We start from the raw sequence: 57671 nt of genomic DNA on the forward strand, positions 1-57671 counted from the left end.
CATTTAATTGCCGCTGTTGCTCTTTTTTGTATCCGATACGTTAGTGCCCGCTTTCTGAGCTTTCTGATCTTCCCAATACACTTCACCAATCATGTCTGCCAAAACGTCCGAGGTACGTTTTAACTCCTCCTCGGTGTTGTCAATACCCCCGATTTCGATCAAAATACTGTGGGAAGACAAGCTTTGATTGTACTCACCGTTATTGCCTTTGCCACCATCTTTCCCCCATACACCACGTGATACGCCGTGATACGATTTTTCCAACTTTTCATGAATACGAGCAGCAAAAGCTTCATTCTCGCGCCAATTTTTGTTGTCATGCCCGATAATAAAATATACCTTGGCATATGAAAGCCCATTAATGGTTGCTGTTGTTTTTCCGTGACGTTGTGAATCTCGATGGATATCAAGCAGATAAGTTAAACCTTTATTTCCAGCTAAAGCTTCCTTGACTGTTTCGCGTGAATATTTATAAGAGTAGTTCCAATTGTAATTTTGAACGGTAGTGGCATAATCCTTGTTTACATGCAATGTGGATATCCCTTGCTTTTCCAGTCTCTTCTTTACAAAGTCCCCTACCCTTGACACATTAGCTGATTTAGAACCTGAATTAGGATTGGAACTGGTTTTGCTGAGTAGTGGGTTATATGCTTCTCTGGGATGAGAATGGTAGATTAATATACGCTTGTCCCCTTTGGCTGTATCACCTGGATGATCCTCACGTACCGGGTCTGTTTCCGGTGTTGTCGGAATATCCGGCGTAGTAGTCGGTGGATTCTCAGATGTATCTGAGCCACCAGGGGCATCCGTCGTCCCCTGATCGGGCTGATAATCCGTAGGACCCTCTACCTTGGTGTTCCCCGAACCCTTGCGCAGCAAGACAGGTGCTCCTGCAGACATACCAGGAATCTCACGAGAAATGAGACTTTTAGGGTCCTGCGGATTAATACCTGTAAGCATCTGAAAAACAAAAGGCGACCATTGTTCACCCGACAACGAAGATTGTTGCTTCTTTTGTGCCAAGTGAGGTACTTCCATACCTAGCATATCCGCAAAAAAACCACTAGACACCGAACCTGCCAATCCTTTCATGGAAGAAACAGGAGAGGTTTGTAGACGATTTTCTGCCAATCCCCCTAGCCCCAAAACGACAAATAAAAGCGCCGAGCCCATGATCAGCAGCACAAGCGTATGTCCCATCGCCAAAATTTCGATACCTTTTCTTCTCCATCTTCCGACGTTCCAGGTCTGAATTTTTTTCATGTGGGCCTTGTCCTCCTTCGTCCCGTCGAAACCCGCTTTATTTAGGAACATAGGGTTCCTATCTGCTGCGGAAATCTCTTATACTTCAACTCTATGAACGGAGAACAATTGCTAGAACACAAAAAATCTCTACCACAGGTATATCACCTCCCTTTTTGAAAGAGATTAGATTCCTGTTAAATAGAGACTTTTGTGTATGAAATACGATTGTACCAACCCTTGATTAATGCGTATAGGCGGCGACATTGCCAGGATCAACAGCTTCGTGTAGAGCAGCGTTCAATCCAGTAGCAATAATGTTCGCGATATCTTCAATAAATTCATCGATCTCTTTAGGAGTCACAATCAGATCATGCCCAAGCGGTTGTAGGACCTCTCTCACAAGCCCAAGTCTCTCAGGTTCTGAAATATCGTCCAACATCCCCAGGATTGCTTTTGTAGAAGCCTTTTCTTTGGTAAAATGTGTTTTCATCAGTTCAATTACGTTATTGACAATGGTCGAAGCGTAGCATACCGTTGGTACGCCGATAGCGATACACGGAACGCCCATAATATCCTTGGTAATACCGCGCCGCTTGTTGCCAATACCTGAACCTGGATGTATCCCGATATCGGCCACCTGAATGGTCGTGTTGACGCGCTCCAGTGAACGTGACGCCAGAGCGTCAATGGCAATAATCAGTTCTGGCTTTGTGCGATCCACGATGCCTTGAACGATTTCACTGGACTCGATACCCGTAATACCCAGGACGCCCGGTGCAATTGCGCTCACATCTCGATAGCCCGGGTTGATTTGATCAGGTGTCAGTTCAAAAAATTGACGAGTCACCATTAAATTTTCAACGACAAGCGGACCCAGAGAATCGGGAGTGACGTTCCAGTTGCCCAGACCTACCACCAGTACCTTTGCCGTATTAGAGATTCCTATTTTTTGTATAAAATGCTCCATTTCTTTTGCAAATGCAATAGCGACACGTTGCTGGAGCCCCGTGTCGCCTTCACGCAGGCCGGGTACTTCTAGTGTGACGTAATGTCCTTGTACCCGCCCAATACGGTTGGCTCCTTCTTCATTCAGTACATCCAGCCGTGTGATTTTGATTCCGTTATCTTCCTCCACATTCTCACTTATGCCCGCCAGAGGTACAGGCTGATCCCGTTCGGCCAGTTCTCTTGCCTCTAATGCCAAATCCGTGCGTACCGCATACTTCTGCAAATCCAGATCCATCTTTTAAGCCTCCTTGGATACCATCTTTGACTATAGTGTGCGAGACACCCAACAGGTTTATGCACATCCATTTTCATCCTGTAATTTGCATCGCCTCAGAATGTTTTCTTATTGCAATTTGAGGTGTGGCATGCTAAAATATTTTAAGTTGTGAAACGTTTGTGTTCATAAGTAATGCCTTTACAGGAGGTGAATGTAATGCCAAACATCAAATCCGCTATCAAACGCGTTAAAACTAGCGACAAACGCCGTGCGTTGAACGCTTCCCAAAAATCTGCGCTTCGTACAGCAGTAAAAGCTGCCGATACAGCGTTGGTAGGTAACGAAGCTGAAACTGCTGCTGCTGCTTTCAAAGTAGCTTCCCAAAAGCTGGACAAGGCTGTAACTAAAGGTCTGATCCACAAAAATGCAGCTGCTCGCAAGAAATCCCGCTTGGCGAAAAAACTTAACGCTCTTACAGCTCAAGCGTAAGCAAGAGCTACTTTCATACGTTAATGAAAAAAACCTGACCAGCCTTGGCTGATCAGGTTTTTTTAGTTTATAACTTTTATTAATTTATAGAGTCAGCTTTTCACGATACATTAGCTGACTCTATAACAGCACATGGGGGGAATTAGATTGAAGCCCCCGCACCCATTTTCATCAAAAATAGTTCCAGTCCCAGTACCTTGTCAACGACACCTGTTTTCATATGATAATCCAGCTCGCCCAATTCGTAGAGAAGCTGACGCAGCTGCTCAGGGCGAAACCTCCGCGCTTGGTCTCCTGCAACTTTCACCCCATAAGGATGCAAACTAAGCTGACTCGCAATTTGTTGCTGGGAATAGCTTTGGCCTGCCAGCTCTTTGACCTGCAACATAATACGGAACTGGCGCGTGATCAAAGCGGCAATCTTGATCGGTTCCTCTTTTTGCTTAAGCAACTCATAGAAAATACTGAGTGCCTTATCCAGCCGCAAATTAGCCAGATCCTCAACCATCGCAAATACGTTTTGCTCTGTGTTACGAGGCACCAGGGATTCTATATCAGCGGATGAGATGGTTCCCTGTGCTCCTGCGTACAAGCAGAGCTTGTCTATCTCAGCAGCCAAGGATTGCAGCCCAGTACCTGTGAATTGAATGAGGCTTTCAGCAGCTCCTGCAGCCAATTGCACTTCTCTTTCTCCTGCACGCTTATGAATCCAAGCCACAAGATCATCTCCACCCATTGGAGCAAAAGCAATAACCGAAGCATCACTTTTCAGTTTTTTGACAATCTTTTTCCGTTCATCCAACTTTTCAGCCTGAACCGTAAAAACGATGACGCTATAGTCAGTCGGGTTATCCATATAAGTCAACAGCGTCTCAAGCCGGTGCTCTATCTTACCGCTATCTTTGCCTGCTGCAAATACACTGGTATCCCGTACAATAATCAGCTTCTTTGGTACCAGAAAAGGCGCTGTTTCCGCCTCCTCCACGACCACCTCAATGGGCGTTTCGGTTAAATCATAAGGAATGATGGCGAAGTCACGGTGCTCCTCTTCCACCACTTTCTCTTTAAGCATCTCAACAAACTGCTTCATTTGATATTTTTCACTGCCGTATAGCAAATACACTGGCGAAATGTCGCCTTTGCGAATAGCCTTAGAGGCTGTTTTTACATCCATTTTCCGTTCTCCCCCCACCCAATGATGGTACCCGACATCCGACCGGAAGGCAAGTCATGATACAAACGAAGGGACCCTGCCTATAGGCAGGATCCCTTCACCACCATCTATATCAACACGGCAGCAGAAAGCTCTAGAAACTTTCGGCCGTCGGGATACGACGTCGGTTCATATAGTTTATTCTCTGTTTTTAAAAGTGTGTCAACTTACGGAAACTATTTTCCAGTGCTGCGCGGGACGGTGTACGTATATTTACTTGCTGTCCCATCCTGCTCCGTCTCATACATAAAGGTCTGGCTGTCTTCTGACCAGCTTCCTTTGACCCAGGCACCTTTTAAAGTACGGACTTCCAGGGTTGTTCGGTCTACACCGTTATCGGAAAGCTTATACACTTTCAGCTTTTTGCCCTCAATAGCCACCGCATAGCTACCATCAGGCGAGTTGAGCTGATCTGTAGATGCGGATTGGGCACTATAGCTGGAAGCATTATCGTTGTCTGGAGAGACCAGTGAATTAGATACAAAGCCTTCTTTACGAACCGGGTCTTGTGACACGGATGATTGCTGATCATTAGAAGCTGCATTGCTGCTATCCGTTCCCAAGGCATTCCCCGAATCCTTAGTGATGCTTTTGGAAGTCGTGTCTTTCGACGTTTCGTTTGACGCAATCCGCTCCTGCACCTTCAATTCCTGACTAAGCGACGAAGATGAATCATTCGTACTTGTGCTATCGTTATTACCGTCCTGAGCCGTACCCGTACCCGCTAGGGGCGCTTTTTCCATTTTCGGTTCTAACTGTTCATCAGATGCAATCGTAGGTTGATCAGATTTTTCCTGACTTAACTGTTTGTCCTCAGATTTAGGAGCATCTCCAGCAGACGGATTTTCCTTTGTCATCTGACGATCCGTACGTAGCTGTCCCTGCCCTTCCTCCTGACGAGAAGAATGTTCAGCTGGTGTAGACTTCGTCGAATCTTCCTCCCCAGCTCGCTGATCGTCACGTTTCCCAGCATCCCGTTTGGAAGAGTTCTTTTCATCGTCTGCATTGGTTGCACCTTGTTTGCTCAGGTCAGGTTCTTTATCCGCAGGTGGCCGAGATGCATCCGTTCCTTGCCCCTGCTCTGACGGCTGCTGTGTAGAATCCGAACCAATGGCTGCATCACGGCCTCCACTGCCATTGGATGTATCTGGAAGAATTCCCGTCTGATTCTGCGGATTCGTCACTTCGGGCGTCTGGGTTGTAAGTATGCCTTCCGCATCCTGCACTGTTTTAGGCTCGAAGTTAAATACTACAATCCCCAGTACAACAGCAGCGGCAGCCACGCCCATAGCAGCGCGCCCAGCCATTCGATTCCACCAAGGTGTAGGCTGGGTACGCTGTCTAGGCACTGGTCCAGGCTCTACAGTCACAGGCTGCATTTCCTGAAGCGCACTTCCCTGCTCTTCACGTGCGCGGTCAATGGCATCAAGCTGAGGCATGATGGAATCCACCAGGCTGAACGCCGGGGAAACCGCAGGCAATTCCTCCAGCTCGCGAGAGAGTGTCTGAAGAATAAGAAATTTTTCCGCACAGTCCGGGCAAGTCGCAATATGGTTCATTAATTGGGACGTCTCTTCTTCGCCCAGCTCATGATCCACATAACGCTGCATCCAATCCATCACCTCTTCCCCACACTTCATCCTGATACACCACCTTTCTGATATTCCTGAAGTAGCCCTTGCAATTGCTGTCTTGCACGATATAAGTATGACTTGACCGTATTTAGCGGCAAATCCAGAGAATCTGCAATCTCGTTATAGGAGAAATCCTGCAAATATCTTAAGACAATTACCGTCCGGTGGTGTTCCGGAAGCTGTTGTATAGCCTCACGAACATCCTGTGCCATGTAAGAGGTCAACACCTCGACCTCCACGTTTTGGGGATCGTTGAATATCATGTCGTGCTCGTCAATGGAAACCGAGGGTTTCGTTCTTCTGAATTTGTCGATGCATATATTCGTTACAATGCGTTGGACCCAGGTTTTAAACTGCGCTTTTTCCTCATAAGAGTTAATTTTGGAATAGATCCGTATGAGGGCTTCTTGTGAAGCATCCATGGCGTCCTGCTCATTGTTTAGAATGTAATATGCCGTACGGTACACATGCTGTTCTATCTCTCTTAATAGGGTAATGAGAGCGTCGCGATCGCCCGATTGAGCGGCTCGAATGAGTCCCTGCTCTACCACAAAGGATCCCCCTCTCCCTGCAATATTACAGACGTATCCATTTTGCAAATTGTTGCAGGATAGACGTCTGACACTAATTTTATTTTTTTAACAAAAAAAAATTATACCAAAAAGCCCAGAATCCCCAGCGTATCCTCCTTTAGAATAACAGAAAAAGGGAAGGTAGTCACCTTCCCCTAGCTCCTACATACATCTAAATGCTAGCCTATCGAGCTGCAGGATCATATTGTTACTTCTTGGAAACCAAAAAATCAGATATGAGTTCTAATTGATAAGTCAGAGCAATCGGATCTTGAAAATAAAAATCGTCGATTGAGTATTGATATACTTTACCTGATTTAACGGCAGAAAGGTTCTTCCACACACTTTTAGATAAAATATCTTTTCCTTGGTCTGCTCCGTCGCCTCGGATACCCAACATTAAAAAATCGGCATCGCCCAGCATCTCCGGTAAAGCCTCTATTGAAATGCTGGCCCACCCCTTCTCGAACGCTGCCTTTTCTACCTTCTCAGGAGCATGAAGTCCCAGCTCATCATAAAGTATGGCTCCTCCACGTCCATAAGATTTTCCATATAGATATAATTCTTTTCCTGTAATCTCAAAAATAGCGATTTTTTTACCCGAATCAATGACGTCAGACAAAGCCTGTTTCTTCTCAGCAATCTTGGTTGCAAAATCAGCCAAGCAATTCTTCGCTTCCTGCTCCTTGTTTAACACTTTGCCCAGCTCCATCAGACGATCCTTATACTGATATTTACCATATGGAATAAACACAGTAGGCGCTATTTTTTTCAGATTTTCATATGCTTTCTCATCATAGGTAATGATCAGATCCGGCTTTAGGGTGATCACCTTTTCAAGGGACAATGCGGAGCTGTCACCGATATTTTCAACACCATTCAAGTATTTTTTATAATATGGAGCATTAAATACGGTATCTGGAACCCCTACAGGTGTAATACCAAGTGCTAGCACATCACCTACATAATCACCGACTGCTACTACGACACGCTGGGGATGCTCAGGAAGGGTAATTGTACCTTTATCACTTTCATATGTACGTGTGGCAGCTTCATCTCTTGTTGACGTGGTCTGGGGAGCAGCAGATTGACCGCTTTCCGTTGCAGTCCCACCCCCACTTGTAGCGCATGCACTCAATACCAGCATTAAAGAAATAATGAACAAACAAGCTGATGCTCTAAATTTAAAATAACTCACAATATTCCTCCCGTTAATAATGATTCTCATTTTCATTACTCATATGATTCTATCAAAGCTTACAGCTACTGTCCATGCAGATTGGATTCAAAGCAAACAGCCCACTCCTGAGAGTGAGCACCCGTTTTAGTATGTTGTTGTATTAGTATCTGTTTTGTACTGTTTGCGTTGGTAGCGCACACTCAGTTTTCCTTGCTGTGCTCGAATCTGTATCTCTCCCATCGTATCTGTTCGATATATAGCAGAATCAACTGCCGATAAACGTTCCAATACCGCTTCATTCGGATGTCCGTAAGTATTGGTCGCACCGACCGAAATAACGGATACTTTCGGTCGCCAGTAGGATAACCACTCTTCCGAGGTGGAATACTTGCTACCGTGATGTGCTATTTTCATGACATCTACAGCTTTCCCGACAGCCCCCGTTACTCCCTTATCTTTCACACTTGATGAAAAACGAGTTAATTCAGAGAGCAACGACGACTCTGCTGCATCATCCATATCTCCTGTGAACAAAAACGAGGCTCCCTCCATCTCTAATATCATGGCAACAGAGTAATGATTTTGCTCCTTCATAACAGGCAACTGCTCAGATTCGTCCTCCGGTAGCGTAAACGGATAGAGAAAGCGGATTTTCGTAGCCTGGTCTGGCTCCCATTCCATACTATGATGTGCACCGTACAGCTTAATCTGCTTGTCTAAAGCCGTGTTCAACAGCTTACGGAATGGGGCTTTATCTGTCAGGGTACCATTAAAAAACAAGGTAGATACGGGAATCTGGTCAAGCACAGCCTGTAGTCCTCCGGCATGATCATGATCTCCGTGTGTTAAAATGACAGCGTCCAGCCGATGTACACCTCGTTGCTTTAGCAAGGGTACAATCGTATCTTCACCTACCTCGTAGGGATCTGCGCGTTTGCGCCAAGCATTTTTCCCTGTAGCAAAGTCCATTGTACCCCCGCCATCTACCAAAATATGTTTCCCGCCCGGCGTGGTAATTAGAATGCTGTCACCTTGGCCCACATCCAGATATTGAACCACCCCCGTATTTCTCCCACCAGGAGATTGATAACCTGTATACAATATGCCAAGCCAGGCGATAACACTTAGAGCCAGTGCCAAATGACGATAACCATTCCACTGTCGACGCGCAAATTTCCCTGCTCCCTCAGGTTCATGAGCTATATTCAAAACAGCAGCCCATTCGGCAGAAGCCGCTAATCCCGTATACACGGGTGATGATATGGGCGTGGAATTCAAAACAGAATTATCGTCTGTTTGCCTGCGAGATGTCAGCCACGTTTTAAGCCAGTACAGAACACTATACAGAGCTGCGTAATACGCCATGACCCACAGGATGGAGGAAGACGGCCAAATACTCACATAAGCATCATCCACATTCAGCCATTTCACTAGTAAAAAGGTTAAATCGTTCAATTGCTCTGCCGGCCACGCAAGAATACGAGCCCCATCCCCCCACAAAAAGGAAAGCCCCATCGCCACCGTACCTATCGGAAGCACGATATATGTAATAAGGGGTACAAGCACAAAATTGGCCGCAAGTGATAACAGCGAAAATTGATTAAAGTAGAATACCGTCATTGGAAACGAAACAAGCTGTGCCGTAATTGTAATCGCAACCTCACCTCCGATTAGGAAAGGCCATTTGGCGAAAAACGGCTTCATAAGCGGCATATAAATGAGCAACCCACCTGTCACCAAAAAGGAAAGCTGAAAGCTGACGCTAAGTAGATAATATGGATTCCAAATCAGCATGAGCAACGCGGATATACTTAAAATATTAAGTCCGTCTTTGAGCACACCTCGTCGGGCTGCAAACAAGCCGATCATCGCCATAATTCCCGCCCTCACAACAGAGGGAGAAGCACCTGTCAGCAGGACATAAGCCGGAATGAGTATCAAAACGACTGTAAGAGATGTCTCGCGGCTAACTCTTAGTAGCTTGAGTAAATATAATAGTGTAGCTGCATATACCGCCACATGCATGCCCGATATTGCTAAAATATGCGTTAAACCAAGCTTCGTAAACTCGTTATACGTTGCTGGGTCCAACTCATCTGTTACTCCAAGCACCAGTCCTTTCATATATCCTGCGTGATGAAGTGATGTAAATGCCGATTCCATTCTCTGCCCTAGTTGCTCCCTTAGCTGATCATTCCATCTGAACAAAGTGTAGCGGTTCCACAGTGAAGCCTCCTGCTTCTGTAACGAGGCTGCTCCATCGCCTTTGAAAAGCCAGTGGATTTCCTGTGTGTGCAGGTATTCACTATAATCAAAGCTACCAAAGTTCCCCGCTTTTGTAGGAGCCTTTAAGGTGCCACGCAGTACGACTGCATCTCCACGTTGCCACGCTGCCGCAAGTTGCTGTTCCTGCTTGGCAGCCAACTTGATATGAACAATGACCTGTTCAGAAATTGGTGTACGATTCTCGTCCTTTTTCGAATGACTTCCGTAGTGATTGATTGAGGTGACTCTCATCTCAAACTGTGTTCGATCACCATCTACCTGTACTTCAGAAGCGATAAGCCCTGCTACTTGAACAGGCATGTCTTCCACCATAGAAGACGATACATGAAGAGCATCGGGAATACTGCTAACATTATGCGTATCATGCCAAAACCAATGAAATCCACCACCGCTGAATGCAAGCCAAAGTAATACCATATGCCGGATGGGGATTTTCATCCATAAAGCTATAAGCGGAAAGATCAGGGTAACCCCCGCCCAGAGGAACAAAAGCATATGTCCAGAATACAGACATGCTCCCGCACTTCCTGTAATCCAACAAACAGTAAGGGTCAATATAGGTCTAGTTAACACAAGCTTAGCTTGAATACAATCACCTTCCGGTAGCAAACATTGCTTTCTGTCCAAAAAACACAAAACAAAAAGAACCTCTGACAAAATAGCATTCGTCAGAGGTTCTTCCTCGTTTACTTTTTTAATTCATTACATCCATCAGCGTTTCTTTTGGTGGATGATAGGTTTTCAGCATACGAAAGGCGATTCCCTTTTCCTCCATCATAGCACGAACCTTGTCGGCATCTTTGGGATAAGGTCGGTGGTATACAATCTCCACAATACCGCTGTTCGCCAACATATTGGCACATGTCCAGCATGGCTGGTCGGTGACATATACTGAAGAGCCTTCACGATCAATTCGGTCAGTAAACAGCAGCAGGTTCTGCTCCGCATGAATAGTGCGAATACAACGCTGCTTCTTAACCATTTCCTCGCGCCCATCACGGTGAACGACCTCATACTCCTCTGAGATCATGCAGCCTGCCTCAGAACAGTCAGGTACCCCGGATGGTGCTCCATTATAGGCCGTCCCCAAAAGCTTTTTACCTTGTACAAGTACGGCTCCAACATGACGCCGCGCACAGCGCGAACGGGTGGATACCATATAAGCGATATCCATGAAATAGGTGTCCCAGTCCTTGCGTACATCTGCACTCATTTCCATCTCTCCCGTATAAACAAGTTAAAACGTAAACCATATCCGCTACCGCCGTTCTCAGGACCTGTACATTATAATCTTATATAAGTTACAAACTGACATACGGCTTCATTTTAGCCAACATTTTAGCTCCGATTCCCTTTACATGATCCAAATCGTTCACACGTTTGAACGCCCCGTGCTGATTACGGTAGTTCAGTATAGCCTCGGCTTTTTTAGCCCCAACCCCTGGTAATTCCATTAACTCAGCAGCAGTCGCCGTGTTAATGTTTACCTTTTTTTCGCCGGAATCGGGTGTAGTAACTGAATCACTTACCGTATTGGTCCTACTCGTCGTTGCACCACTCGAACTGACAATACCTGTGTCTGAGCTCGGATTCGCAACACCTGACTGCTTTACGGTACTTGAATTTCCCGCAATAGAGTTTTCGCTCACAGCAGCAGATACACTAGTAGAAATCTGCACAGTATCACGTTTCACATTGTCAGCGGCTTCGGCATTCCTACTGCGCTCAGCTTTGTCTGAAGGTTCTTTTACACCAGGCTTTTTCTGGGCGTAGTCACTGCTGCGCTGCGACTCATTTGGCTCTGTCTCCATCGCCACAGCCTTCTCCACCTTATGGTTAAGTAAAGTCCACTCTTCTTGCGGCTCAGAGCGCTGTCCTCCGGCAAATAAAATAAGTCCACTCCCGATTACAGCAAGCGTTATCGCTGTTCCTGTCCATACACGTTTCATTTCCGTATCGTCCCCTACTTCACATGGATATCGGGAAATTGAGCCGACTGAAAACACCGTCTCAATCAAACAGAGCAAGTCTGCCCAATTCCCGTTAAACCGGAGGGTGCAAACAACCTCCATACGGTCTCGCTGTGAGCATTTTCACAAAAAAGTGGTACGACCCCGGGGACGATCTAACATGCTCAGACATAAAATTCGTCATGTCGGCCAAGACCAGGCGCATACACTAAGAAGAATGACAGCTGACAGCACAGCGTCTATACCGCAAAGTATGAAAGGAGGACGTTGAACAATGAAAGTTGGATTTATCGGGACTGGCAGCATGGGAAGTCTGCTAATTGAGTCTTTTATTAATTCTAACGCACTCAAGCCGCAGCAAATATCAGCAAGCAATCGAACGCATTCCAAGGTAACCGAGCTAGCCCGTCGCTATCCAGGTTTGCATGCAGCCCAAAGCAACCGTGAAACGGCAGCGGAAAGCGATGTTCTGTTTATCTGTGTGAAGCCGCTGGAATCAAAAGCCGTAACGGATGAAATACGCAACGTCATTACAGAAGAGCAAATCGTCGTATCTATCACAAGCCCGGTGCAGATTCGTATTTTGGAGCATGCACTGAAAGCCAAAGTGTCCAAAATTATTCCAAGTATCACCCACCAAGTGGGCAGCGGAGCCTCGCTGTGCATCCATGGAAGCCGGATTACAGAGGAGGATCGCACCCTTCTGGAAGAGCTTATGTCCCACATCAGCAGGCCGATTCGGGTTAAAGAATCTTATACTCGGATCACGTCGGATTTTTCGAGTTGTGGTCCTGCTTTCTTGGCCTTTTTTATGGACCAGTGGATTCAAGCCGCAGTTCAAGCTACAGGTATAGACCGTACGGAGCTATGCGCCCTGGCCGGTGAAATGATCATCGGCACTGGAAAGCTGCTCACGGAAGGCGGGATGACACCAGCCGAGTTACAGGCCAGAGTGGCGGTTCCCGGAGGTATTACCGCCGAAGCTCTCGCATTGTTGGACATCAGCCTGCATAGCGTCTTTCCCGAGCTGATACAGGCCACGCACAACAAGTATGAAGAGGACATGCAAAAGGTAGATGTCTCCTTCGGCTTAAAGCCGATTAACCGGCAACAATATTAACCAGCTTACCTGGAACAGCAATTACCTTGCGGATCGTTTTGCCGGCCAGTGCCTGCTGAACATTGTCCAACGACACAGCGAATGCCTCCATCGCTTTAGCATCAAGGTCCTTAGCAATCGTTGCACGCTGTACGATTTTACCATTTACTTGCACAACAATTTCCACTTCGGCGTCCACCGTCCACGCTTCATCATAAGCAGGCCAAGCCGCGTAGGTAATGCTATCATTGTGCCCCAGCAGCTGCCACAATTCCTCAGCCAGATGGGGTGCAAGCGGCGACAGCATTTGCACGAAGTTTTCCATTGCTGCACGCGGCAGAAGGTCTGCTTTGTATGCATCGTTGGTGAAGATCATCAGCTGGCTGATCGCTGTATTGAAGCGCAGCGCATCCAGATCTTCGGTTACTTTTTTCAGCGTTTTATGCCAAGTACGATTGAACTCATCGCTACCGCCGTCATTTGTAATTTTATCATTCAGGCTACCATCCTCGGAAACAAACAGGCGCCATACGCGGGACAGAAAACGATGTGCTCCCTCTACCCCATTCTCATTCCATGGCTTGGTCGCTTCCAGCGGCCCCATAAACATCTCATAAATACGCAGCGTATCGGCGCCAAACGTATTGACAATATCATCAGGATTAATGACATTACCGCGTGATTTACTCATTTTTTCATTGTTGTTGCCCAAAATCATACCCTGGTTGACCAGCTTATAAAAAGGCTCTTTTGTTTCCACTACGCCGATATCATACAGTACCTTATGCCAGAAACGGGCATACAGCAAGTGAAGAACCGCATGTTCCGCTCCGCCAATATACAAATCAACAGGCATCCATTCACGTTGTTTCTCTTTGGATACAAGCTCTTTATCATTTTTCGGATCAATAAAGCGCAGGTAATACCAGCAACTTCCTGCCCATTGAGGCATTGTATTCGTCTCGCGACGTGCTTTCATACCTGTCTCAGGATCAATGGTTTCTACCCAATCTGTTGCGTTCGCCAGCGGGGATTCACCTGTACCTGAAGGCTTGATATTGTCCATCTCCGGCAGTACGAGCGGAAGTTGGTCCTCAGGAACCGTTTTGATCGTTCCATCCTCCAGATGAATTACCGGAATCGGCTCGCCCCAATAGCGTTGACGGCTGAACAGCCAGTCACGCAGGCGGTAGGTGACTTTGCCGTGTCCTTTGCCCTCGGCTTCCAGCCATTCAATCATCTTCGGAATCGCTTCCTCATTGGTAAGTCCATTCAGCGGGCCTGAATTGACGTGCGGTCCATCCTCAGTATATGGCTCATTAGCCACATCTCCACCTTGGACAACCTCAATGATATTCAATCCGAATTGCTTGGCAAATTCCCAGTCACGCGTATCGTGAGCAGGTACAGCCATAATCGCTCCAGTTCCGTAGCCTGCCAGTACATAGTCAGCAATCCAGATCGGCAGCTTTTCGCCGTTCACCGGGTTCACTGCATAAGCTCCTGTGAATACGCCTGTTTTATCCTTGGCCAGATCCGTACGCTCCAGATCGCTTTTACGAGCAGCTTGTTCACGGTACTGTTGTACAGCATCCTTTTGCTCAGGCGTAGTGATAATATCCACTAATTCCTGCTCTGGTGCCAGCACACAGTAGCTTGCGCCGAACAGTGTATCTGGGCGGGTTGTAAATACTGTGAGTTGCTCGTCATAGCCTTCAATTGGAAAACGAACCTCTGCCCCGGTAGACTTACCGATCCAGTTCCGCTGCATATCCTTAATACTCTCAGACCAATCCAGTTCCTCCAGATCATCCAGCAGACGATCCGCGTATTCCGTAATTTTCAGCATCCATTGACGCATTGGTTTACGGACGACCGGATGACCGCCACGCTCACTCTTACCGTCAATAACTTCTTCATTCGCCAGCACTGTTCCCAGCGCTGGGCACCAGTTCACGGGTACTTCGGCTACATATGCAAGGCCGCGCTTGTACAGCTGGATGAAGATCCACTGTGTCCATTTGTAATAATCAGGGTCCGTCGTGCTGATTTCACGATCCCAGTCGTAGGAGAAGCCGAGCGATTTGATTTGACGGCGGAAGTTATTTACGTTTTTCACCGTAATTTCGCGTGGGTGCTCCCCTGTATCCAGCGCATGCTGCTCGGCAGGCAGACCGAAGGCGTCCCAACCCATCGGATGCAGTACGTTGTAGCCGCGCATTCTTTTATAACGTGAAACAATATCCGTAGCTGTGTAGCCCTCTGGGTGGCCTACATGCAGGCCGGCTCCAGATGGGTACGGAAACATATCCAAAGCATAAAACTTCGGTTTGCCCGCCTCTTCCCCGGTGCGGAACGTCTTGTTCTCATCCCAATATTTCTGCCATTTTGGTTCAATACTTTGCGGTTGATAGCCGTGCTTCGGCTGTGTGTCTGTCATTGTCTTTTCCTCCTCAAACGGTATGCAACAAAAAAACCTCTGCATCCCGTAGCGTGTCAGCGCTAGGGACGAGAGGTTATATTCCCGTGGTACCACCCTAGTTAGCAGAAAGCGTTCTTCGCGTTCTACTCCCTTTGCACCTGATAACGGAGGTGATCCGATGCGGGTTAATAACAGGATACAAGCACCTGTAAAGGCGTTCCTGCGTTGGACGCATATCTCCGAGGCGAGTTCACTTTGCGCTGTCAACCGGCTTGCACCACCCGCCGGCTCTCTATATGTCCAGACAAAGCTACTATTCCTCATCAGCGATTGTTTAACCGTTAATAATGGCACTATTATATTGAAAACCGCGAAAAAAGTCAAATAAGGACTAGCTTTGGTGTTAAAGACCCTCTTCATACTAATTGTTCATGACACATGCATACGAATGTTTTATAATAACTTCGAATTAAATTGATGAAAATTGAGTTGAGTTGAGATAAGAAAGGTGAGCTGAGACATGGCACAGATTAAAATTTTCGGAATAAAAGAAGCTCTAAATCCAATCAAAAAGCAGCTTTCAGAGGTGATTCATTCTGCTGTGGTGGATGCGTTCAAATATCCTCCAGACAAGAGGTTTCATCGTTTTTTCCCTATGGATCAGGAAGACTTTATATATGCCGATGGTCGCTCTGAGGCGTACACCATTATTGAAATCAGTATCTTTGAAGGCAGAACGACAGAAGCTAAGAAGCAGCTCATCCAGCTGTTATTCCAACGAATTACGGACCATTTTGGCATTGCTCCACAGGATCTTGAGATTACTATATTTGAAACGCCCAAACAGAACTGGGGTATTCGGGGTGTACCGGGTGATGAGCTTCAGTTGAACTATAAAGTGAATATATGAGTGCAAAAAGACGCCCTTCATGTCATCATGAAAAGCGTCTTTCTTTTCCTAAATTTGCTCAATGAGTCTTCACTATTTTACAGCAACATAAAACAGTCTCGCCGCGTCACCTTCTGCTTCTACCCATTCAAAATCCGCATATACCTTCACATCACGAAAACCTGCTTTGGACAATTCTGCCTTCATCCAGTCTGGGTCATAGGCACGCTGTACATGTATTTCCTCGAAACGCTGGTATAGATCGCGTCCTTCATGTTCTGCTTTCGCAAAGATACTAAGATGATGCTCAATTTCACAACGGGGAGTGTCCAACGCACATGTCCAGATATATGAGATAGAGCGATCATCCAGTACGAATGGCTGCTCTTCATCATAACGTAAAAACGTCTGGGGATGATGTACATCGAACAAGAAGGTTCCGCCAGGCTTCAGACCAGCATGAGTTCTACGAAAAGTAGAAATTATATCTTCTTCCTCCAACAAGTAATTCAGACAATCGCAAAAAGAAATTACAGAATCCACAGGCTCGGGTAAAATCCATTCTCTCATATCCTGCTGTATCCAGCGAACGCTTCCCTCACGAAACAATCGCTGTCCCTGGGGAGTGGTTTCCATTTTGCGACGGGCTACTGCCAGCATGTCAGAGGATAAGTCGATTCCAGACACTTCGAAGCCCGAGTTAACTAGGGGAATCGTAATCGAACCCGTTCCACAGCCCAGCTCAGCCACCGTATGCGGCATACCGTACTGATCCCAAGCCTGCCGTGCAAAGCGTAACCAGTCCGGGTACGGCATGTCCTGCATCAGCTCATCATACACATAGGCAAACTTCCGGTAAGAAGCCATTTTTATTCCCCATTCCCGTCCTTCGGTTTCGGCATTTTCTCCACCAGGTAGGTCCAGTTTTCCTTTTGTGTAACCATTCCTTCCTTCATCAGCTTGCCCATCGCACGCTTGAAGGCGGATTTACTAATACCAAACCGTTGCTTGATAATATCCGGCGGCGTTGCGTCGGAGTAAGGCATGCCGCCACCCGGACGCTCCTTCAGAAAAGCAATCAATCGATCTGCATCCTCATCACGGCCTACTTCCTTGCGTGGCGACATCGCCAGATTGACCCGACCGTCTTCGCGAACAAGTGTGACCCTTACCTTGACCTCTTCGCCCAAGCGAAGCATCCGGTTGCGTTCCGAGGAGTGAATCATCCCAATCGCGCCAAAACCAAGCACACCTCCGTCCACCAGAACGAATGTACCCATTTGAAGCGGCTTGTACACAGTCGCCTGTACCCACGTATTCAGCCACGAATCAGGGGCGTGGAAGCACAACGGAGCAAGCTCCTGTTCCCCTGCCAGCTTAGCCCGCAGTCTGCCTTGCTTGTCATGCTCCATAATGGCATATACGTAGTCGCCCACCCGAGGATGTAAATCTCGGTTTTCTGGCAACTCACGAATCGGCAGCAAAAGCTGACGACCCAATCCCATCTCTAGGAAACAACCCAAACGCGGATGCACATCGGCCACCTCAAGCTTTGCCATTTCGCCCAACGACAAGAACGGCTTTTTCATGGTTGCGGCCAAGCGGTCCTCTGTATCGTGAAAAATAAATACCTCCAACCGTTCACCAACTTCAATTTCACGTGTCAGCTCCGTATAATGCAGCAGCACATCCTGCTCACCAACAGTGAGAAAGTAGCCGAAAGGAGATACCTCACGATCCACCATAATGGTGACATAAGTACCGGCGATCAAACTCATACCTTTTCCACAACCTTAGCATCCGACCAGAGTCGTTCAATGTTATAGTATTCGCGCTCGTCGCGATGGAAGACATGCACTACGACATCCCCCAAATCCATTAGAACCCAACGGGCGGAATCCATTCCTTCGATTCCTTTGATGGTTACACCTTCATCATGAGCGCGTTTGCGAATTTCTGTTGCAATCGCCTGTACCTGTGTATCCGAATTACCGTGGCAGATGACAAAATAATCAGCTACTAGTGATATTCCCCGCAAATCCAGTGCGACAACATTCATTGCCTTTTTATCATTTGCAGCATCAACCGCTGTTTGCATTAATTGCTCATTAGTTAGGGTCATTCATGAACCTCCGTTTTTCTCTGTTTTAGTTGTTGAATCAAGTCATTACGCGACAAGACTGTTAGTGGAAAAATAACCTTTTTCTTTTCCAGCAACAATGAAATCGTGGAGTCAAATCCAGCGATAAGGCCCTGCTCCAAGCTTTTCTTTGCCTGTTTACGGATATGCTCAACCCCCGGAAAATCCCGTCCCGGTTCGATGTAATCAGCGAGACACACGACTTTATCCAGCAGGCTCATACCTACGCGTCCTGACGTATGCCAGCGAATCGCATTCCTTATTTCCGGATCATCCACTCCGTAATCTCTTGCTGCAACGCAGTATCCTACCTCTGAATGCCAGAGCTGCTTGTCATGTTCCAAAAGCTCCTGATCACATTCGGGATGACTGCGAATCACCTCTTCCATCTGCTGAACAGGCCAATATTTTGCTACATCATGCAAAATAGCCGCCAGTTCTGCCTTATCCGGATCTGCTCCATAGCGCTTCGCAAGCTCCACTGAGGTATGCATAACACCTAGTGTGTGCTTCCAGCGCTTTTCAGGCATTTGACCAGATACGGCTTCCATTAATTGCTCACGGCTGTACTTCATACAAACAGCCCCTTGTAATATAGTCATGCACACGATCAGGCACAAGATAACGGATAGTGCGCCCTTCCGCAGCACGCTCTCGAATATCCGTCGACGAAATATCCACCACCGGCATATCCGCCAGCAGTACCTTGTCCTTCAAATAATGCGGCAACTCATCCAACGCAAGCTGGAACCCTGGGCGCCGAACACCAATAAAACAAATTCGCTGCGCCAGCTCCTCAATTCCCTGCCAATGAGGCAAGTAGTTCACCATATCCGCACCAATAATAAAATAAAAATCCACAGCAGAGTGCAACTCCTGAAGCTCCTTGATCGTGTCAATGGTATAGGATACTCCCCCGCGAAGCACTTCAATATCCAGCACTTCAAAAGCAGGATGACCCGCCACCGCTTCACTCGTCATCTCCAGACGTTCCTTACCGCTCGCCCCCGCCTGATGCTTGTGCGGAGGGATATGAGAAGGCATAAACCATACTTGATCCAGCCCATAGGCATCTCTTGCCGCTTCTCCAGCCAGCAGATGTCCAATATGAATCGGGTCAAATGTACCACCCATAATACCGATTTTCATAATTTTCTCCCCGCGTGTTATCCTCTAGGCAACTCGATTTCCTTATGATCACGGGATTCTTTGTACAAAATAATAGTGCTCCCGATGATCTGTACAAGCTCAGAACCTGTCTCCGCGGCCAGTTCTTCCGCAATTTCATGCTTGTCGTCCAAACAGTTGTTCAAAATTTGCACTTTCATCAGCTCACGCTTTTCAATCGCATCGTTGATGTGACGCATAAGATGCTCATTCGTACCGTTTTTACCTACTTGAAAAACCGGGTCCAAATGATGCGCCATTGAACGCAAATATCTTTTTTGTTTACCTGTTAACATGTATATTTAACCCCTTCGTCGCCACATATACAATGCAGCATTTCCATAATTTTAATGTACAATCTTACTTACGACAGGCTACTCAGCACAGCCGCTCTCATTTGCTCTACAGCAGGGACAACCCCTGTAAAATACTCAAAAGCCACTGCCCCCTGGTACACGAACATGCCCAAACCCCCATGTACAGTGCAGCCGCGCTGTTCACGGCTTTCCTGTAAAAGTCTCGTTTCCAGCGGGTTGTAGATCAAATCACTCACAATGATTCCCTCCGGAATCAAGCTCGGTTCCAGTGGAAGCTCATCCGCTAAAGGAGACATTCCCACCGAGGTTGTGTTAATCAACACATTCACTGTGGCGAGCACGCTCTTGGCATCTTCGTTGGAATAACCCCTCACTGGGATCGCTTCCGTCGTCCACTCTAATGCCAGTTGCTCAGCTTTGTCACGTGTTCGGTTCAAAATAATAACCGATTCCGGTTGCTCCTCCAACAGAGCATGAATCACACCACGAGCAGCCCCTCCGGCTCCAAGAACAGCAATTCTTGCGCCCTTCAACTCGACAGAAGTCTCTTCTTTGAGGGAACGTACGTAGCCAATTCCGTCCGTGTTATAGCCCTTAAGACGTCCATTGTCATTCACTATCGTATTGACAGCGCCAATGAGTCGGGCCCCTTCATCAATCTCATCCAGATATTTCATAACCTCAACTTTATGGGGAATCGTCACATTGACTCCGCGGAAATGCAAAGCACGAATCCCCTTCATGGCATCTTCCAGCTGATCCGGTTTGACATGAAGAGGTACAAAATCTCCTTCAATCCCCGCTGCCTGTAAAGCTATTTTATGCATAAGAGGCGATTTGGAGTGCTTGATCGGATCACCCAATACGCCCAATAGTACAAGACCTTGTTCGGTCGCTTCAGACTCCCCGCTGTTCATCGTTGTTCTCCCCCATATTGCAAAATATTAGGCTGCACAAATACATGAATGGCGGCAGGAACCAGTACCTGTTCCTTGCCGCCCTATAACATGGTTACAGCAACGTTATATCAACGCAGGCCGCAAAAGCACACGGACTCCCCGAGGAGCATGAACCGCAATCAGAGCTCCGTTCTCGCTATTTACCCTGATCCATCCCAAACCGGAAATGTAGATGTCCGATGGAGATTTGCGTGGAACGCGGAACTCATGTCTTGTCCATTCCGGCATCTCTGCCAATTGATCGCGTGTTGGCGGAGATAACAATTCCCCGGCATGATCAGCGAACAACTGATCAGCTCGCTCCAGCTTCGTGCGATGTATCTTAAGACCACCGTTAATGTAGCAGGTAAATGATTGGTGCTGACCCTCCACAAAATCAAATCGGGCCATACCGCCGAAAAACAATGTTTGTCCGGCATCAAGCTGATATGCAGCAGGCTTCAGCGGCTTGTCTGGCATAATAGCGCTCAAGTCCTGGCGGGAGACGATTTCACTGAATCGCCAAGGGTATACAATACCCGGAGTATCAATAATGTGCTTGCCGTCGTCGAGCGGAATATTCACCATATCGAGTGTAGTTCCCGGGTAACGGGACGTTGTGAGTTCCTGCTCCATATCGCTATAATCACGAATCAAGCGGTTAATAAGCGTCGATTTACCCACATTTGTCGCTCCGACTACATATACATCGCGGTTACCACGGAGCTCAGATACCACATCCAACAGACGGTCAAAGCCCTGATTTTTTTTAGCTGAGCACAGTACGATTTCTTCCGTGCGTAGTCCTTGCTCCTTCGCTTGCTTTTGTACCCAGTTACGTACCTTGTTCCAATTCGTTACCTTAGGCAGCAAATCGGTCTTGTTCACAGCCAGTATAACTGGATTGGAGCCTACAAAGCGTTGCAAACCGGAAATCAAGCTACCTTCAAAATCAAAAATATCTACAATGTGGATGACGAGCGCATCCTTGTCGCCAATCTGGCTGAGCAGCTTCAAGAACTCATCTTGATCCACCGTAACTGAAGACGTCTCATTATAGTTTTTGATCCGAAAGCAACGCTGACAGATGACAGGTTCGCGAGTAAGCAATTTTTCAGGAATATATCCCGGAAGCTCCGGGCTAGTGGTCTGCACGGTGATACCGCAACCACTACATTTGACGGCAGTGCCGCCGTCAGGTCTTTCAGTCATTCTTCTTTTCCTCCTCAAGCCATAAGCCTTTCTTGCGTAACCTTGTGAGCGCGATTCGCTCCAACCGCCGATTAAATCGGGTCATGACTCCTTCATCATGAATGGATATCGGTAGCACCAACACCGTATGCAATCCCAGTCGGTTGCCTCCCAATACGTCCGTCAACATTTGGTCCCCGACCATAATAGTCTCTTCCGGAGTCAGCCCCATCATACGGATGGCTCTACGAAAAGACGAGTTGGAGGGCTTCCGTGCGGCATGTATAAATTCAATGTCCAAAGGCGTAGCAAACACGGATACACGGTCCATATTGTTGTTAGACACGATGACAAGCTTAAAACCCGCCTGTTTGACCTTCTCAAACCAGGCCACCAGCTCGGGAGTCGCATTCGGCGCTTTTGCACCGACCAGCGTGTTATCTAGATCCGTAATAATGCCGCGATATCCTTGAGCATACAAGCCTTCAAGATCAATATCAAAGACGGTATTCACCCGTAATTTGGGCATCAGCATTTCAAACAACGTCGGTCACCTCAGTTTCATACGACAAACTATACCATATTACTATGGCTTAGTAAAAAGCTATCCGCAACAAACGGACAGCTTTTTCACTAAATATATAGCTTAAGATTAAATTAGACGGCGTTTGAACCTAATCAAAAATAGACTAGTCTTGATCCTTATGATCCGACGCAGCTTTTCGTCCAGCCCATCGTTTTATCCATCCTTCTTTGTGTAACAGAGATGCCTGCTGGCGAACCATATGCCAATCTTCTGCGGTTACGGATGAGGGGCTATAACGCGCTTGTTCAAATCGTCCAAGCAGCTGATGTAAAATTGAAGCGTGTTCCGGTACTTCTAGCGACCATCTATCAACTGATTCCCTCAGCGTCTCGTGACTGGCGCGGACAAATCCCCTTCCTCGCATGTACCTTAACCAGTGCTCAGTTTCGACGACCACCTTTTCATCCGGAGTCAGCGGCTTACCTCTGCGTAAACGAAGCAGGTAAAAGTGAATGTCTGCCCGATTACGCCAGACGATATAAGCAGCCCACAGCAGCAGAATTGCAGCAGCAGAACCTATAATTACAGGATGAATCTTTGAACCTTCCTCCGGATTAGTCTGCGGGGTCTGCTCAGGCTGTTCTGGTTCAGGCTGATCTTTAACCTCAGGGGCTTCTGGAGTCTTTGAATCCTCCTGTTCCGTAAGCAGTGGCATATCAAAGCCAGGCGTAGCTTCTACAGGGACCCAACCGTATTCACCTAAATATACTTCCGCCCAGGAATGAGCATCCGCATTTGTCACAGAGTAAGAGGACATATTTTCGTCACTTTCGCCCGTTGTTGCATCATCTGAAAACGTCTGCTGACCAGGTGCATACCCTTTAACCCAGCGGGCTGGAACCCCAACAGAGCGAGCCATCATGACTAATGAGGTGGAATAATAATCGCAATAGCCCTCCCGAATCTCAAACAGAAAGGCATCCACAAAATCTCTGCTTCTTTTCCGTGAGAGGTCCGGATTGTTCGTATATGCATAATTTTGCTGCAAATACTGCTGTAGTAATCCGACTTTTTCATACGGCGTTTTCGCTGTTGACGTTACGTTCTGAGCCAAATCACGAACCCGCTGTGGCAACTCATCTGGAATTTGTAGATAGGCTTCCTGTTTGTTTTTTCCGTACAACTCATTAAAAGTTTTTGTGCGTAGCTCTTTCTCAGGGATCACAGGGACATGCGATACCAGAGTATACGTTTTAGGATAAGCAGTTCTTCGGGAGGATGGATTCCAAAGCAGTTCCGCCTGTTCCGGGTTCCAACGTAACCCATCTGCCCGTGAATCTCTGTCCACCGATTGAACACGCTGCACCGAATAGGCGCCAAACAAAACAGGATAGCTCTGGTCGTTTTGCATCGTAATGGTCTGAACGACCTGCTCAGTCGAATGCCGCGTTTCTTGTGTGTTTTCAAGCTCTGCGGTCATTGGCACATCATTTAGCGTTTGATCATCGTTGCCCCCGTCACTCCAGCCTGTACCGGAATAGGTTCGTTTCGTTTCCCCCCGCCAATAGCTTCGCTGAGTGGTCGTGATGGTCATGACAGGAGAATAATCAAAATTAAAACCTCCACCCAACCGATTATCCTGGCGACTATAACCCGATGCGGTGTTCATCCGCTGATTCAGTACCCCAGATCCATTGCTGATCCCAGCGGTGGTTGAGCTATCTCTCTGGGTCCACGCTGTATAGGGATCCGTCAAAGCTGGCTGTACCTCAGGCATATTAACACCAGCCATAATAATGAGCGCAAAAATGACCGCAATATTGGCTGCTATTTTATATGGATAGCGCCGAATATGCTTCCATCCTTGAGGATAATGCTGCCGAAAATACTGCAGATGCTGTGTCACCAGCCAACCCATACCAGCAAAGACGATCCAAGCAACCTCCTCCCACAGCACAGTTGGCGTGAAGGAATCAAGCACTGCCAGCGCGGCAATATTAATACCCACAAAAACAAGAATCCGTTGCTTCGTTGTAACGATGAGCGGCACCATTTCAATAACTAGCCAAGCGATAAGGGAAAACCAAATATAAGGAGACATATTGGATATAAATTGGTCCAGGCGATTGGCTACCCCTCCGAAGGGGATAATGATGGAGTAAGACACCAATGTCCGATACAAAATAAAAAACAGCGCCGCCGCCTTAACAATAAATTCAATCCAAGGACGAAATGGTAGTACAATCTTCACCAGAGCCAGCATCGTAATGGTCATCAGTACAAGTGCTCTTGTCTCTTCCAGCCATAATTCGGAAGCAAAAGAAACCCATTGCATGGCAATAATAATAATCCATAAAAATGTAAAAGCGGGGGCCCAGGAACCCTTTAACGATTGTAACCAGCTCTTCATAGTGTTCCTCCTCCCATTACAGCCGGGAGCTCCTCAAGGCTCTCAACATCGTAGCCCTTGATTCCTCTTGCACGAAGCATGCTCATCCATTCTTCAGCTTCTGCCTCAGCAGAACCTTCTCCAATATAGACGTGGCACGGAGTCATCCCCCGGGTATCGGCCCAGCGAAGAAGCTCCATCGCCCGATAATCCTTCAACGGACTAATCAGTATAAAATAACAGCCTTGCGGAAACTGGCGTACACTGCTTTCTACAGCGGATTTCAAGCTACCTTGTGAAGTTGTGTGTATGTCTACCAAGTGATGCATCATTCGTTGTCGTTCCATTGTCTGCTCACTTGGCTGAAAGACGGTACCTTTCTCTCCAGCTGTGCACAATCCAACCCCCATTCGCTCCCGTCCACCATATTCCAGCAATGAAGCGGTAGAGGATACAGCTAGCTCAAACTGTTCGGCGTTTACATAATGCTTCATGTGTACGTCCAGCACAAGCATCGTTTTAGGAACGGTCTCATGCTCAAATTCCTTGGATTTCCAGCTACCTGTACGCGCCGTCGCATTCCAGTGGATACGCGAAAACCGATCTCCATATACATAATCCCGTACACCGTTAATTTGTGTCGTTTCACGCCGCGTTCGAGTTTGAACGGTCTGCGGTCCAGACATCCTTGAGCGACGGTCATTCATCTGCCAATACGGAATGAATACCGTTCGGGGCAGCACCCGAAATTCACCGCGTGCGTTCAAGCTGCCTTTGTGCTCCAACAGACCGAAGATGTCCTCACTCACACATTCCGTATCCTCAAAGTGATAGCTTCCTCGCTCTAAAGCAGGAGTCTGAAATGTAAGCTGACCGCCCCCTTTTAGACTGGGAATGACACTGTCCTCAAACGACCAGGATTCACCTGTATGTCGCTTGAGGACCTCACGGACAATGACATAGGGTAACGGAAGAAAACCAGGTATACTGAGGCTCAGCTTTACATGCACCTGATCTCCCGCATGCAGCAGTTCTCCAAACTGCGAGCCTTGCGAAAGCTGCCGGGAGCCTTGCACACGGCGAACTCCGCTCAGACCAACGATCCATAAATAAACGATTAACAGCGTGACCATAGACAACAGCATGACCGACGTCTTGCCGCCCTGAAACAACAAATATAGCAGGCACACCACCCATATGACCACCAGAAGCCAGATGCGGCCTGACAGCCGTGGAAGCCTGCGCTTCCTTTTGACCATATTCATTCCCTAAGGACGCTCCATTCGTACGGGTACATGGGCCTGCCGAAGGACAGCCTGCAGCACGGACTGGGCACTGGAACTGTCCAGACGCGCCTCGGGACGCAGCAACAAACGATGCGTTAGCACATAAGGTGCCAGCTCCTTCACATCATCAGGCAGTACATAGTCACGGTTGTCCAGAAAAGCGTATGCCTTCGCAGCCATTACAAAAGCAAGCGCCGCCCGGGGGCTAGCTCCCAACAGCACGGATGGATGTTCTCTTGTCGCACGCACGATATCAAGTAAATAGGACGTCACTGCTTCGTCCATATAAATCCCTCTAATTTCCTGCTGGATGTCAGCAATCTGCTCCATATGAGCTACAGCCTCCAGGCGGTCTGCTGGCTGGCCTGCCTGATGATGAAGCAGCATGTTTCGCTCCGTCTCCATGTCAGGATAACCCAAGCTGATTTTGAGCATAAAACGATCTAACTGCGCTTCCGGCAACATATAAGTGCCTTCAAAATCAATCGGATTTTGTGTCGCACACAGCATAAAAGGATGAGGCAACATATGAGTGTCCCCATCCACCGTCACACTGCGTTCCTCCATAACCTCCAGCAAAGCTGACTGGGTTTTCGTCGTCGCTCGGTTAATTTCGTCCGCCAGCAAAATGTTAGTCATCACAGGACCCGGACGGAAATAAAAACGCTCGTCCCGTGGATGAAATATGGATACCCCTGTAATATCACTCGGGAGAATATCAGGATTACATTGAACACGGCGGTAATCACCGCGCATGGATTTGGCAAGAGCCTTGATCATTTGCGTTTTTCCCGTACCCGGAACGTCCTCGATCAGAATGTGTCCACCCGCCAGCATAGCCGTAAGCAGTAATTTTATTTCAAAGGATTTACCTAATATACATGATTCCAGATTAGAACGGATTGCAGATACAATCTGCACAGATTCTTGACGTACGGGCATAGCTCTGTAAACCTCCTAGATAGCAACATGTTTCCTATTATTGTACATGAAGGTGGGCACAGAGTACACTTAACCCCCTGCCCGTATGATTCAAACTCTATCCTTCTTTCGATCTTTCATGTGCAGAACAATTAAAAACCCTTCGGTCATTAGATCCGAAGGGCACATGTATATAATCATTTATTTTTATGTCAACTCTATAGTACGCGTCTTTTATATGCTTCCTTTTGGACGAACAAACAAGCATGCCAGAAAAGAGAAAATAATCGCAGAGGAAATTCCTGCACTTGTCAGACTAAAGATCCCTGTAATGACACCCAGCCATCCGTCCTTCTCCAATTCGGTTAATGCGCCGTGTACAAGTGAGTTACCAAAACTGGTAATTGGAATGGTCGCACCCGCTCCTGCAAATTTAATAAGCGGATCGTATATCCCAACAGCATCAGCAATTGCACCTGCAACCACCAACGTACTCATCGTATGTGCCGGCGTCATTTTGAACACATCCATCATCAACTGGCCCACAACACAAATGGCACCACCCACTAAAAAAGCCCATAGAAATATCATACTGTTCCTCCCGCTTCAAAAGCTACAGCATGTGCAACACAAGGAATGCTTTCACCCTGCTGTGTAGTCAAAGGAGATAATAACGCTCCGGTCGCCACGACCAGTACCTTTTGCAGCTCTCCTTTTTCAATCCGCTTCAACAAATGCCCGTAGGTTACAACAGCCGAGCAGCCACAACCACTGCCTCCTGCAATGACTTTCTTTTGCTTATTGATGTCGTAAATCAGCAAACCGCAATCATTAAATTCCGTCTGATTCATATCGAACCCATCTTTTTTGAGCAGCTCCTTGGCAATTGGTAGCCCCACTGAGGCTAAATCGCCCGTTACAATGAGATCATAGTAACCAGGGTCACGGCCAGTGTCTCGAAAATGAGACAACAGCGTATCCGCAGCCGCGGGAGCCATGGCTCCACCCATATTAAAAGGGTCTTTAATGCCCATGTCCATTACACGTCCAATGGTAGCACAATCCACCACCGTTCCTGACTTGGCATGTCCTACAATTGCGGCGCCGGAACCGGTAACAGTATACTGAGCCGTAGGAGGCTTCTGTGATCCGTATTCATTAGGATAGCGGAATTGTTTTTCTACAGTACAGTTATGACTGGTCGTACCCGCCATCACGTAGTCACCGGCCTCTGAGTCCACAATAAGTGCGGCTAAGGCTAAGCTTTCCATTGATGTTGAACAGGCTCCAAAAACACCCAAATAGGGAATAGCCAGCTTGCTAGCCGAAAAGGAGCTACTGATAATCTGATTCATCAGATCACCACTAATAAAAAACTGCACTTCTTCTTTGTTCAAATTGGCATTAATTAGCGCCAGCTCTGTAGAATGCTCAATCAATCTACGTTCCGCTTTTTCCCACGTTTTCTCGTTGATTTCTATATTGTCATAAATATAATCAAAATCTGTGGACAACGGCCCTTCTCCTTCATCCGGGCCCACAACAGTGGCACTTCCAATGATGCGCGGTCTCGATTCAAACTTCCAGGTTTGTCCGCCCTGTCTTCTCATAAGTGATTGCCTCCTACACCAAGGATGGCATATATAACGCCTACGATAAATGCAGCCACCACCCCGAATACGACAACCGAGCCTGCAAGTTTGAACATATTGGCGCCTACTCCGAGCACCAGTCCCTCAGAACGATATTCCAATGCAGCCGAACACATCGAGTTAGCAAAGCCTGTAATGGGCACAGCGGTTCCTGCTCCTGCCCATTGAGCAACCTTATCGTAAACCCCGATACAGGTTAATATGACCGCCAGCAAGATCATCATCGATGAGGTCGGCGGGGCGGCCTCCTTGGCTGATATGTGCATTCCTGCCATAAAAGCCTCTTGAATCGCCTGTCCAATCACACATATCCCGCCTCCAACCAGAAAAGCACGCACACAATTGGCAAATACTTTTCTCGAGGGTTCATGCTTTTGTGAAATATTCTGATAGTCCTTCTCATTTATGGACAGCGGCGACGTATTGGTACGAAAACCGCGCTGCCCGGATTTAGCTGGCATCATTCACCACCCCTTATCTGTAAGTTTTCGCGCTTGGCGGTTCGAATTGCTTGGGTCTTTTTCATTATGAGCTTTTTGGAGAAATGTTATGTCAGGAAAATGATATCGTGGACATTCGATACAAATCCATTCATACTGAATACATGACGACCACTGGTTAATTAATAAGGAGTGAGGTATACATCATGGAATCAAAAACATTGGAATTGTTTAAAACCTTAACGGAGTTTCCTTCTATTCCTGGACATGAGCGTGAGTTGCGGGCATGGGTGAAAGAACGGATATCCGGCTATACCGATGAAATCGTGCAAGATCGACTGGGCAGTCTTTTTGGGGTGCTACGCGGTCAAGAGAGTGGACCACGTGTAATGGTGGCAGGCCATCTGGATGAAGTCGGTTTTATCGTGAATGGTATTACGGAAACTGGAATGATTCGTTTTCAGCCGGTTGGAGGCTGGTGGAGCCAAGCCATTATGTCACAACGTCTTCAAGTATTGACTCCAAAAGGCCCAGTTATTGGTGTAGTTGGCTCTGTCTCGCCTCATTTGCTGGATGAATCGCAACGCAGCAAACCTATGGACATCAAGCATATGTATCTGGATATCGGCGTAGACAGCAGACAAGAAGCGCAAGATCTGGGGATCGTACCAGGAACGGCCATTGCGCCGATCTGTGATTTCACTCCACTGGCAAATCCTAAAAAAATCATGGCTAAAGCATGGGATAACCGCTACGGTGTAGGCTTGGCTATTGAACTGCTTGAAGCATTACATAAAGAAAAAGACAAGCTTCCCAATACATTGTATGCGGGGGCCACTGTTCAAGAAGAAGTGGGACTGCGTGGTGCACGCACAGCGGCCAATCTGATTCAGCCGGATATATTCTTTGCACTGGATTGCAGTGCAGCCAACGATATGGGCGGCGACCCGAATGCTTACGGGCACCTCGGTAAAGGCGCACTGCTGCGGGTATTTGATCCAGGTATGATTACACATCGCGGGATTGTGGAGTACGTGCAAGACATGGCGGAAACTCACAAAATCAAGTATCAATATTTCATCTCCACAGGGGGAACCGATGCAGGTCAAGTGCACTTGAGCGGAATTGGCGTGCCATCCACTGTCATAGGCATCTGTGGACGATACATCCATACTTCCTCGTCCATTATTCACACTGATGATTATGATGCAGCCAAAGAGCTGATCATCAAGCTAGTTCAAAATCTGGATCGTACAACGCTGAATACCATTATTGAACGAGCCTAAGTTGTAACAGAGAATCGCAATCTATAAAAAAACAGTCAAGACACGTACAACGTGCATTGACTGTTTTTTTAATTTAATAGAAACAAAAGATAGAATATATCAAATCAAATGCTTATAACGAAGCAAAGCAATCACTACAAGTACAGTAGTTAAAGCAATACAGACGTTTTCTATCTTAGCTCCCTTCCGGGTTCCGGTACTCATCAATTTAAATCGCAACTTCCATTTGAACGGCGGCAAAGGTTTGATTCCATTATTCGTCAAGGAATCTGCCAGTAAATGCAGCAAGTACGCTAGACCTCCAGCCAGCCATATGCTGTCACCGTGCAAACGTGTCGTACCATAAAGCAGCGCAGTCCATGCGACTGTCCCGTATACCGTATGTGTCAACCCCCGGTGTGGGACTAACGTACAAATGATCAGCAGACACCCGGCGATATAATTCCACGGTGCATATGATTCTCCATACCAGGCTAGGCCGATACCAATTAGAAAGATAATAACCTTGCGCATGGATCGTGAAGGCATAAAAGAAGCACTGATCATCAGCAAAGCCAGAACAAGATTCCATGGCGGTGGAGCCAAACGGGTGAAAAATACCCAACCAGCAGCCCCAATCATTAGAAGCTGTATAAGCCTAAGCATTTTGGTTGGCAGCGCACGGCTCACGAGCATGGAGTTAGGCTCGTCAATATCCGGCAACAGTGAACCGACCACAGCAGCTGCCACGGCAGCCGGGGTCACTTCGTATCCACTTAAAGCTAATACCGACAGGGAGACCCCGGTTCCAATAATCAAATGGGCTCTTCCCATCATGGTGCAAAACATCCTTTCGTTGCAGCATACAACAGAGTTCAACATCACTCCATTTGAATCAGCATGATTCGATTGTATACGACAAACAAAAGGAGAACAATAGTTCGCTTATTCTATTTAAAAGACTTCATCCAAAAGTCCTAGTTTCGTCCTCATTACTTAATCCTCCCCTTATTCTTTATCTGTACAACCATTTCTAAAAAAACACGCCTTATGACCTATGAGTATGTTGACAAACATCTTCAATATTTTCTTTTTGCCTCAAAGTCCTATTGTACAATTTGAAATATTAGGTAATATAGTGTTTATATTTACTATATGAATCTATTAAATGAATAAGGAGGAAATGTTATGCAAAAAATATCGACGTTCCGAAATTTCAAAACCATCGGTCTAACATCGTTGCTAAGTCTTGTATTATTCGCCCTTCCCGCTTCAGCTGCTTGGAATGATACATACACGGGTTACGCCACATATACAGGATCAGGTTACTCTGGAGGGGCATTACTGCTTGATCCCATCCCTTCGGATGCCAAAATTACAGCGCTTAACCGCACACAACTGAATTATAACGGAATCAAAGCTGCATTAGCTGGAGCCTATTTGGAAGTTCAAGGTCCCAAAGGGAAAACAACCGTATATGTAACTGATCTTTACCCTGAAGGTCCAAGTGGCGCGCTCGATCTGTCCCCAAACGCGTTCAACCTGATTGGCAATCAAATAGACGGAAAAATTAATATTTCGTGGAAAGTCGTCAAAGCTCCGGTCAACGGCAATGTCTCCTACCGCATTAAAGAAGGCAGCAGCCAATGGTGGGCAGCCATTCAAGTACGCAATCATAAATATCCGGTCTTGAAGATGGAAGTCCAACAAAATGGACAATGGCTCAATCTCGAAAAACAGGATTACAACCACTTTCTAGGTACTAACTTAGGAAAACAACCTCTGAAAATACGGATTACGGACATTCGCGGTGTCGTGCTAAACGACACAATCCCAGCTCTAGCGGAAAATGGTACAGGCGGAGCCTATATCGTTAAAGGTAACGTTCAATTTCCTGACTAATTGCAGTACCGTCATCTTTCCTTCTTTTATTTGAATACACAAACCCGGCCGGGAACCGACGCAATCCAATGCGTATAAGTGTTCCTGGCCTTTTTACGAAAAAATCATTATTTTTCACAAAGAATCGGTTTGTTCACTGTCCTGTTCACAAGATCACACGTATAATGAATACATAAATAGGGTGTACTTTACAGCTACGTGCACACAGACAGGAGGCCTGTTCATATGAGCAATTTCAAAAAGCATCACAAGCTTCACAGCAAATTGCTGGTCAGCATTACGTTATGTATTACGCTAACGTTGCTGGTATCCACCACTGTGTATTATTTTTACTATATTCGCGTGGAAAAGGAACAGGCATTCGAGGCCAATCACAACAGCTTGACGTTGAGAAGCAAAGAAGTTATTAACATGACATCTATTGCTCAATCTTTGGCATTTCAAATGTATCGCAGCAGTACCCTGTCCAAGTTGTTGTATTATCCAAAACCTAATGTATATGATGTAACCGCTGCCATGACCGAATTGAACAATTATCTTAACTCCATGCCGTATATTGAATCCATCTACGTGTTTAACCCTAAAAGCGGCACCTTCTACATTGCGTCCTCACAAGGTCAAAACGGGTTGTTCAGCAAACATGAACTGGCTGATACAGATATCATTCGCGTGCTGGATCATTATCAGGACTATAAACCCTTTACCCCTATTCCACGCACGTATCCGCTGCTGTCGGCCTCAGACTCTGGAGCTGGAGTAGAGCAAGCAAGCCCAGATATCGCAGCCTATACGTATTTATGTTATGACGCAATTAACTCGAACGAAGCGATAAATTCGGCTGTGATTGTGAATGTGTCGGCGGCCTGGATGAACAAGGAAATGGCGGCGAATCCAATCTCAGGCGGGACCGCTTATATTTTAGACGATCAGGGCAGACTGTTATCTGGTACAACATTGACAGACGAAACTTTGAACGAAAAAGAGCAGCTATGGTTACACACGAGAGTCAAAAAACAAGAAACAGGCTATTTTGTAGAAGACTTTCATGGAAAAAGATCACTCATTTCCTACACCTCCCCGGACGGACTAGGTTGGCAGTATATTAGTGTCACACCGTATGAAAGCGTTATCAAAATGGCGAGTGTTATTCGTAATGCGATGTTACTGATAGCCGCCATCATTGCATTGGCAGGATTCGTGGCTTCGTGGCTGCTGTCCAAAATGCTGTATACGCCTATTGGCCAAATTGTTGTGCATATGAATTCACTGGAATCGGAGAAACGAAACAGTATGTACACGATCCGGCAAAACATTTTACGGAATGTAATCCGAGGAATCCGAAATCTTCCTGCCGGTGAAGAACCGGAACGATTGCGCGAGCTTGGGATTACGTTCCAGTTTGACAAAGACTACCGCCTTGTGCTGCTGCGCATAGATGAATATACCCGATGGCAAAGCGAACGTGGACCTGATCTGCTACCCTATAAGTTTGCAATCATGAACATTGCTTCTGAAATATGCGGACAAACGTACCGGGTGGAGACCGTTGATATGGATGAGGACAGTGTACTGCTGATGCTTAACATTCTCGATCCCGCAGAGCATACAGACACTGTACTGCTAGAAACCTTATTACGCCAGATACGTGAAGCTTGCTTTGAATATTTGAAGCTAAGCGTTTCACTGACTTACAGTGCCATCACGAGTCAACCAGAACGGCTGCATTTGCTGTACCGCCAGGTACAAGACGCATCTATGCACCGATTTTTTCAGGGGCATGGCTGCATTATTAATGCGCAAAACACTACAGACGAGGATATCCAAAATACTTACGTATATCCAGCCGATAAAGAGAAAAAAATGCTGGATACACTACTGTCTGGTCATACGGAGGATGCACACAGTATGTTCAAAGAATTGTTGATGCATATGGAAAAATATCCGTTTTCCTCTGTTCAAGTGGCAATATCCCGGCTCATCATGAGTGTGAATAATGCTGTTCGGCATATCAGTGAGCTCAATGGATTTGCTATAGAAACTAAACCTGAATTACCATCCGCAGATCGGTTAGAGACCGCTGAGAATCTTATTGATCATTATCAATTGGTCTTTGATCATATTCGCTCCAGTCTATCGGAAAAACGAAACACGAAGCAGGAACGATTGGTGCGGCAAATCAATGAACGAATAGAGCAAGCCTATACGGATCCCAATTTTTGTCTCAATCAGATTGCGGAAGAGCTGGATATGTCGCCGATCTATGTCAGCAGGCTATATAAGCAGCAGACCATGTCTACCATCGTGGACGTCATCCAACAACTCCGTATTCGCAAGGCCTGTGAACTGCTGGAACAGACCGACTGGTCCGTGGCTGACGTAGCAGAACAAACCGGATTTGCGAGTAGCTCTTATTTCCATCGCATGTTCAAGCGTAGCTTGGGCGTAACACCGACAGATTTTCGTCGTTCTAAAGCAAATGCGCAATAAGTAGACTGCTCTACACGACAGCTCGGAGAACGGAACCTTGCTCCCAAAAACATAAACTGACATTAAAAAAGCAAGCCTCCAACTTTCTGGAGACTTGCTTTATTCTTTATCATAATTCTTTATGTTTTATTTAATCCCCTTCTCCTTTACGTAGGCTTCCCATTGTTTTGTATATTCAGTTTGGATTTTCTCCAAACCAGCTTGATTTGCCTTTTGCAAGAAGGTCTGCAAGCCTTGATCTACATTGTCGATCAGTCCAGCTTGGAGCGGATACAGATATTGCTTCTCAACCTGTTCTAGAGCTGCTTTTTCTGCTTGGTAGGTTGTGTAGTCCTCTGCAAAGCCGGTAAACAGGTCAGGCTTCTGGATTTTATCCAGCTCAGCAAAAATCTTTTTCACACGGTCAAAGCCTGAGTCAAACAGCATATATTCCGGGTTACGCCAAGCCCAACTGTTCATACCTTCGCGTGAAAATCCATTAGAACTGCCGCTACCAATCATATGATAGTAACCATCTTTGACTTCATAGTTTTTGCCTTCAATACCATATTGCGTGAGCAAGTTATAGCGTTTGTCCGTCACAAGCTTTTCATAAAAAGCCAATGCGCGCGCCGGATTTGGGCTGCTTTTTGGAATTGCAAAGCCGTTGTGAATCGGATGCACTGGAGTTGCATAACCTGTCGTCAAAGGGAATGGGTAATACTCGAGCTTCCAGTCCGGGTGAGATGCTTTGAGCTTAATGACCATATCATTAAACCGGGTTGGATTATCACCGAAAATACTCGCTGCTTTGCCAGAAGTCACTTGATCCTGAAGCGTATCTTTTACGTTTAATACGTTTTTGGGAATGAATCCTTTATCGGCCCAGCGTTTGTAAGTGTTCAGCTCTTCCTTTTGTTCATCCGAGCCCCAATATTTATAAACCTCTGTTGGTTTTTCATATTTAATACCAATGCCATAAGGCAAGGCACCTACACTCTTCGTTACTAATTCGGTATATCGGTCATGCAGATTTCCCTTGATATCGCTGTTCAGAGATACGGTTTTCATATTTGGCTCATGCTGACGTATCCCATCCATATAAGCCTCGTAACTTTTGATATCTGTCGGTTTAGGCAAATTGTACTTCTCTCGTAAATCCTCACGCCATACAAAACCGTTAGTGACATACTCTTTATACGTGCCAGGCACGGTATAAATTTTGCCTCCGATTTTAACTCCATCCCACATGTCTTGAGGTACAAATTTTTGCAAGGCAGGTGAAGCCTTAGGCAGCAGATCGTCTAGCGGCAGGAATGCACCCTTCTTGGCATAGGCCTGATACTGCGTCCAATCTGCAGTGAATATCAGGTCGATAGGCTGACCCGAAGACAATAACAGCTTATATTTTTGATCCCAGTCTGTCCACGTCGTATAGTTAAATTTGACGGTGGCATTCAGATCCTTTTCCGCCAATTTATTAATCTCTGCCTCAATGGTAGACAGATCCTTAGGAGCATCCCCCAGCATATAAAATTGCAGCTGAACTTTTTGGGATTTATCATCCTCTCCATTTGCTTTTTGTGCGCTGTTTCCGCTACCGCCTCCACATCCGGCTAATAGCGCCATGATAACCATTACTGCAATCAGGATGGACATGCGTTGTTTTCTTTTCTTTGTGAATGTCATGTGAATCCTCCCTTTGAAATGGTAGTCTGTTTATTAAAACGCTTACAAAAAGTGCTGCTTTGATGGCATACCGTCAGCACGTTATGCCATCAAAGCCTTTTAGTGCCGCTTCAGCCTTTTACCGCGCCTATGGTCAGTCCCTTGACAAAGTAACGCTGAATGAACGGGTACAGCAGCAAAATGGGTCCAGTAACCACGATTGCCATTGCCATTTTGGTCGATTCTGTCGGCATATCATTTGAAAGAGACACACCAGTACCTGCACCCATTTGAGCGATAAATTGCATGGAGTTAATTACATTATACAGATAATATTGCAACTGGTATTTATGCGGATCGTTAATAAAGAGTGAGGATGAGAACCAGTCATTCCAGTAAGCCAAGGCCAGAAACAGCCCCACAGTGGCAATCCCCGGTGTAGATAAAGGCAGCACAATTCGATAGTAAATTTTAAAATCACCCGCGCCGTCAATTTTAGCGGACTCGAACAGTTCTTCCGGCATGGAAGAACGAATGAAGTTTTTCATCAAAATGATCAGAAACGGAGTCATCAATCCCGGGAAAATAAGCACTGTATACGTATCAAGCAATCCTAAATACTTCGTCAGCATAATGTACCAAGGTACCAACCCGCCTCCGAACAGCGTCGTAAAGTATATATAGAATGAAAACGCATTGCGGTATTTAAAATCTTTGCGTGCCAGCACATATCCTGCCATCGTCATCAGGAACAGGCCCAACGTCGTGCCTACCACCGTGGTAAAAATTGTCACCCCATACGCCCTTAACACCTCTTCAGGAAAGGTGAACACCGTCCGGTAACCTTCTAGTGAGAATTGCTGTGGTATAAAGTGATATCCATCCCTGATAATCGATTCATTACTGGTCAGTGAAGCCGAAATAATAAGTAGGAACGGGAGTAAACAAGCAATGGAAGCAATAATGATAATCACATAAGAGATGATTTTAAAAATTCGAGTGTATACATCCTCTTTGATCGCCATCCGTTTGGGTCCTCCTTTCTAGAATAAGGCATATTCGTCGTTCAACTTGCGGATGATGTAGTTCACGGTCATGATCAGTACAAAACCGAACAAGGATTGGTACACGCCTGCTGCCGAAGCCATACCCACATCAAAAGTCACTTTCAAGGAACGGTACACATAAGTGTCCAAAATATCCGTCGTATTGTACAGCACCCCATTGTTGCCGATTAATTGATAGAAAAGATCAAATTGTCCTTTCATAATACTACCAAGCGCAAACAACAGCAGCACAACGAATGTCGATTTAAGCATCGGAACGGTAATGTACCAGATTCGTTGAAAAATGTTAGCTCCATCCATTTTAGCTGCCTCATAATATTCGTCACTGATCCCTGTAATTGCTGCCAGATAGATCACCATACTGTAGCCGAGATTTTTCCATAAATAGAACAGGATAATCAGGAAAATCCATACCCATGGTTTGTTGTATACATCCACGCGTTCACCACCAAGTTGCAGCAACAGCGTATTCAGAAAACCATTATCATAATTAAATATGTTATACACGATGACACTTAGAATAACGAAAGAAACAAAATAAGGCAGGAACATCACGGATTGAGCGATCTTTTTAAAGTAGCGGCCTCGCAGCTCATTCAGCAAAATAGCGAGAACAATCGCTAACACGTTGCCGAGTAAAATAAACGCTGCGTTGTATCCGACCGTATTCAATGTCAGTTTTGTCAGCGTGCCGGATTGCCATAGAAAGCGAAAATTTTGGAGTCCGACGAACTTGGCATCAAACAGGCTGGTATTGAAGTCGAACTGGGTAAATGCATAATAAATACCTACCATAGGAATGTAGGAATTAATGAAGAAAAAAATTAAAGTGGGCAACAACATCAAAAATAATACCCGATTGCGGAACAGTTCATAGAAAAAACCGTGTTTTCTACCCGTTCCCAGCCTCTTACCGTTCAGGCGGGAATCCGTTGCAAGCATTGCAGAATTTTTGGGCATAGGCTGATTCAATGTGAGTCACTCCCCCTCTGTATACGTTGTCGACAGCAAGGTTTGTAGCACCGCCGCCGTATAACTGTATTTTATGTAAGCGCATTCAAAATAAAAAGTGAAGCCTCTCATGCTTCATGAACAAAGGAGTGTCCGGAGGAGTGAACAATTCGGATATTTGTGAAGTTTTATGTAATATGAGGCGCCTGATCGACGCCTTGAGCCCAATCACAAAGCATATTTGAACGATCTACTCTATTCCTTTTGTCCACCCTGAAAAGTGGTTTCATCCTGTTTCACCCGAAATCCGATTTTCTTGGCCTGCTCCAGCAGCTCAGCGGCATTATCCTGCGGCTTATATCCGATTAGTTCTTCCAAGTAGCCAATGTCATAATAATTATCCGTATTGGCCGACGTACCGTACAAATTAAGATAGCTTATCTCTGGACGAGCTTCAATACAGCAGACGGTCAGACGGATCATATCGCGCTCGGAGATCCAAATATGAGCGGCGCGCTCCGAATGGGGCCAATCATCCCCAGGAAAATTTCCGATCCGGATATTCATTGAAGATATTTTGCCCTGATCGGCATACAGCCGTCCCAACAGTTCAATGTAACACTTACTCAATCCATAAAAACTGTCTGGTCGGTAGGGATCTTCTACATCTATGCTTTCGCCTACTTTATAAAACCCTGTGGCATGATTGGAACTGGCAAAAACAATGCGCTTTACCTCATTTTTCACCGCAGCTTCATACAACTTGTAGGCTCCGCTAACATTGCCAGACAGCACTTTGCCGAGAAAATCCCCTTCATCCTTGATCCATGCAAAATGCAGTACCGTATCCACTCCACGCGTGAGCTCATCCAGTCGTGCAGCATCATGTATATCCATTTCCACAATCCCTGCCTCTTCATCGTTCTTCACATCAGCAGCGGTTATTTCATATTTACCTTCCGCTTGTAGCCCTTCATACAATACTTTTCCAATTGTACCTGCCGCACCTGTAATCAATAATTTTCGTGCCATCGCCCGCATCTCCCTTCTTAGCTTGGTTGTATGCTGTCATCCATATCATAATTTTAACCAACTCCCCAGGGAGGAAACCCCTTAAACTCTCGAATTCGGTATGTCATAACCCACTTAACTGTGTCACCTGTCGGCATATAAAAAGGGACCCTGCTATTGTGCAAGAGTCCCTTGTTGTTACTTTGTTTCAAATTCTATGTTTCAAGTTCTATCTTTCAATTTCTTTGTTTCAACTACTACGCTCAAGCTTGTCGTACTACTCTCGCTCTGCGATTAACCAAATAAATGCTAAGCCCGATTAAGATTAACCCGATAAGCAGGAAAGCCGTAATCGCTTCGCCCAGCACCAACGAGCTGACAAATACTGAAATCACAGGCACCAAAAACGTATAGGAAGCAACCTTACTGGCATCCCCCGAATTGACCAGCGTGAAATACAGCAGCCAGGATAGTGAAATTCCCAGCACCGTGCCGAATATTAGCCCTGACACATACGGGACATTCCATACGATATCCGACCAGTTTTCCGTCACCGTTCCAGCTCCCGTCAGCACGATGCCTCCCAGTGTACATTGAAATGCAACCAGCCACAGCGAATCGACACGCTGGTTTACCTTTTTCACATATACCGTTCCCAATGCCCAGCTCACGGCTGTAATAATGGCGATGATTACACCTGCCACAGCCACATGCCCTGAAAATCCGCCCACACTGACAGCTGCAACGCCCAAAAATCCGATGATCAATCCAATCACCTTGAGTCTGGACATCGCTTCTCCCAGCCACATCCATGCAAAAATACCGACCAGCACAGGCTGGAGATATACCAGCACAGAAAACAAGCCGGAGGGGACGTACATCAGTCCCACTGTTTGCAGGCCATAAAACAGTACCACGTTAAAAATACCTGAAATAGCATACACCCGCCAATTTTCTTTCCAACGAATGCGATTCCATCTCGGTACTAAAATTGCTCCTAATAGCAGACCGCCCAGCAGTGTACGTAGCCCTGCAAACAACAATGGAGGTGTGAATTCCAATGCCACTTTATAAATGGGCCAAGAAATGCCCCACAATACAACCAGTAGCGCGATCATCATCATCCGCTTGGCTGTCGTTAACTCTCCCATGACGCTATCGCTCCTCTACTGAAAAAAATCACTAGACTTTATATACTACGCCTGCAGAACAACTTTATCAAACAAAAAATATGTATTGGAAAGCTCCACCTTTCATGCCCGCTTGTTCATCGAGGTATGTCTTCGGACAGAGGAATCCAGTCATTTGCCTATGTTACAATATACCAAAAAGACTTATAAAGCTTATAAGGATAGGAGGTTGTCTGCACTTGATTTATATCATCAAATTTTTGTACAGCTTTGTGCTCCCTCCCGGTTTGTTCATCCTCGTGATGGCAGGGCTCGTGATCTGGCTATGGAAAAGGGCACGTATACCTGCGGTCGTACTGCTTCTTGTCACATTGCTGCTGTATGTTTCCTCGACCAATCTGGCTGGAGATTTGTTAATCAGTAGCCTGGAAAAACAGTACCCACAACCCCGTACCGTTCAAGGCGATGTCATTGTCGTGCTTGGGGGCGGAGCCACACAGGGAACCCCCGACATCAATGGACAAGGCAATCTGCTAGGATCTGCAGCCAATCGACTGCTCACTGCGGCCAGATTGCACGAAGCAACAGGCTTACCCATTCTTTTCTCCGGCGGGCAAGTGTTTGGAGACAGTGGTAATGAAGCGAATATTGCGCAAAGGCAGCTGCTAGGACTCGGTATTCCGGCAAAGGATATCTTGATCGAAAACCGTTCTTTGAACACACAGCAAAATGCCGTATATACATCGCAAATTTTAAAAAAACATCAACTCACTAGACCTGTTCTGGTGACCTCCGCTTTCCATATGCCACGTGCTGCACTGGAATTTCAGCGTGCAGGCATGCAGGTCATAGCTTATCCTACCGACTATCTGGCAAGTGAAAAGCTGTCACTGTATGCTGGCAAGTTCTCGCCGTCTGCTGGGGCCATGTCTACAACCGGAACAGCCCTCAAGGAATACCTAGGAATTCTTGCATTAAAGCTTAAATAATGTGATGTCTAATCGTATAGCGGCACATAGCACAAACAAGCGTCTTGCGCTCGCAGGTATAAGCCTGTAAGCTAGCAAGACGCTTGATCTACCCTTACATATTCTAATCCAAGAAAATATCTGATATTTGTTCTTCCGATATGACCTTAAAGCCTTCCTTTTTTAACAAAGCCGAGGTTACCCCGTTACCTGCTATTTTACGATTTTCGAATGACCCATTATATATTGCTGCTGATCCGCAGGACGGGCTGTTTTCTTTTAAAACAACAAGTGTTGCGTTAACCTCTCTGGCTATATTCAAGGCTTCATATGCACCTCTAATGTACATATCGCTAACATCGTTGCCTGAGAACTCGACCACCTTGGCTGTGCCGTTCAGCACATCCTCGCCTGTCCCTCCAACAATCTCAGCAGGCTCTCTCGGAGTCACAAAGCCCCCCAAAAGCTCAGGACAGATCGTCACAGCTTTCTTTTCCTCTACCAACTTTTGAATATGTACATCCAGGCTATCCGTCCCGTTATATCGTACCTTCATGCCCGCCAAACACGAACTTACCAGAATCATTAGCTCCACCTCATTCCATTGCATTCACTATTAAGTAGTTAAAGTATAAACAAATTTTCTAGTAGAGTCATCGTACGAAAATTTTGACTCGCCACTACGTCCGCGTTCCGTAAGGATATTCTTCCAGCTGATGACCTAATCGTAATCATGATCGCGCTTTTCAATTCGTGACTTCCTTATCAGTCCCTATAGGATCGCGGAGAGATACGTCTTTGCATGTTTTTTTCAGGGAACGTAAATGCATCAGGATCTCATTTTCTATACAACGGGCTGCAAATGTTGCCAGCTTGGTGCCTTTCCCGGTCCGAAAGCTTTCAATGTATTCATCCAAAATAACCTGATAAAAACAAGCCGGAGGCGCATATTGGTTTTTTATTTGTTAAGGTTCATCCTGCTCGTAAGTAAGATAAATTCACTCTTGCTATAAGTCATAATTTAAGATATATTATTAATTAAATAATCAGTCATTTAATTAATAAAAGTTTAGTTTAAAGAGAGGGGAATACATTTGGCAAGACCCATCAATGAAGAAAAAAGACTGGAGCGGCGTAAACGTATCCTAGAAGAAGCTGTTGTCCTGTTCGCAGAAAGTGGATATTCTAATACCACAACGGCTATCATTGCGCAGAGTGTGGGAGTGACTCCTGGAACCATTTTTCAATATTTCCCCAGCAAAGAAGCTTTATACTACGCCGCTGTCCTTGAGCCGCTTGCTGATATTCAGGTGAAATCGCTTGCTTGTCTACAACAAGAGGGGACGCCAGGTGTATTGATTAAGAACATGGTGGCAGAACAATTCAACCATATCTACTTCTATATAAATGAATTGCGGCTTGTTCAATCTGTCTTAGGACAACGAATAAGATTCCCTGAACTTACACAGAAGGTCCTTAAAAGTATAAAGGTAATGACAGATGCGATCGAATGCGTCTATGCCAAGGGACAGTTAATGGGAGAATTCAACAAAAGCTTTTCTCCAGCAATGATCTCTCGTGCCTATATCTCTTTCTTAAATGGAGTGGGCTTAACTCTTGGAGAAAGTATTATTCATCATCCCGAGTGGGAAAATCTGAAGGGGCATGCCTTTTATTTGTTCGCCCCCATACAACCTAAAGAAAAACTGGAGGAGTCTGAATGAGTCAGGCATCATTACAACCCGAGCTGACATTTAACGTTCGTGTGAAAAAACGAAAGAAAATTTTATGGAGCCTAGGGATCGTGCTTTTGCTTGTGATGGCTCTTGTATTTTTTATATCTTATAAAGTAGTAGACACCTTGTTGCACCATCCTAGAGACACTAATGTCAGCTACGGATTGAATATCGATAAAACTCCCTACGAAGAGGTCGAGTTCAAGAGCTTGAAAAATGATAATACGATTAGAGGTTCCTTCTTTCCTGCAAGTGGTCTTTCTGGTAAAGCAAGTAATAAGACAATTATTGTCGTCCATGGATATACGAGCAATCGTTTAGTCAAAGGGCGGACCCAAAAGTTAGTAGAGCATTTCGTTCCGAAAGGCTACAATGTATTGGCATTTGACCTCAGCTCACAAGGTAAATCCGATGGTGATTTGATTACACTGGGCTTCAATGAAAAATACGATTTGCTAGGAGCTGTAAGCTATTTAAAATCCAGAGACCATACGGGTCATAAGATTGGAGTTATCGGCTTTTCAATGGGTGCTGCTACTTCTTTGCTAGCCGCAAGTGAAAGTGATGACATCAAAGCCGTAATTGCGGATAGTCCTTTTCGTAATGCTGGTCTATTTTTGAGAGAGGGTTTGCCCTTCTTTTCAGGTTTACCTGCGTTTCCATTTAGTTATACATCGACTTGGATGGCAAATTGGGCCTTTAAGGTTGATCTTGATTCCATATCTCCTATGGATGCGGTAAAAAAGATGCAAGACAAGCCAGTTATGCTCATTCATGGTACTGGAGATCAGCAAATTAGTTATAAAAATACAGAAATTATTTACGAGTCCTTAAAAGATAACCCAAAAGCAGAAGTATGGTACCCGCAAAATACGGAGCACATCGATGCCATCAACCATTACCCCACTGAGTATTTCAAAAGAGTAGATCGCTTTTTGGATGAGTATGTAGGAAAATAAATTCAATTCAAGAGAGCCAACTAGCGAAGGAGCTTGTCCTGACGAAGTATAAACACCCAATAATATCAAGCATTTTTAGCCTGTAGTGTAGAAAACCACTACAGGCTTTTATTTGCGTTTTAAATGAAAACACATAGCAAAATAGTTATTATTTAAGCGAAAAGGAGCAGTTGTTTTTATAAGATAGCCTTAGATAAGAATATTAGATGGGTAGAGGGGGATGCAATTTAAACACGTCTCTGAAAAGAAGCAAGTAATTGAATTATGGAAAAGGCCTAAAAAGGCCCTGTTAAGGGCCTAGCGGCTTCATATATCTCCTTATCCATTACCCCTTCTGCTTGTAAAACTCATGGTACAATTTCATCAGCGCGCGCTTTTCGATTCGTGACACGTACGAGCGCGAAATTCCCAGCTCTCGTGCAATTTCCCGCTGTGTTCGTTCTTCTCCTCCGGCTTCCAGGCCGAAGCGGCCGATCACCACTTCTTTTTCACGCTCATCTAAAATATCCAGGTTGCGATAGATTTTACTTTTCTCAATTTTGAGCTGTACTTTATCTACAATATCATCCGCCTCGGTGCCGAGGATATCAATCAAAGTAATCTCGTTGCCTTCCTTATCAGTCCCTATAGGATCGTGGAGAGATACGTCTTTGCGTGTTTTTTTTAGGGATCGTAAATGCATAAGAATTTCATTTTCTATACAACGGGCTGCAAATGTCGCCAGCTTGGTGCCTTTCCCAGTCTGAAAGCTTTCAATGGCCTTGATCAGTCCGATGGTACCGATGGATATAAGATCCTCCAAATCTTCGCCGGTGTTATCGAATTTTTTCACAATATGGGCCACCAGCCGTAGGTTATGTTCAATGAGTGTGTTACGGGAGTGTGCGTTGCCTTCAGCAAACAGCTTCAGGTGTCGAGCTTCCTCTTTCTCAGTCAATGGCTGCGGAAAGGCGTTGTTTTTCACGTAGGAAACGAGTAGCGTCAATTCCTTGATGAACAGAGCGATAGCGCTAAATAGTCCGGGCACGGATGACACCTCCTGAGGTAATTGCGAACTTACCGGCCTTTGTTACTTACCGGGCTTGCGGTCTGTTTATTGTATGTAGGCAGGTGCCCATCCGTGCCTGTACTCCGAAAACTGCTCCGTAACAATTTGCCAGATACCTTTCTGGAGCAACCTCCGATACTTAAATCGAAACGTAGAGATCTCTTCGACACAAATCAACGCACTCCATATAGACATCTCCCAAATAATAAGTGTATATTTTCATATTCTATCCATTTCCTTTCTCGCACCTCAATTAGTTATTTATATTCTAAACATGCAACTCCCCGCCCGCAAATGAGCTTGCAATTATGATGTTAGACCGCTTAAACACTAGTATGCATTCCATCATCAAGGAATATATTCATAGAGAGTTCCATATAAATGATATAAATCAACCTTTTCAACACATTCAAAAATTAAACTAAAAGGGGAATTTCAACATGGCAAAATTCAGCCAAAATCCAGACAACTATACTTTTTCTGTAGATCCTGTTGTTATAGCAGAGGAAAATGTTTCAACCAACGGGGATTCTAAAAATACTTTTCCGAAAAATGTTTTAGTCGATAATAATCTCTATTGGGAGAGCAGTTTAAGCGGTAGAGGTGGAGAAATCATCTTCAAATTAGATACAGGCAAGACGATCAATGATATTCTTTTAGCTCAGCCATCTTCTCGAGCTTTTATACTTTCATTTTCTTTTCACGGCTCTATTGACGGAGAAAATTGGTTTAGGTTAGGTGAAGTTGAAACTTTGCCAACCACTGCAAAAACAACTTATCAATTTAGTAATGAGATTCCTTTTTCATATTATAAAATAACTGTACTTTCATCCGGCTTGAGTAGTACAACCTCCTATTATGGTATACGATATATTCAGCTTAAAACCGCACTCATTAATGGCGTTCCTGCCTACAGAGCATCCAATATAAACCCCGCTATTGCGGAATAAGTTACTACACACAAAAAAGGGGCTGGCCAATGCCGCCCCTTGATTTATTCTATTTCATTTGAAGCATGTTATAAATCATCTCTGCCGCTTCCGCCCGTGTGACCTCCTGCTTGGCACGGAAGCTACCATCTGGATATCCTTGTACTAAATTAATCTCGGTTAGGCCAAGTACATCCTTTCTGGCCCACTCTACAATTTGAGAGGAATCCGAGTATGCACTGCTTTCTTGCTGTGGAGTAGCTTTGATAATGTTATTCACCATTTTAGCCGCCTGCTCACGGTTAATGATCCGATCTGGGCCAAATTCTCTATTACTAAACCCACGAGCGACCTGATCTTTAATCGCCGTTTTGAGCAGATCAACGTACCACGCCGATGGATTGATATCCTCGAAGCCTAAAGTCACATCCGTTTCGAGCGGTAATTTCAAGGAACGGACCAGCATAGAAGTGAACTCCATACGCGTCACAGGTCTGTTCGGCTCAAATAGCATGTGAGTTGTTCCCTTTACTACACCCAAATCGGCAAGCACATTTATTTTTTCTTTATTAAATACCCGTTCAATGTCGCTAAAATGATTTGGCTTCTTCTCAACGGTTGAATCTTGAATATACTCTGCTTCTAACGATTCCTTTACAACAGGCTGAATCAGTTTTACACTCTCCGCCCCTCCTGCTCCACCCCCTGCGTCCACAGTATTACCCGTTGTTTTTCCATTCGCTTGTTTTGCCTCTGTGCGTTTTCCTTGACTATTTTCTGCCCATAGTTGAACTTTATACAATTGCTTCTCTTTAAGTTCTCTCCAGATATAGCTTCGTTCCTTACCACGATATAGTTCTACTCCTTCACTGGCGAGGACGAAAATATCATTCTCATGGTCTGACTCCCAATGGATGATAAACTCACTATTCGTTGTTTCTGTCTTCGAAAATGCAAACGCTGGAGACGGCAGCGTCTCGACCTGACCTTCTGTCTGCTTACCTTCACCACTTGTGTTCAATGGCTTGACGGTAATACGGTACAATGTAGAACTATCCAATCCATCTACTTTAAATTCATGGGAGGTCGTATGACCGATAAGCCCCCCGTTTTGGTAGACATTGTAAGCATCTGCACCCGGAGCTTCTTTCCACGTAACAACCAAATCGGTATCTGTTACTTCTTTCACAGTCAATCTATTGTCTGGTATTTGACCTGGCAAAGCGCGATGCGTAAAGGGAGTTATATTACCTCTCCCCGTTGTATTCACGGCCTGTATACCAAACGAGTAAATCATACCAGGCTGGATATCTGAAAGCTTAATATGAGTATCTCTGGTGTTAAAAACTTCCCCCGTATCTTTACGGGTTACAGTATATTGATAAGCGCTCTTGATTTCATCCCAGCTCAGCGAAATCTGGCCATCCTCAAGTTCTGTAACATTAACATTTTGTGCTTGAGGAGGAAGTGTCAGCAGCTTACCCAACGCTGGCTGGCTGAAACCACTACTGTTCCCACTGCTCACTTGAAAATCATAGTTTCTCCCACCTGTTAAACCAGATACAACCACACGTGGTTCCGTACTATAATAATCTTGACCGTTGATCGTTACCTTATATTGAGTTGCCCCATCAACCGGGGCCCATATCAACGTGGCATCGTGCTCGCGAACATCTTCAGTTGCAAGTTGCACAGCTGAATCAGGTAGTGTTAATGCGTTGATAGATGTATCTTTACCTGTACCACTTCGATTGTAGGCTCGTATTTTAATATTGGCAGATCTACCCGCAGGCAATCCCTCAAAAGTATATGAATGGATACCACGTGCAACCCGCACCTTCGGTTCATCGTTAACATTCAAGATGTATCCTTCAGCCCCCTGCACATCCTGCCACGCAACACCGATAGCATACACATCCTTCGTCACACTTGATATTGTAGTTACTCGATCAGGTAAAGTGATGACTCCTAGATGGGCATAGTCTCCGAATCCTGTTGCATTTTCAGCGGAAACGTTATAACCATACTCTGTTCCTGCTTGAAGATCAGTATCGGTAAATTCTGTATACACATCGTTATAAACCGAGACTTCGTCACGTTCTAGGGCGTAGTAGGTGGCAGTGATTACAGAATTCCACTTCAAATCGATTCCATCTTCTCTTACAGTTACATTCCGGAATCCGTTCGGGCTGTCTGGTAGGCTTAGAAAAGATACATGCTTTGCTGTACCCTCTCCAGTGTCATTAATAGCTGATACAGAAACATCGTAATATTGACCAGGCTTCATTCCTGTAATTGGATTATACACATCCTGTGTAACGGTATTCCTAAATATGATTTCTCCCGTACTTACGTCCGCTGCTGTAATGTTATATTTGTTAGCTGAGAAAACTGGCGTAAAATCAGCCATGATTTCTGTAGAATGACGAGAGACAGGTTGTAACTGGATATGATCAGGAGCATCAGGTAACGTTAATACATGGACTCGATTGGAATATGCATTGCCTCCTACATGGTTACTGGAACGCACTTCATATTCGTATTGCCGTCCTTCTTGTAGCCCCCTAACTGTAAAAGAATTTGTTGGATGCGTAACATCCCAAACCTCATTAGTTGTTAGATTTCGGACTGTATAAACGTAACCATCATCAAGGCCCGACGGGAGAGTCCACTGCAAATCAGCTTCTGTATTTCGTACGGATGTCGCAGAGAGCACAACCGACTGGGGCTGCTTTTGAATGCGAAGTGCACTGCTGACCGTTTCATAAATGTTACCCACCCTGTCTTTGACCTTGGCATGAACATACCATTCACCTTCATCTGAAAGATCCATCTGGATTGTTGTATCGGCTGCAGTATCCCAGTTTTCGGGTGAATCAGGGCTGTTCGTGATTTTATACTGCATTGTCGACGACTCAATCCCCGAATGCTGATCGGCATATCGTATCCTCACATGAATAGGAGTATCTTTCCATTCACGCGAATCCGGCTTCAGTTGGATCGTCGGTGGTTCCAAATCAATATAAGACATTACGGATACTGGATCACTTCGATTCCCAGCTGCATCTACAGCTTGGGCAGTCACTTTTATGATACCCGAATCCTTTAAAATTCCCAACGAACCGGGCACATAGGTGCTAGAACCCAATTGATATTCATAATGTACTGCTGTAGTATCCGTCGCACCCGATAGAGCAAACTCCACTGGCTTATTGGTATATCGAGTAGGTGTCGTCACCTCGGAAAACGTAACTTTTGGAGGCGTTGGCTGGGTTCGATCAATCATAACCGATTGAGTCACGATTGGACTAGACACGTCGAGATTATTGATCGTCCGTGCTGCTAATTCGTAAGTCCCTTCTGCGTTTAATGTAAAAGTGCCATTGTATGTCCGCCACTCCCCTAATGGACCCAAGCGATACTGTGTCATCTTAATTCCATTTGTAGAGTCACTTCCTGAATCAATGGTAACATTCACATCACGGTTCGTTGGACCTGTTTCACTAGCCCGGATGACAGGAGCAGTCGGTCCCTTTTTATCAATCGTGATTTCTTTGCTTACTTCTTGGCTCACATTACCGACGCTGTCAATGGAGCGTGCATAAACCGTGCTTTTGCCATCTTTATTCACATGAAACACTCCAACATAGCCCTGCCAATCTTGATTCACAACGCCTGTCAAACGAAATTGAGTATGGGCTAGTCCAGAATAATCGTCTGTTCCCGGCTGTAATGAAATGGTGTAGTCATTACTATTTCCCGTTGCGCTTAGGGTGGGTGGAGTTGGAGGCATCTTGTCTATTCGGACATTCCCAGAAGAAAGACCACTATACTGATTATTTACGTCCACCGTCCGGGCATAAATTGTATTTACACCATGTTCATAGACAGTGAAAGGCCCGGTGTATTGCTGAAATGCTCCTCCATTCAGGCTATATTCATAGTATTTTAGTCCTTCAGGAGCCACGTCCCCATTTATCCACACGGTTACAGGTTCTTTGGTCCATCCTGTGATCGCTTGTCCCTCTGTACCTGCATGGATCTGAGGTGGTTTAGGCATTAGGTCCGATTTGGGAATAACACGGATTCCAAACTTGGATATTTCAGCACTTGTCTGTTGGCTATCTCCCACCGCTCTGAAATATCGAACATCTCTTAATGTAATAGAGTCGGTGATATCTAACCATTTTCCCTGATAATATCTATCCGCATAGAATTTCGTTACATTAGTCCATGTATATAAGTTCGTTCCATTAGGCCTCCAACTGTCGCCTGCTGCATTATTAGATGCATATATATCAGTATGATAAGACCCTTCAATGTAAACAAAAATCCTGTAATCCGAAGTCTTAATGGATCTTCCAATATCAATAAAACGATTTGTCGGCTGCGTAGTACCATCACATTTATACCTAGCCGAACCCATGCCAGTATATACTTCCGTTGCTCCTATCCCATTTCCTGACCAAGAACCCCAACTATCGCCTCCACCCGGCAAATTGTTTTGGCAAAAAGGGCCCCCCATGATCTCCTGAGCAGCAGCTGATACCCTTTCCGGAAATATGGGAATCATCGTTAATAGTAGGAATACAGCCAAAAATCCATACACCCATTTCCTATACTTCCTTACCTTTCGCTTATTTTTTCGATACATACACTTCTCCTTACTTTATTTTATTTTCAAAGAGTTTTACAAACTCGCTTCGGGTAAAATAGAAAAAGCACCTCAAACGAAGGCGTTAATGCCTAGGTTTGAGGTGCTTCCTCTATATCACGAGTATGTTTTGAAGCTATTATACTTCGTTCCTAGCAGGATGTAAACAGAACTGACAAATTATTTGAGGATATTAATGAATCTGAACGCCCAAGTTCCGAAAAAAATCTCGTATATTTTGCATGTAAGAATCCTGAGTAGCGGAAGATTCCTTAAGAAGATTTTGCATACTGTTCATAAAAGCAGAAGCTGATGTCGTATCAGCTTTGTCAAACCGATTGTTTAACGGTGTGTTATTTAGCAACTCTGCGTTCTGTCCCGTGCGTTCCTTGTATTTCTCAATCCAATCGGGATGTTGAGGAACCTTTTGCGCAAAATTTAACAGTTGGCTCAGCCCATTTCCTCCACCTTTAATATCATTCATGTACGCCGTATATTTTTGAGGATCGACCTGCTTCATCACTTCTGATAGCTTGACATAATCCTCAGGAGCACCTGACGGACGATCTATTGGAGTCGTGTAGCTAATATCTCCGGTCTCTGGATCAGTGGATCGTGTTAAAGCAATACCAGCGATCTGGTTCATGGTTTCGAGAAATTCTTTGGCCTTGTCGCCTTCCATGTAATGATCAGCAATATACTTGGATTGAGTAACTCCCATCTCCAGCAGCACAGCTCGCTGACTCTCATCCGTTACTGTTCCGTCGACGATAAAATTAGATTGAATCATACTGTACACTGCATTAGACACTTCTTCTGGCTGACCTTCCAAAACCCGGTTTAATGAATCATTAATCTGTGTTGTACCGAAATACTTGGCAGCCTGTGATACAATAGCCCCTTCGGCCAACTGTCTACCAGCTTCACTGATCTCCACGGAGTCTTGAACTACCACTCTGGAGACCTGTTCTTCATGAAGCTGGGGTGGTGGAGCTTGCTTGCTTGTCGGATTGATCCGTAAACTACTCGCATTAAGAATCGCTTGCTGTGCTCTAAGAGGTCCAAAATTCATCCTATTTCCTCCTGTCATGTTTGTAACAGGCAATCTAAGGCGTATGTATAGTGTAATGTGACCCTGTTTCTATATATATCGGACAAAGCATATATGAAATGAATATATGCTTTGTCCCAAAAATGAACAAATATTGAAACGAACTACTTTTGTTTCAATATAAAATACTCAAGCAACAAGTTACCTAAAGTCTTAGCTTAATACCCCGTCCATCAACCACCATAAATACTATAGGCAAAGTGATATACAATATCCGTGTCTATAATCGAAGTACCTGACACCTGAACGGCTACCCCTGATAGATCATAATAGTGTGTAAAACTGATGGCTCCAGACAGGTATTCCGCTATACTTCCAGTGGAAGATGGCAGGGAAAGAGTCACACTAAAGGCTCCATTCTGATCCGTATAAGCTGTGCCTGTACGAGTACGATTCCCGCTGCTTTCAGTCCAGTTCTGATTCAACCATGTCACATCAACAGGCGCATTTGCCACTGGATAACCATCAGTTGTCTTAACTACACCTTTCACGGTAAAATTGCTGCGTTGATTAACCCGATAATGACGACCATATGAGTAGTTCGGATAATCATTAGGGCCATTAGGAGAATCATAGCCGGTAATTTCAATTTTGCCAGCTCGAAGCACCGGCTTCAGTGTAAGTGTGTACAAATGATTGGGTGAATACTGATTGGTTGTGTACACTCGCACATAGTAGGTTCCTGTATTTAAGCTAACATTATGATTCGTTTGTGGCAAAAGCACCATTTGGTTTCCGGTAAGAGCTCCGTAGATTTCCGCTTTGTAGCCATAGCTGTCCGAAACATTGTCAAGCTTTACGTTCAAAGCGTCATAATTGCGGCTGGCAGGGATCGTAACTTGGTACCAGTCGTTATCAATGCCTGAATGAATGGAGCGTGAATTAAGCGACGAACCACCCGTACTAAAGGTAAAGTTATAGGCATGGAAAGCACTCTCATCTGGTTCATATGCATCGTAGCTGGAACTTGTATCGACCGTTAGATAGAAAGGATCACTGATGCTGGAACCCTTTTTGGCATGGACAGCAATCGCATATGCCTTTTCATATCCGGCAGTGTTACGGGTTCCTACGTTTTCAGGAAGTGAGGCAGCACCCTGTTCATAATTGTTAAAATAAGTACCATAGGTGGATGCGTCAATGGCATTAGGATTAATGTCACCTGTCGTCATATCAAACTCATATAAGTATAAGTCATAGTCAAGCTGGGCTGAAAATGGACCATCCAACTGGGACTGCAACAATTCACCAGGCTGCAAATAAATCGGATATAAAAATTGTGTGCCTCCCTCTTGCGTAATCGTACCGGAATACGTAGCAGAAGAAGCTGTGGCTAAAGCAGCCATTGGGCTTACTTTCAGCGAAGAAATGGATTCCCTTTTCAATGAGGTTGTCTCTGGTGTATTGAAGTTGAGATTTTCTTGCATGACATAAACCGAAGACGTAACGCTGTCTGGCTTGTCTGCCCGTGTTAAACGCTTAATCACGTCTCCATTTACAGTTGTTAGCTGAATCTCAGATTCCGCTTTAATCGCTTGATCCGATGCAGCCTCCGTATTTTCACTCGCATTCGCAGTCATTCCGAAAGCAAACAGGAGAATCATGCTTAACATCACTGCAATAGCCTTTTTGAACCTCTTCATACTGAAATCCCCTCTCAAATGGTTTAAGGAATTCCCGCTATCCCCGAATAAACCAGGGCAATTTCTAGGCTGTATGGCTCTATCGTAATACATTATTGGTTCAAATGGAATATACTTCTTAAAATTTTCTTATTTGTAATACGAATGAATAGGTTTAGGTTAATCAACTTAATTTTGACACTATTTTGCCATAAAAATCTTACCATTCTCTTATTTATACGATATAATCAAATAATATGGATAGTTCTTTCTGACTATTAAATGAATCGAATTACCCATAACATACATAAAAAAGGGGAATACAGATGAAAAAACTTAGCGTGTTTATGTTAGTATTATGTTGCTTCTCTATTTTGGCAGCTTGCTCTACCGATCCGGTTAAAAAAGATTTAATTACGTATGTCAATGATGGAATGCTTCCTTTGGCACAAGATGAAAAAGCAGTTACTGATAAGTATGAAGCTGTGACCGGAGATAACTTTACAGATGATGTTACACTATATAATGCTTTAAAAGACGATATCATCCCGGAATACACCAAATTTGTTGATAAGTTAGAAGCTGTAAAGACGGAAACGCCTGAGGTAAGAGCCGTCCACGAAACCTACATCAAAGCCGCTAGTACTCAAAAGGAAGCCTTCATTAAGATGCTCGATGCATTGGATAAACAGGATCTGAACTTAATCAATGAAAGTAACACTAAGCTCAGCGAAGGTAGAAAACTATTCAGAGATTTTGGTGAACAGGTCAACACACTTGCCAAAGAGCATGATGTGGAGATGAATAAGAAATAAATATTAAAACTCCCTTGATGGGAGTTTTTTTATATACTTATGAATATTCGAAGCAAATTACCGCTTTACTTAATTCTTGGTCGTAAAATAAATAGACGGCATCCGCCCCGCACGCTTGAAAATAATATCCGGTGAAAGAACCGATATAGGTAAATGTTTCACCATTGGCACGCTTAGGCACATGAAGCAAGTTAGTTTGCTCGAACTTGAGCATCTCTTCCAAGGATTCGTCATATTCCTTGATGTAACTTTGAGCCTTGTCAGACTGAAAAGCGATATCATCCAAAATTTCGTTAACTTCAGGGAAACTCAGCCCCCAACCGCTGGATTGCTTTTCCTCAAAATCACGGATGAGTTCTTCCACAGACTTTTTGGCCTCTCCAAAGGAGGAATATGGATAAATTTTATTGTTCTCCAGGAAAAATGCTTTGCGAGCTTGGTAGTCTTGTTCATTAGCCATGTACACCTGTTCCAGTCCGTCCAACGCCATGACTTCTCTCTTCATACGTAGGTACGCTTTATCCCCGGTAGATTTCAGCGCTTCATAGGTAGCTTCCAATTGCTCTTTCTGATGGAGACTAAAATAATTCCAGTCTGCTTCGAATTTGTATTTGCCGTCAATGACATCGAAACCCAGCATATCTTCCTTGGTATATGAGGTATGAAATTGCTGAGTATTTTCACCCACACAGCCTTCGTAGATTTCTTTTTCGGAAACAAAATGCAGCCACTCGTCCTGCTCCGGGAATAAAAACTGAAGATTAATCGAGCAAATCGGCAGAAAGTGCTTGCGATGATGTTCAAGATCGCTGGCAAATACATCTTCGTATGCTGGAAAACGTTTGATGAATCTCTCAGGTATGTTCATGGTATCCCCCCTATATTGTATGGTTTTCCGGCAGTCTTCTGATCTGAAATGTTCCTTCAATGGAAATCACGCTATAGAGTTCATCGAATCCTTCCTCGTAGCTCGGGACCTCTAGTTTACTCATTACACTTTTAATACCGATTTCAGGAATATACTCTTTGCCTGTACGCTGCTCATTACGCTTAATAGATTCTGCAAAATCGGGTTCAAAATAGTAGCCAATAATTTTAAATCCCTTATTTTCACAAGCATCTATATATTTCTTCCGTTCTATAACAGTGGCATTTGTATTGTCTACAACAAAGCGCTGCATCGTTTCGATGGAGGCTTGTAGATAAATATTTTCCCTATTCCGTGTTTTAAGCATATCAAGGTTTATTCGCATATGTGTTTTGAAGAAATGTTCTTTATAAAATGTCGACTTGCCCGAAGCCTGAATTCCTATAAAAATGACACACTCCAAATCTACACATCCTTGTCCAAGTATACATATTGGTTAATATAATCTCTATTCTGTGAAAAAATCGGTGTCTCATGATCAACATCCCACTTGCTTCTGACGGCTTCGCCTTTGTTGTACTGTTGTTTGGTAATGCAAATTCCCCGCTTTTGCCAGACCGGAAGATCGTTCCAGTTTAGCTCTTTTTCCACAAAAAGCTTGTCTTGTAGCTGATTTCCGTTCAATCCTTCTAGTTCTGAATGCCTGAAATGGGCTTGAGCTACCATAGAAATGCTATTTTTAGTAGCATCTTGTTGTCTCCATAGGAAGTAGTTTGTAACCTCATCCTGGGGCAAAACCCATGCTCTCGCATCAAAAGTGGCTAAAGGCTGACCTGGGTAAACCTTTTGGATTTCCTCATTAAATTTGGCTGTAGCCAGCGAGGCAGATATGGACACCATCTTTTGAAGATTATTTTCAAACCAGGATTGCGTCGTTAATTTATCATAATTCGTAAGAAGCAGTGAGATTTCGTCGCTCTGATGATACACCAATTTACATCCCATAATGTTATAGGCCAAATATTTACACGTCTCCCATAATGCAAAAATTAGTTTCTCATCAAAAGGTTTCGTCATCCCACGTGTAAAGGTATGAAAATGCGCACCATCAATTCTGATAATTACGGGTAAACGGCGTGGTAGGCTTAATCTATAGGCATTTTCATATTCCTTCATCCTATTTCCAAAATCATTTTTTTTCATAAACTATGTAGGTCCCTTTCCTGATCCGTGATTTGCGCATAGAGTACAACAATGTCTATCTTCCCCAATAGGCGTATATAAGAATTGTAACAAATTGGATTATGCAACGCTAGGAATTAAGCAAAACAAAAAAATCTTAGCAGATGGGCTTGCAGAGTCTTTGTTTTTTTGGTATCTATTCCCCAAATGTTAGGCTATAATATTTCCATCTTTGAATTTATTCCGATATGAAAAGGATGATATATTTGAGCCAAAATCCATCCATTCCGCGCCCGTTAGTCAGGGCTAATCAATGGGTAATTGTTTTATCTGTAGTTTTTACTTGGATTACAGGGGGATATGGGGTGCTAGTTATTCCTCTTATCGCGGGGTTGCTCGGCGTCCTTTTTAACTTCAATCCAGTAATGCGGATAGCCAAGCTTTTCTTGAAGAAAAGCCCCTCCTCATATGTGCAGGAGGACCGAGAACAGCAAAGGTTTAATCAGCTTCTTGCCGTCTTTTTTCTGCTGGTCGCTTGGGTAGGATTTATGCTCCAGTGGAGTATTGTCGCTTATGTATTTTCGGCCATGGTCCTAGTGGCGGCTTTGGTGGCTATCCTTGGTTTTTGCATAGGATGTTTTGTTCTCTACCAATGGTCCCAATATCAATATCGAAGAAGAAAAAACGTGTAAACAGAAAAAACTCTCTATTCATTCATTTCAATTAGGACATCGTTAATTAAATCGAGGGTGTAGCCGAACTCTCCAACAATATGGATGCTATATCGGTTCCGCCTTCTTTTTATTTTGCGGTAATATTATCTTCAAATACAAAAACGGAGATGGCTATATCTTCCTCCACTTTAATATCTGAAAAGAGGTGCAGCAGCCGGGAATCCATGTAATCCTCCAGTTCTTTATTGAAGTGTGTAGGATATATTTTTTGAACCATTTTGGTTCGAGCTGCATGCACCATCTCTTTCCCAGATTCTTCTTGTGCCAGAAACTTTTCAGATGGGGTTAAATTTCCATACAGCATCGTGATGGCCATATTATCTACAAAGGTTGTATGTATGCGCTCCGGGCCTTTCCCAAACAGCTCTTTACGTACTTTTCGAATAATTTCGTT

General features: G+C 45.0%; 52 protein-coding genes, 1 pseudogene and 1 other annotated feature (1 of these 54 only partly in view). Of the genes and pseudogenes, 12 read left to right on the forward strand and 41 right to left on the reverse strand.

The annotated features are described in order from the left end of the window. Positions 1–3 precede the first annotated feature (3 nt). Both AOU00_RS04380 and gpr read right to left on the reverse strand, forming a co-directional pair. Positions 4–1263: a stage II sporulation protein P gene (locus tag AOU00_RS04380; protein ID WP_069290028.1), complete on the reverse strand. Its 1260-nt coding sequence runs from the start codon at positions 1261–1263 to the stop codon at positions 4–6. Between the two features lie 223 nt (positions 1264–1486). Then, a complete protein-coding gene (gene gpr / locus AOU00_RS04385; RefSeq protein ID WP_039272306.1) occupies positions 1487–2488 on the reverse strand; it encodes a GPR endopeptidase in 1002 nt (333 codons plus the stop codon). Positions 2489–2686: 198 nt separating this feature from the next. On the opposite strand from gpr, the gene rpsT reads away from it, so the two are divergent. Beyond that, entirely contained in the window at positions 2687–2959 is a 273-nt protein-coding gene (gene rpsT, locus AOU00_RS04390) for a 30S ribosomal protein S20 (RefSeq protein WP_013311181.1), read from the forward strand. A gap of 142 nt (positions 2960–3101) precedes the next feature. Here the strand turns inward: rpsT and holA are convergent, their stop codons facing one another. The 7 genes from holA to AOU00_RS04425 form a co-directional block, all read right to left on the reverse strand. Continuing rightward, a complete protein-coding gene (gene holA, locus AOU00_RS04395) occupies positions 3102–4133 on the reverse strand; it encodes a DNA polymerase III subunit delta (protein WP_029515366.1) in 1032 nt (343 codons plus the stop codon). Positions 4134–4348: 215 nt separating this feature from the next. Further along, a complete protein-coding gene (locus AOU00_RS04400; protein WP_069290029.1) occupies positions 4349–5812 on the reverse strand; it encodes an anti-sigma factor in 1464 nt (487 codons plus the stop codon). Beyond that, the gene (locus AOU00_RS04405; protein WP_013311184.1) at positions 5809–6357 is read right to left on the reverse strand and encodes an RNA polymerase sigma factor; all 549 of its coding nucleotides are present in this window, start codon (positions 6355–6357) and stop codon (positions 5809–5811) included. Before AOU00_RS04405 ends, AOU00_RS04400 begins: the two co-directional genes overlap by 4 nt. A gap of 229 nt (positions 6358–6586) precedes the next feature. Further along, the gene (locus AOU00_RS04410; RefSeq protein WP_081330677.1) at positions 6587–7576 is read right to left on the reverse strand and encodes an iron-hydroxamate ABC transporter substrate-binding protein; all 990 of its coding nucleotides are present in this window, start codon (positions 7574–7576) and stop codon (positions 6587–6589) included. A 126-nt stretch (positions 7577–7702) separates the two neighbouring features. After that, entirely contained in the window at positions 7703–10282 is a 2580-nt protein-coding gene (locus AOU00_RS04415; RefSeq protein WP_237166272.1) for a ComEC/Rec2 family competence protein, read from the reverse strand. Positions 10283–10538: 256 nt separating this feature from the next. Beyond that, entirely contained in the window at positions 10539–11057 is a 519-nt protein-coding gene (locus AOU00_RS04420; RefSeq protein WP_025723414.1) for a deoxycytidylate deaminase, read from the reverse strand. A gap of 88 nt (positions 11058–11145) precedes the next feature. After that, entirely contained in the window at positions 11146–11793 is a 648-nt protein-coding gene (locus AOU00_RS04425) for a ComEA family DNA-binding protein (protein ID WP_069290030.1), read from the reverse strand. Between the two features lie 295 nt (positions 11794–12088). Here AOU00_RS04425 and comER point away from each other — a divergent pair, with 295 nt between their 5' ends. Next, positions 12089–12934, forward strand: coding sequence for a late competence protein ComER (gene comER / locus AOU00_RS04430; protein WP_028540440.1), 846 nt, complete (start codon positions 12089–12091; stop codon positions 12932–12934). Here the strand turns inward: comER and leuS are convergent. Beyond that, complete coding sequence (gene leuS / locus AOU00_RS04435; protein WP_069290031.1) at positions 12915–15353, reverse strand: leucine--tRNA ligase; 2439 nt, start codon at positions 15351–15353, stop codon at positions 12915–12917. The two genes, comER and leuS, sit on opposite strands and share 20 nt — an antisense overlap. 61 nt (positions 15354–15414) lie before the next feature. Continuing rightward, positions 15415–15671: a binding site (T-box leader), on the reverse strand. Between the two features lie 184 nt (positions 15672–15855). On the opposite strand from leuS, the gene AOU00_RS04445 reads away from it, so the two are divergent. Next, positions 15856–16245, forward strand: coding sequence for a tautomerase family protein (locus tag AOU00_RS04445; RefSeq protein ID WP_069290032.1), 390 nt, complete (start codon positions 15856–15858; stop codon positions 16243–16245). Positions 16246–16317: 72 nt separating this feature from the next. Here AOU00_RS04445 and AOU00_RS04450 read toward each other — a convergent pair whose 3' ends face one another. From AOU00_RS04450 to spoVAC, 15 genes are all read right to left on the reverse strand, one after another. Beyond that, positions 16318–17091 (reverse strand): class I SAM-dependent DNA methyltransferase, encoded by a 774-nt coding sequence (locus AOU00_RS04450; RefSeq protein ID WP_039272314.1) that lies wholly within the window; start codon positions 17089–17091, stop codon positions 16318–16320. 2 nt (positions 17092–17093) lie between these two features. Further along, entirely contained in the window at positions 17094–18002 is a 909-nt protein-coding gene (locus AOU00_RS04455; protein ID WP_029515375.1) for a CvfB family protein, read from the reverse strand. Next, entirely contained in the window at positions 17999–18346 is a 348-nt protein-coding gene (gene rsfS, locus AOU00_RS04460; RefSeq protein WP_025723405.1) for a ribosome silencing factor, read from the reverse strand. Before rsfS ends, AOU00_RS04455 begins: the two co-directional genes overlap by 4 nt. Continuing rightward, positions 18343–18939 (reverse strand): bis(5'-nucleosyl)-tetraphosphatase (symmetrical) YqeK, encoded by a 597-nt coding sequence (gene yqeK, locus AOU00_RS04465; protein ID WP_039272316.1) that lies wholly within the window; start codon positions 18937–18939, stop codon positions 18343–18345. Before yqeK ends, rsfS begins: the two co-directional genes overlap by 4 nt. After that, entirely contained in the window at positions 18923–19513 is a 591-nt protein-coding gene (nadD, locus tag AOU00_RS04470) for a nicotinate-nucleotide adenylyltransferase (protein WP_039272317.1), read from the reverse strand. Before nadD ends, yqeK begins: the two co-directional genes overlap by 17 nt. Positions 19514–19530: 17 nt before the next feature. Continuing rightward, positions 19531–19827: a ribosome assembly RNA-binding protein YhbY gene (gene yhbY / locus AOU00_RS04475; RefSeq protein WP_013311197.1), complete on the reverse strand. Its 297-nt coding sequence runs from the start codon at positions 19825–19827 to the stop codon at positions 19531–19533. Between the two features lie 68 nt (positions 19828–19895). Beyond that, positions 19896–20765 carry a shikimate dehydrogenase gene (gene aroE / locus AOU00_RS04480; RefSeq protein WP_069290033.1) on the reverse strand — a complete coding sequence of 290 codons (870 nt, stop codon included), beginning with the start codon at positions 20763–20765 and terminating at the stop codon, positions 19896–19898. A 105-nt stretch (positions 20766–20870) separates the two neighbouring features. Beyond that, a complete protein-coding gene (gene yqeH, locus AOU00_RS04485) occupies positions 20871–21998 on the reverse strand; it encodes a ribosome biogenesis GTPase YqeH (protein ID WP_039272319.1) in 1128 nt (375 codons plus the stop codon). Then, the gene (locus tag AOU00_RS04490) at positions 21991–22521 is read right to left on the reverse strand and encodes a YqeG family HAD IIIA-type phosphatase (RefSeq protein ID WP_013311200.1); all 531 of its coding nucleotides are present in this window, start codon (positions 22519–22521) and stop codon (positions 21991–21993) included. Before AOU00_RS04490 ends, yqeH begins: the two co-directional genes overlap by 8 nt. Before the next feature lie 145 nt (positions 22522–22666). Continuing rightward, positions 22667–24913: a transglutaminase TgpA family protein gene (locus AOU00_RS04495; protein WP_069290034.1), complete on the reverse strand. Its 2247-nt coding sequence runs from the start codon at positions 24911–24913 to the stop codon at positions 22667–22669. Then, a complete protein-coding gene (locus AOU00_RS04500) occupies positions 24910–26157 on the reverse strand; it encodes a DUF58 domain-containing protein (RefSeq protein WP_069290035.1) in 1248 nt (415 codons plus the stop codon). Before AOU00_RS04500 ends, AOU00_RS04495 begins: the two co-directional genes overlap by 4 nt. A gap of 3 nt (positions 26158–26160) precedes the next feature. Continuing rightward, positions 26161–27120, reverse strand: a complete 960-nt coding sequence (locus AOU00_RS04505) for an AAA family ATPase (protein WP_069290036.1) — start codon at positions 27118–27120, stop codon at positions 26161–26163. 213 nt (positions 27121–27333) lie between these two features. Next, positions 27334–27690: a stage V sporulation protein AE gene (spoVAE, locus tag AOU00_RS04510; RefSeq protein WP_013311204.1), complete on the reverse strand. Its 357-nt coding sequence runs from the start codon at positions 27688–27690 to the stop codon at positions 27334–27336. Then, positions 27687–28709, reverse strand: a complete 1023-nt coding sequence (gene spoVAD, locus AOU00_RS04515; protein ID WP_023989537.1) for a stage V sporulation protein AD — start codon at positions 28707–28709, stop codon at positions 27687–27689. Before spoVAD ends, spoVAE begins: the two co-directional genes overlap by 4 nt. Continuing rightward, positions 28706–29212, reverse strand: a complete 507-nt coding sequence (gene spoVAC, locus AOU00_RS04520) for a stage V sporulation protein AC (RefSeq protein WP_025723396.1) — start codon at positions 29210–29212, stop codon at positions 28706–28708. Before spoVAC ends, spoVAD begins: the two co-directional genes overlap by 4 nt. Positions 29213–29397: 185 nt before the next feature. On the opposite strand from spoVAC, the gene AOU00_RS04525 reads away from it, so the two are divergent. Then, positions 29398–30477, forward strand: a complete 1080-nt coding sequence (locus AOU00_RS04525; RefSeq protein WP_061830384.1) for a M42 family metallopeptidase — start codon at positions 29398–29400, stop codon at positions 30475–30477. A 99-nt stretch (positions 30478–30576) separates the two neighbouring features. On the opposite strand, the gene AOU00_RS04530 is transcribed toward AOU00_RS04525, so the two are convergent. Then, a complete protein-coding gene (locus tag AOU00_RS04530; protein ID WP_061830385.1) occupies positions 30577–31293 on the reverse strand; it encodes a metal-dependent hydrolase in 717 nt (238 codons plus the stop codon). A gap of 351 nt (positions 31294–31644) precedes the next feature. Here AOU00_RS04530 and AOU00_RS04535 point away from each other — a divergent pair, with 351 nt between their 5' ends. Both AOU00_RS04535 and AOU00_RS04540 read left to right on the forward strand, forming a co-directional pair. Then, positions 31645–32358 carry an expansin ExlX gene (locus AOU00_RS04535; protein WP_069290037.1) on the forward strand — a complete coding sequence of 238 codons (714 nt, stop codon included), beginning with the start codon at positions 31645–31647 and terminating at the stop codon, positions 32356–32358. Between the two features lie 225 nt (positions 32359–32583). Then, positions 32584–34845 carry an AraC family transcriptional regulator gene (locus AOU00_RS04540; protein WP_069290038.1) on the forward strand — a complete coding sequence of 754 codons (2262 nt, stop codon included), beginning with the start codon at positions 32584–32586 and terminating at the stop codon, positions 34843–34845. A gap of 126 nt (positions 34846–34971) precedes the next feature. Here AOU00_RS04540 and AOU00_RS04545 read toward each other — a convergent pair whose 3' ends face one another. The 5 genes from AOU00_RS04545 to AOU00_RS04565 form a co-directional block, all read right to left on the reverse strand. After that, a complete protein-coding gene (locus AOU00_RS04545; protein WP_069290039.1) occupies positions 34972–36513 on the reverse strand; it encodes an extracellular solute-binding protein in 1542 nt (513 codons plus the stop codon). Positions 36514–36623: 110 nt separating this feature from the next. Beyond that, positions 36624–37517 (reverse strand): carbohydrate ABC transporter permease, encoded by an 894-nt coding sequence (locus tag AOU00_RS04550; RefSeq protein ID WP_061830389.1) that lies wholly within the window; start codon positions 37515–37517, stop codon positions 36624–36626. Between the two features lie 18 nt (positions 37518–37535). Beyond that, positions 37536–38531 (reverse strand): ABC transporter permease, encoded by a 996-nt coding sequence (locus AOU00_RS04555; protein WP_069290040.1) that lies wholly within the window; start codon positions 38529–38531, stop codon positions 37536–37538. Between the two features lie 234 nt (positions 38532–38765). Beyond that, positions 38766–39542 (reverse strand): NAD-dependent epimerase/dehydratase family protein, encoded by a 777-nt coding sequence (locus tag AOU00_RS04560; RefSeq protein WP_069290041.1) that lies wholly within the window; start codon positions 39540–39542, stop codon positions 38766–38768. Positions 39543–39784: 242 nt separating this feature from the next. Beyond that, positions 39785–40672 (reverse strand): DMT family transporter, encoded by an 888-nt coding sequence (locus tag AOU00_RS04565; RefSeq protein WP_023989546.1) that lies wholly within the window; start codon positions 40670–40672, stop codon positions 39785–39787. Between the two features lie 218 nt (positions 40673–40890). Here AOU00_RS04565 and AOU00_RS04570 point away from each other — a divergent pair, with 218 nt between their 5' ends. After that, positions 40891–41640 (forward strand): YdcF family protein, encoded by a 750-nt coding sequence (locus AOU00_RS04570; protein ID WP_069290042.1) that lies wholly within the window; start codon positions 40891–40893, stop codon positions 41638–41640. A 103-nt stretch (positions 41641–41743) separates the two neighbouring features. On the opposite strand, the gene AOU00_RS04575 is transcribed toward AOU00_RS04570, so the two are convergent. Together AOU00_RS04575 and AOU00_RS27445 are read right to left on the reverse strand one after the other, a co-directional pair. Beyond that, positions 41744–42205, reverse strand: a complete 462-nt coding sequence (locus tag AOU00_RS04575; protein ID WP_061830393.1) for a 2-thiouracil desulfurase family protein — start codon at positions 42203–42205, stop codon at positions 41744–41746. 172 nt (positions 42206–42377) lie between these two features. Then, positions 42378–42524 (reverse strand): annotated as a pseudogene (locus tag AOU00_RS27445) (sigma factor); the annotation flags it as partial. 189 nt (positions 42525–42713) lie between these two features. Between AOU00_RS27445 and AOU00_RS04580 the strand changes: the two are divergent. Next, positions 42714–43343 carry a TetR/AcrR family transcriptional regulator gene (locus AOU00_RS04580; RefSeq protein ID WP_069290043.1) on the forward strand — a complete coding sequence of 210 codons (630 nt, stop codon included), beginning with the start codon at positions 42714–42716 and terminating at the stop codon, positions 43341–43343. After that, entirely contained in the window at positions 43340–44314 is a 975-nt protein-coding gene (locus tag AOU00_RS04585; protein ID WP_069290044.1) for an alpha/beta hydrolase, read from the forward strand. Before AOU00_RS04580 ends, AOU00_RS04585 begins: the two co-directional genes overlap by 4 nt. 325 nt (positions 44315–44639) lie before the next feature. Here the strand turns inward: AOU00_RS04585 and sigK are convergent, their stop codons facing one another. Further along, the gene (gene sigK, locus AOU00_RS04590; protein ID WP_013311218.1) at positions 44640–45341 is read right to left on the reverse strand and encodes an RNA polymerase sporulation sigma factor SigK; all 702 of its coding nucleotides are present in this window, start codon (positions 45339–45341) and stop codon (positions 44640–44642) included. A gap of 461 nt (positions 45342–45802) precedes the next feature. Here sigK and AOU00_RS04595 point away from each other — a divergent pair, with 461 nt between their 5' ends. Continuing rightward, positions 45803–46312, forward strand: a complete 510-nt coding sequence (locus AOU00_RS04595) for a discoidin domain-containing protein (RefSeq protein WP_061830396.1) — start codon at positions 45803–45805, stop codon at positions 46310–46312. 49 nt (positions 46313–46361) lie between these two features. Here the strand turns inward: AOU00_RS04595 and AOU00_RS04600 are convergent, their stop codons facing one another. The 3 genes from AOU00_RS04600 to AOU00_RS04610 all read right to left on the reverse strand — a co-directional run bounded on the left by AOU00_RS04600 (position 46362) and on the right by AOU00_RS04610 (position 53699). After that, a complete protein-coding gene (locus tag AOU00_RS04600) occupies positions 46362–50945 on the reverse strand; it encodes a fibronectin type III domain-containing protein (RefSeq protein ID WP_069290045.1) in 4584 nt (1527 codons plus the stop codon). 193 nt (positions 50946–51138) lie between these two features. After that, the gene (locus tag AOU00_RS04605) at positions 51139–52017 is read right to left on the reverse strand and encodes a hypothetical protein (protein WP_061830398.1); all 879 of its coding nucleotides are present in this window, start codon (positions 52015–52017) and stop codon (positions 51139–51141) included. A 212-nt stretch (positions 52018–52229) separates the two neighbouring features. After that, the gene (locus tag AOU00_RS04610) at positions 52230–53699 is read right to left on the reverse strand and encodes a hypothetical protein (protein ID WP_069290046.1); all 1470 of its coding nucleotides are present in this window, start codon (positions 53697–53699) and stop codon (positions 52230–52232) included. Positions 53700–54004: 305 nt separating this feature from the next. Between AOU00_RS04610 and AOU00_RS04615 the strand changes: the two genes are divergently transcribed. Next, positions 54005–54493, forward strand: coding sequence for a hypothetical protein (locus AOU00_RS04615; protein WP_061830400.1), 489 nt, complete (start codon positions 54005–54007; stop codon positions 54491–54493). A 37-nt stretch (positions 54494–54530) separates the two neighbouring features. On the opposite strand, the gene AOU00_RS04620 is transcribed toward AOU00_RS04615, so the two are convergent. Genes AOU00_RS04620 through AOU00_RS04630 form a run of 3 tightly spaced genes read right to left on the reverse strand, consistent with a single transcriptional unit; the run spans position 54531 to position 56564 of the window. Continuing rightward, on the reverse strand, positions 54531–55361 hold the full coding sequence (locus AOU00_RS04620; RefSeq protein WP_061830401.1) for a hypothetical protein: 831 nt from the start codon (positions 55359–55361) through the stop codon (positions 54531–54533). Between the two features lie 10 nt (positions 55362–55371). After that, complete coding sequence (locus AOU00_RS04625) at positions 55372–55824, reverse strand: AAA family ATPase (protein ID WP_061830402.1); 453 nt, start codon at positions 55822–55824, stop codon at positions 55372–55374. Between the two features lie 2 nt (positions 55825–55826). Next, positions 55827–56564 (reverse strand): tRNA(His) guanylyltransferase Thg1 family protein, encoded by a 738-nt coding sequence (locus tag AOU00_RS04630; RefSeq protein ID WP_061830403.1) that lies wholly within the window; start codon positions 56562–56564, stop codon positions 55827–55829. Between the two features lie 236 nt (positions 56565–56800). Between AOU00_RS04630 and AOU00_RS04635 the strand changes: the two genes are divergently transcribed. Further along, complete coding sequence (locus AOU00_RS04635) at positions 56801–57235, forward strand: DUF4395 domain-containing protein (protein WP_155729733.1); 435 nt, start codon at positions 56801–56803, stop codon at positions 57233–57235. Positions 57236–57344: 109 nt separating this feature from the next. Here AOU00_RS04635 and AOU00_RS04640 read toward each other — a convergent pair whose 3' ends face one another. Further along, positions 57345–57671 carry the 3' portion of a Na-translocating system protein MpsC family protein gene (locus tag AOU00_RS04640; protein ID WP_013311231.1) on the reverse strand. 21 nt of this gene lie beyond the right edge of the window, so the window shows 327 of its 348 coding nt (coding positions 22–348); its start codon lies beyond the right edge, outside the window; the stop codon is at positions 57345–57347.

The organism is Paenibacillus polymyxa (genome assembly GCF_001719045.1).
Lineage (GTDB): Bacteria > Bacillota > Bacilli > Paenibacillales > Paenibacillaceae > Paenibacillus > Paenibacillus polymyxa_B.

Excerpts from the sequence above, each read along its gene's own strand:
- aroE (WP_069290033.1), bottom strand. The coding sequence starts at position 20,765 with ATGAACAGCGGGGAGTCTGAAGCGACCGAACAAGGTCTTGTACTATTG.
- spoVAC (WP_025723396.1), bottom strand. The coding sequence starts at position 29,212 with ATGCCAGCTAAATCCGGGCAGCGCGGTTTTCGTACCAATACGTCGCCG.
- gpr (WP_039272306.1), bottom strand. The coding sequence starts at position 2,488 with ATGGATCTGGATTTGCAGAAGTATGCGGTACGCACGGATTTGGCATTA.
- spoVAE (WP_013311204.1), bottom strand. The coding sequence starts at position 27,690 with ATGATATTTCTATGGGCTTTTTTAGTGGGTGGTGCCATTTGTGTTGTG.
- AOU00_RS04540 (WP_069290038.1), top strand. The coding sequence starts at position 32,584 with ATGAGCAATTTCAAAAAGCATCACAAGCTTCACAGCAAATTGCTGGTC.
- AOU00_RS04620 (WP_061830401.1), bottom strand. The coding sequence starts at position 55,361 with ATGAACATACCTGAGAGATTCATCAAACGTTTTCCAGCATACGAAGAT.
- AOU00_RS04605 (WP_061830398.1), bottom strand. The coding sequence starts at position 52,017 with ATGAATTTTGGACCTCTTAGAGCACAGCAAGCGATTCTTAATGCGAGT.
- AOU00_RS04525 (WP_061830384.1), top strand. The coding sequence starts at position 29,398 with ATGGAATCAAAAACATTGGAATTGTTTAAAACCTTAACGGAGTTTCCT.
- AOU00_RS04610 (WP_069290046.1), bottom strand. The coding sequence starts at position 53,699 with ATGAAGAGGTTCAAAAAGGCTATTGCAGTGATGTTAAGCATGATTCTC.
- AOU00_RS04560 (WP_069290041.1), bottom strand. The coding sequence starts at position 39,542 with ATGGCACGAAAATTATTGATTACAGGTGCGGCAGGTACAATTGGAAAA.
- AOU00_RS04535 (WP_069290037.1), top strand. The coding sequence starts at position 31,645 with ATGCAAAAAATATCGACGTTCCGAAATTTCAAAACCATCGGTCTAACA.
- AOU00_RS04445 (WP_069290032.1), top strand. The coding sequence starts at position 15,856 with ATGGCACAGATTAAAATTTTCGGAATAAAAGAAGCTCTAAATCCAATC.
- AOU00_RS04450 (WP_039272314.1), bottom strand. The coding sequence starts at position 17,091 with ATGGCTTCTTACCGGAAGTTTGCCTATGTGTATGATGAGCTGATGCAG.
- nadD (WP_039272317.1), bottom strand. The coding sequence starts at position 19,513 with ATGAAAATCGGTATTATGGGTGGTACATTTGACCCGATTCATATTGGA.
- AOU00_RS04380 (WP_069290028.1), bottom strand. The coding sequence starts at position 1,263 with ATGAAAAAAATTCAGACCTGGAACGTCGGAAGATGGAGAAGAAAAGGT.
- AOU00_RS04415 (WP_237166272.1), bottom strand. The coding sequence starts at position 10,282 with ATGAAAATCCCCATCCGGCATATGGTATTACTTTGGCTTGCATTCAGC.
- holA (WP_029515366.1), bottom strand. The coding sequence starts at position 4,133 with ATGGATGTAAAAACAGCCTCTAAGGCTATTCGCAAAGGCGACATTTCG.
- AOU00_RS04495 (WP_069290034.1), bottom strand. The coding sequence starts at position 24,913 with ATGAAGAGCTGGTTACAATCGTTAAAGGGTTCCTGGGCCCCCGCTTTT.
- yqeK (WP_039272316.1), bottom strand. The coding sequence starts at position 18,939 with ATGAAGTACAGCCGTGAGCAATTAATGGAAGCCGTATCTGGTCAAATG.
- AOU00_RS04615 (WP_061830400.1), top strand. The coding sequence starts at position 54,005 with ATGAAAAAACTTAGCGTGTTTATGTTAGTATTATGTTGCTTCTCTATT.
- AOU00_RS04500 (WP_069290035.1), bottom strand. The coding sequence starts at position 26,157 with ATGAATATGGTCAAAAGGAAGCGCAGGCTTCCACGGCTGTCAGGCCGC.
- yqeH (WP_039272319.1), bottom strand. The coding sequence starts at position 21,998 with ATGACTGAAAGACCTGACGGCGGCACTGCCGTCAAATGTAGTGGTTGC.
- AOU00_RS04575 (WP_061830393.1), bottom strand. The coding sequence starts at position 42,205 with ATGATTCTGGTAAGTTCGTGTTTGGCGGGCATGAAGGTACGATATAAC.
- rpsT (WP_013311181.1), top strand. The coding sequence starts at position 2,687 with ATGCCAAACATCAAATCCGCTATCAAACGCGTTAAAACTAGCGACAAA.
- rsfS (WP_025723405.1), bottom strand. The coding sequence starts at position 18,346 with ATGACCCTAACTAATGAGCAATTAATGCAAACAGCGGTTGATGCTGCA.
- AOU00_RS04635 (WP_155729733.1), top strand. The coding sequence starts at position 56,801 with ATGATATATTTGAGCCAAAATCCATCCATTCCGCGCCCGTTAGTCAGG.
- AOU00_RS04550 (WP_061830389.1), bottom strand. The coding sequence starts at position 37,517 with ATGGCGATCAAAGAGGATGTATACACTCGAATTTTTAAAATCATCTCT.
- AOU00_RS04400 (WP_069290029.1), bottom strand. The coding sequence starts at position 5,812 with ATGAAGTGTGGGGAAGAGGTGATGGATTGGATGCAGCGTTATGTGGAT.
- AOU00_RS04630 (WP_061830403.1), bottom strand. The coding sequence starts at position 56,564 with ATGAAAAAAAATGATTTTGGAAATAGGATGAAGGAATATGAAAATGCC.
- leuS (WP_069290031.1), bottom strand. The coding sequence starts at position 15,353 with ATGACAGACACACAGCCGAAGCACGGCTATCAACCGCAAAGTATTGAA.
- yhbY (WP_013311197.1), bottom strand. The coding sequence starts at position 19,827 with ATGTTAACAGGTAAACAAAAAAGATATTTGCGTTCAATGGCGCATCAT.
- AOU00_RS04545 (WP_069290039.1), bottom strand. The coding sequence starts at position 36,513 with ATGACATTCACAAAGAAAAGAAAACAACGCATGTCCATCCTGATTGCA.
- comER (WP_028540440.1), top strand. The coding sequence starts at position 12,089 with ATGAAAGTTGGATTTATCGGGACTGGCAGCATGGGAAGTCTGCTAATT.
- AOU00_RS04595 (WP_061830396.1), top strand. The coding sequence starts at position 45,803 with ATGGCAAAATTCAGCCAAAATCCAGACAACTATACTTTTTCTGTAGAT.
- spoVAD (WP_023989537.1), bottom strand. The coding sequence starts at position 28,709 with ATGAGAAGACAGGGCGGACAAACCTGGAAGTTTGAATCGAGACCGCGC.
- AOU00_RS04530 (WP_061830385.1), bottom strand. The coding sequence starts at position 31,293 with ATGATGGGAAGAGCCCATTTGATTATTGGAACCGGGGTCTCCCTGTCG.
- AOU00_RS04600 (WP_069290045.1), bottom strand. The coding sequence starts at position 50,945 with ATGTATCGAAAAAATAAGCGAAAGGTAAGGAAGTATAGGAAATGGGTG.
- AOU00_RS04425 (WP_069290030.1), bottom strand. The coding sequence starts at position 11,793 with ATGAAACGTGTATGGACAGGAACAGCGATAACGCTTGCTGTAATCGGG.
- AOU00_RS04585 (WP_069290044.1), top strand. The coding sequence starts at position 43,340 with ATGAGTCAGGCATCATTACAACCCGAGCTGACATTTAACGTTCGTGTG.
- AOU00_RS04455 (WP_029515375.1), bottom strand. The coding sequence starts at position 18,002 with ATGAGTTTGATCGCCGGTACTTATGTCACCATTATGGTGGATCGTGAG.
- AOU00_RS04420 (WP_025723414.1), bottom strand. The coding sequence starts at position 11,057 with ATGAGTGCAGATGTACGCAAGGACTGGGACACCTATTTCATGGATATC.
- AOU00_RS04565 (WP_023989546.1), bottom strand. The coding sequence starts at position 40,672 with ATGGGAGAGTTAACGACAGCCAAGCGGATGATGATGATCGCGCTACTG.
- AOU00_RS04505 (WP_069290036.1), bottom strand. The coding sequence starts at position 27,120 with ATGCCCGTACGTCAAGAATCTGTGCAGATTGTATCTGCAATCCGTTCT.